General features: G+C 37.1%; 48 protein-coding genes and 8 tRNA genes. 35 read left to right on the forward strand and 21 right to left on the reverse strand.

Features of this window, described 5'->3' with window-relative positions:
- The first annotated feature begins 12 nt into the window (after positions 1–12).
- From I586_RS13520 to gor, 13 genes are all read left to right on the forward strand, one after another.
- Positions 13–85, forward strand: a tRNA-Val gene (locus tag I586_RS13520).
- Between the two features lie 6 nt (positions 86–91).
- Positions 92–164 (forward strand) — tRNA-Lys (locus I586_RS13525).
- Between the two features lie 12 nt (positions 165–176).
- Positions 177–258: transfer RNA gene (locus I586_RS13530), tRNA-Leu, on the forward strand.
- Between the two features lie 31 nt (positions 259–289).
- Positions 290–362 (forward strand) — tRNA-Thr (locus tag I586_RS13535).
- Between the two features lie 8 nt (positions 363–370).
- A tRNA-Gly gene (locus I586_RS13540) sits at positions 371–442 on the forward strand.
- A gap of 10 nt (positions 443–452) precedes the next feature.
- Positions 453–538: transfer RNA gene (locus tag I586_RS13545), tRNA-Leu, on the forward strand.
- A 27-nt stretch (positions 539–565) separates the two neighbouring features.
- Positions 566–639, forward strand: a tRNA-Arg gene (locus I586_RS13550).
- Between the two features lie 83 nt (positions 640–722).
- A tRNA-Pro gene (locus I586_RS13555) sits at positions 723–796 on the forward strand.
- Between the two features lie 163 nt (positions 797–959).
- Positions 960–1,427, forward strand: a complete 468-nt coding sequence (locus tag I586_RS13560) for a CtsR family transcriptional regulator (RefSeq protein WP_010763440.1) — start codon at positions 960–962, stop codon at positions 1,425–1,427.
- A 4-nt stretch (positions 1,428–1,431) separates the two neighbouring features.
- The gene (locus tag I586_RS13565) at positions 1,432–3,921 is read left to right on the forward strand and encodes an ATP-dependent Clp protease ATP-binding subunit (RefSeq protein WP_010763441.1); all 2,490 of its coding nucleotides are present in this window, start codon (positions 1,432–1,434) and stop codon (positions 3,919–3,921) included.
- 616 nt (positions 3,922–4,537) lie between these two features.
- Positions 4,538–5,458: a peptidase U32 family protein gene (locus I586_RS13570; RefSeq protein ID WP_010763442.1), complete on the forward strand. Its 921-nt coding sequence runs from the start codon at positions 4,538–4,540 to the stop codon at positions 5,456–5,458.
- A gap of 13 nt (positions 5,459–5,471) precedes the next feature.
- Positions 5,472–6,713 (forward strand): peptidase U32 family protein, encoded by a 1,242-nt coding sequence (locus tag I586_RS13575; RefSeq protein WP_010763443.1) that lies wholly within the window; start codon positions 5,472–5,474, stop codon positions 6,711–6,713.
- A 66-nt stretch (positions 6,714–6,779) separates the two neighbouring features.
- A complete protein-coding gene (gor, locus tag I586_RS13580; protein WP_010763444.1) occupies positions 6,780–8,132 on the forward strand; it encodes a glutathione-disulfide reductase in 1,353 nt (450 codons plus the stop codon).
- Positions 8,133–8,184: 52 nt separating this feature from the next.
- Here gor and I586_RS13585 read toward each other — a convergent pair whose 3' ends face one another.
- The 4 genes from I586_RS13585 to I586_RS13600 form a co-directional block, all read right to left on the reverse strand.
- The gene (locus I586_RS13585) at positions 8,185–9,171 is read right to left on the reverse strand and encodes a polyprenyl synthetase family protein (protein WP_010763445.1); all 987 of its coding nucleotides are present in this window, start codon (positions 9,169–9,171) and stop codon (positions 8,185–8,187) included.
- A 39-nt stretch (positions 9,172–9,210) separates the two neighbouring features.
- On the reverse strand, positions 9,211–9,771 hold the full coding sequence (locus I586_RS13590) for a Gx transporter family protein (protein WP_010763446.1): 561 nt from the start codon (positions 9,769–9,771) through the stop codon (positions 9,211–9,213).
- Positions 9,772–9,787: 16 nt separating this feature from the next.
- Positions 9,788–10,210, reverse strand: a complete 423-nt coding sequence (locus I586_RS13595; protein ID WP_010763447.1) for a NusG domain II-containing protein — start codon at positions 10,208–10,210, stop codon at positions 9,788–9,790.
- A 107-nt stretch (positions 10,211–10,317) separates the two neighbouring features.
- A complete protein-coding gene (locus I586_RS13600) occupies positions 10,318–12,225 on the reverse strand; it encodes an NAD(P)/FAD-dependent oxidoreductase (RefSeq protein WP_010763448.1) in 1,908 nt (635 codons plus the stop codon).
- Between the two features lie 266 nt (positions 12,226–12,491).
- Here I586_RS13600 and pplA point away from each other — a divergent pair, with 266 nt between their 5' ends.
- From pplA to menA, 3 genes are all read left to right on the forward strand, one after another.
- Positions 12,492–13,421: an extracellular electron transfer flavoprotein PplA gene (gene pplA / locus I586_RS13605; RefSeq protein ID WP_010763449.1), complete on the forward strand. Its 930-nt coding sequence runs from the start codon at positions 12,492–12,494 to the stop codon at positions 13,419–13,421.
- Between the two features lie 626 nt (positions 13,422–14,047).
- On the forward strand, positions 14,048–15,127 hold the full coding sequence (locus tag I586_RS13610; RefSeq protein WP_010763450.1) for an FAD:protein FMN transferase: 1,080 nt from the start codon (positions 14,048–14,050) through the stop codon (positions 15,125–15,127).
- Positions 15,128–15,138: 11 nt separating this feature from the next.
- Positions 15,139–16,092, forward strand: a complete 954-nt coding sequence (gene menA / locus I586_RS13615) for a 1,4-dihydroxy-2-naphthoate polyprenyltransferase (RefSeq protein ID WP_010763451.1) — start codon at positions 15,139–15,141, stop codon at positions 16,090–16,092.
- Positions 16,093–16,180: 88 nt separating this feature from the next.
- Here the strand turns inward: menA and I586_RS16990 are convergent, their stop codons facing one another.
- Together I586_RS16990 and I586_RS13625 are read right to left on the reverse strand one after the other, a co-directional pair.
- Complete coding sequence (locus I586_RS16990) at positions 16,181–17,119, reverse strand: LPXTG cell wall anchor domain-containing protein (protein WP_010763452.1); 939 nt, start codon at positions 17,117–17,119, stop codon at positions 16,181–16,183.
- A gap of 121 nt (positions 17,120–17,240) precedes the next feature.
- Complete coding sequence (locus I586_RS13625) at positions 17,241–18,227, reverse strand: biotin--[acetyl-CoA-carboxylase] ligase (RefSeq protein ID WP_010763453.1); 987 nt, start codon at positions 18,225–18,227, stop codon at positions 17,241–17,243.
- 188 nt (positions 18,228–18,415) lie between these two features.
- On the opposite strand from I586_RS13625, the gene I586_RS13630 reads away from it, so the two are divergent.
- Positions 18,416–18,628, forward strand: coding sequence for a zinc ribbon domain-containing protein (locus I586_RS13630; protein WP_010763454.1), 213 nt, complete (start codon positions 18,416–18,418; stop codon positions 18,626–18,628).
- 63 nt (positions 18,629–18,691) lie between these two features.
- Here the strand turns inward: I586_RS13630 and I586_RS13635 are convergent, their stop codons facing one another.
- The 3 genes from I586_RS13635 to I586_RS13645 all read right to left on the reverse strand — a co-directional run bounded on the left by I586_RS13635 (position 18,692) and on the right by I586_RS13645 (position 21,522).
- Positions 18,692–19,495, reverse strand: coding sequence for an ABC transporter ATP-binding protein (locus I586_RS13635; RefSeq protein ID WP_010763455.1), 804 nt, complete (start codon positions 19,493–19,495; stop codon positions 18,692–18,694).
- Positions 19,495–20,445, reverse strand: coding sequence for an ABC transporter permease (locus I586_RS13640; RefSeq protein ID WP_010763456.1), 951 nt, complete (start codon positions 20,443–20,445; stop codon positions 19,495–19,497). Before I586_RS13640 ends, I586_RS13635 begins: the two co-directional genes overlap by 1 nt.
- 99 nt (positions 20,446–20,544) lie before the next feature.
- Entirely contained in the window at positions 20,545–21,522 is a 978-nt protein-coding gene (locus I586_RS13645) for an ABC transporter substrate-binding protein (protein WP_010763457.1), read from the reverse strand.
- A gap of 519 nt (positions 21,523–22,041) precedes the next feature.
- Here I586_RS13645 and I586_RS13650 point away from each other — a divergent pair.
- From I586_RS13650 to rpoC, 3 genes are all read left to right on the forward strand, one after another.
- Entirely contained in the window at positions 22,042–22,614 is a 573-nt protein-coding gene (locus I586_RS13650) for a hypothetical protein (protein WP_010763458.1), read from the forward strand.
- Between the two features lie 367 nt (positions 22,615–22,981).
- Positions 22,982–26,599, forward strand: coding sequence for a DNA-directed RNA polymerase subunit beta (gene rpoB / locus I586_RS13655; RefSeq protein WP_010763459.1), 3,618 nt, complete (start codon positions 22,982–22,984; stop codon positions 26,597–26,599).
- Between the two features lie 154 nt (positions 26,600–26,753).
- On the forward strand, positions 26,754–30,407 hold the full coding sequence (gene rpoC, locus I586_RS13660; protein WP_010763460.1) for a DNA-directed RNA polymerase subunit beta': 3,654 nt from the start codon (positions 26,754–26,756) through the stop codon (positions 30,405–30,407).
- Between the two features lie 48 nt (positions 30,408–30,455).
- Here the strand turns inward: rpoC and I586_RS13665 are convergent, their stop codons facing one another.
- The gene (locus I586_RS13665) at positions 30,456–31,175 is read right to left on the reverse strand and encodes a glucosamine-6-phosphate deaminase (protein ID WP_010763461.1); all 720 of its coding nucleotides are present in this window, start codon (positions 31,173–31,175) and stop codon (positions 30,456–30,458) included.
- A gap of 134 nt (positions 31,176–31,309) precedes the next feature.
- Here I586_RS13665 and msrA point away from each other — a divergent pair, with 134 nt between their 5' ends.
- Positions 31,310–31,843 (forward strand): peptide-methionine (S)-S-oxide reductase MsrA, encoded by a 534-nt coding sequence (msrA, locus tag I586_RS13670; protein WP_010763462.1) that lies wholly within the window; start codon positions 31,310–31,312, stop codon positions 31,841–31,843.
- A gap of 45 nt (positions 31,844–31,888) precedes the next feature.
- Here the strand turns inward: msrA and I586_RS13675 are convergent, their stop codons facing one another.
- The gene (locus tag I586_RS13675; RefSeq protein WP_010763463.1) at positions 31,889–32,575 is read right to left on the reverse strand and encodes a prepilin peptidase; all 687 of its coding nucleotides are present in this window, start codon (positions 32,573–32,575) and stop codon (positions 31,889–31,891) included.
- 101 nt (positions 32,576–32,676) lie between these two features.
- Between I586_RS13675 and I586_RS13680 the strand changes: the two genes are divergently transcribed.
- The 3 genes from I586_RS13680 (at position 32,677) to I586_RS13690 (ending at position 35,614) form a co-directional block, all read left to right on the forward strand.
- On the forward strand, positions 32,677–34,206 hold the full coding sequence (locus I586_RS13680) for a gluconokinase (RefSeq protein ID WP_010763464.1): 1,530 nt from the start codon (positions 32,677–32,679) through the stop codon (positions 34,204–34,206).
- Positions 34,207–34,267: 61 nt separating this feature from the next.
- Positions 34,268–35,005, forward strand: coding sequence for a DUF5105 domain-containing protein (locus I586_RS13685; protein WP_010763465.1), 738 nt, complete (start codon positions 34,268–34,270; stop codon positions 35,003–35,005).
- A gap of 120 nt (positions 35,006–35,125) precedes the next feature.
- Complete coding sequence (locus tag I586_RS13690; protein WP_010763466.1) at positions 35,126–35,614, forward strand: Dps family protein; 489 nt, start codon at positions 35,126–35,128, stop codon at positions 35,612–35,614.
- Positions 35,615–35,667: 53 nt separating this feature from the next.
- Here I586_RS13690 and argH read toward each other — a convergent pair whose 3' ends face one another.
- On the reverse strand, positions 35,668–37,053 hold the full coding sequence (gene argH / locus I586_RS13695) for an argininosuccinate lyase (protein ID WP_010763467.1): 1,386 nt from the start codon (positions 37,051–37,053) through the stop codon (positions 35,668–35,670).
- A 290-nt stretch (positions 37,054–37,343) separates the two neighbouring features.
- A complete protein-coding gene (locus I586_RS13700) occupies positions 37,344–38,546 on the reverse strand; it encodes an argininosuccinate synthase (RefSeq protein ID WP_010763468.1) in 1,203 nt (400 codons plus the stop codon).
- Between the two features lie 364 nt (positions 38,547–38,910).
- On the opposite strand from I586_RS13700, the gene rplM reads away from it, so the two are divergent.
- The 4 genes from rplM to I586_RS13720 all read left to right on the forward strand — a co-directional run bounded on the left by rplM (position 38,911) and on the right by I586_RS13720 (position 42,288).
- Entirely contained in the window at positions 38,911–39,357 is a 447-nt protein-coding gene (gene rplM, locus I586_RS13705; RefSeq protein ID WP_303393681.1) for a 50S ribosomal protein L13, read from the forward strand.
- Between the two features lie 13 nt (positions 39,358–39,370).
- The gene (rpsI, locus tag I586_RS13710) at positions 39,371–39,763 is read left to right on the forward strand and encodes a 30S ribosomal protein S9 (RefSeq protein ID WP_010762225.1); all 393 of its coding nucleotides are present in this window, start codon (positions 39,371–39,373) and stop codon (positions 39,761–39,763) included.
- A gap of 588 nt (positions 39,764–40,351) precedes the next feature.
- Positions 40,352–40,522, forward strand: coding sequence for a hypothetical protein (locus I586_RS17295; RefSeq protein WP_010763469.1), 171 nt, complete (start codon positions 40,352–40,354; stop codon positions 40,520–40,522).
- Positions 40,523–41,184: 662 nt separating this feature from the next.
- Complete coding sequence (locus I586_RS13720; RefSeq protein WP_010763470.1) at positions 41,185–42,288, forward strand: GTP pyrophosphokinase; 1,104 nt, start codon at positions 41,185–41,187, stop codon at positions 42,286–42,288.
- A gap of 317 nt (positions 42,289–42,605) precedes the next feature.
- Here the strand turns inward: I586_RS13720 and I586_RS13725 are convergent, their stop codons facing one another.
- Positions 42,606–42,914: a hypothetical protein gene (locus I586_RS13725; RefSeq protein ID WP_010763471.1), complete on the reverse strand. Its 309-nt coding sequence runs from the start codon at positions 42,912–42,914 to the stop codon at positions 42,606–42,608.
- 166 nt (positions 42,915–43,080) lie between these two features.
- Here I586_RS13725 and I586_RS13730 point away from each other — a divergent pair, with 166 nt between their 5' ends.
- Positions 43,081–43,395 (forward strand): helix-turn-helix domain-containing protein, encoded by a 315-nt coding sequence (locus tag I586_RS13730; protein ID WP_010763472.1) that lies wholly within the window; start codon positions 43,081–43,083, stop codon positions 43,393–43,395.
- A gap of 249 nt (positions 43,396–43,644) precedes the next feature.
- Here I586_RS13730 and I586_RS13735 read toward each other — a convergent pair whose 3' ends face one another.
- From I586_RS13735 to I586_RS13750, 4 genes are all read right to left on the reverse strand, one after another.
- Positions 43,645–44,478 (reverse strand): alpha/beta hydrolase, encoded by an 834-nt coding sequence (locus I586_RS13735; protein WP_010763473.1) that lies wholly within the window; start codon positions 44,476–44,478, stop codon positions 43,645–43,647.
- On the reverse strand, positions 44,478–45,698 hold the full coding sequence (locus tag I586_RS13740; RefSeq protein WP_010763474.1) for an MFS transporter: 1,221 nt from the start codon (positions 45,696–45,698) through the stop codon (positions 44,478–44,480). The genes I586_RS13735 and I586_RS13740 overlap by 1 nt, the downstream gene beginning before the upstream one ends.
- A gap of 93 nt (positions 45,699–45,791) precedes the next feature.
- Entirely contained in the window at positions 45,792–46,661 is an 870-nt protein-coding gene (locus I586_RS13745; protein WP_010763475.1) for an AraC family transcriptional regulator, read from the reverse strand.
- A gap of 11 nt (positions 46,662–46,672) precedes the next feature.
- Complete coding sequence (locus I586_RS13750) at positions 46,673–47,773, reverse strand: helix-turn-helix domain-containing protein (protein WP_010763476.1); 1,101 nt, start codon at positions 47,771–47,773, stop codon at positions 46,673–46,675.
- Between the two features lie 130 nt (positions 47,774–47,903).
- On the opposite strand from I586_RS13750, the gene I586_RS13755 reads away from it, so the two are divergent.
- From I586_RS13755 to I586_RS17415, 3 genes are all read left to right on the forward strand, one after another.
- A complete protein-coding gene (locus tag I586_RS13755) occupies positions 47,904–48,821 on the forward strand; it encodes an ROK family protein (protein WP_010763477.1) in 918 nt (305 codons plus the stop codon).
- 26 nt (positions 48,822–48,847) lie between these two features.
- On the forward strand, positions 48,848–49,957 hold the full coding sequence (locus I586_RS13760) for an alpha/beta hydrolase (RefSeq protein WP_010763478.1): 1,110 nt from the start codon (positions 48,848–48,850) through the stop codon (positions 49,955–49,957).
- 189 nt (positions 49,958–50,146) lie between these two features.
- A complete protein-coding gene (locus I586_RS17415) occupies positions 50,147–50,884 on the forward strand; it encodes a DUF6287 domain-containing protein (RefSeq protein WP_010763479.1) in 738 nt (245 codons plus the stop codon).
- A 51-nt stretch (positions 50,885–50,935) separates the two neighbouring features.
- Here I586_RS17415 and I586_RS13775 read toward each other — a convergent pair whose 3' ends face one another.
- Positions 50,936–51,949: a tRNA dihydrouridine synthase gene (locus I586_RS13775; protein ID WP_010763480.1), complete on the reverse strand. Its 1,014-nt coding sequence runs from the start codon at positions 51,947–51,949 to the stop codon at positions 50,936–50,938.
- Between the two features lie 184 nt (positions 51,950–52,133).
- Here I586_RS13775 and I586_RS13780 point away from each other — a divergent pair, with 184 nt between their 5' ends.
- Genes I586_RS13780 through I586_RS13790 form a run of 3 tightly spaced genes read left to right on the forward strand, consistent with a single transcriptional unit; the run spans position 52,134 to position 54,251 of the window.
- A complete protein-coding gene (locus I586_RS13780) occupies positions 52,134–52,556 on the forward strand; it encodes a MarR family winged helix-turn-helix transcriptional regulator (RefSeq protein WP_010763481.1) in 423 nt (140 codons plus the stop codon).
- Between the two features lie 37 nt (positions 52,557–52,593).
- Positions 52,594–53,673, forward strand: a complete 1,080-nt coding sequence (locus I586_RS13785) for an LLM class flavin-dependent oxidoreductase (protein WP_010763482.1) — start codon at positions 52,594–52,596, stop codon at positions 53,671–53,673.
- 11 nt (positions 53,674–53,684) lie between these two features.
- Entirely contained in the window at positions 53,685–54,251 is a 567-nt protein-coding gene (locus I586_RS13790) for an NADPH-dependent FMN reductase (protein WP_010763483.1), read from the forward strand.
- Positions 54,252–54,337: 86 nt separating this feature from the next.
- Here I586_RS13790 and I586_RS13795 read toward each other — a convergent pair whose 3' ends face one another.
- Complete coding sequence (locus I586_RS13795; RefSeq protein ID WP_010763484.1) at positions 54,338–56,110, reverse strand: oleate hydratase; 1,773 nt, start codon at positions 56,108–56,110, stop codon at positions 54,338–54,340.
- A 177-nt stretch (positions 56,111–56,287) separates the two neighbouring features.
- A complete protein-coding gene (locus I586_RS13800; protein ID WP_010763485.1) occupies positions 56,288–57,091 on the reverse strand; it encodes a hypothetical protein in 804 nt (267 codons plus the stop codon).
- Between the last annotated feature and the right edge of the window lie 580 nt (positions 57,092–57,671).

The raw sequence follows: 57,671 nt of genomic DNA on the forward strand, positions 1-57,671 counted from the left end.
AAGTGTTGTCTTGGAGGTTTAGCTCAGCTGGGAGAGCACCTGCCTTACAAGCAGGGGGTCGGCGGTTCGATCCCGTCAACCTCCATTTTTTGAGCCGTTAGCTCAGTTGGTAGAGCATCTGACTTTTAATCAGAGGGTCGCAGGTTCGAGCCCTGCACGGCTCATAGAAATATTTTGCGGGTGTGGCGGAATTGGCAGACGCACTAGATTTAGGATCTAGCGCCTTACGGCGTGGGGGTTCAAGTCCCTTCACCCGCATTTTTAGTCTCGTTTAATACTTGGCGATTACGCCGGCTTAGCTCAGTTGGTAGAGCATCTGATTTGTAATCAGAGGGTCGAGGGTTCAAATCCTTTAGCCGGCATCCAAATTGCGGAAATAGCTCAGTGGTAGAGCACCACCTTGCCAAGGTGGGGGTCGCGGGTTCGAACCCCGTTTTCCGCTTAGCTTGTTCGCCGGGGTGGCGGAACTGGCAGACGCACAGGACTTAAAATCCTGCGGTGAGTGATCACCGTACCGGTTCGATTCCGGTCCTCGGCATTGCATTGATACAGATGTATACATGTAGCACCCATAGCTCAACTGGATAGAGTGCTTGACTACGAATCAAGAGGTTAGGGGTTCGACTCCCTTTGGGTGCATAGTTAAAATGTTGACTACGGATTAGAAGGTTCAGAGAGTTAGTTCCTTTTAAGTATCTAGTCTTTTTTTATTATTATAGCTACGGGAAGTAGCTCAGCTTGGTAGAGCACTTGGTTTGGGACCAAGGGGTCGCAGGTTCGAATCCTGTCTTCCCGATTTAAAGAACAGAGTGAGTACTCTGTTCTTTTTTGTTTGGTTAAATAATTAACTATCTAAATTTTTTTATCTTTTCTTATTAATTGGGGCATTCTCCTTTATTAAACACTTGAAATTATGTATAATTAAGGTCAGTATTAGTCAAGGGAAAAGGATGAGTGTGATGAGTAATCAAAATACTTCAGATTTAATAGAAGCATATTTAAAGAAGATTCTTGAAGAAAGCAGTAAAATTGAGATTCGTAGAGCTGAAATGGCTCATTTATTCAATTGTGTTCCTTCCCAGATTAATTATGTCATCAATACACGATTTACGATTCAACGTGGTTATTCAGTTGAAAGTAAGCGCGGTGGCGGTGGGTATATCAGAATCGCTAAAGTTCAGATTTCTGATAGTGATCAATTATTAAAACAGATTGCTCAGTTTACAGGTAATGGACTTTCAGAAAAAGATGCGCTGATTTTTGTACAAAAATTGTATGAAGAGGAAGTAATCACGAAAAGAGAAGGAAATCTTATGTTATCTGTTCTTGGAAAACAAGTTCTAGGTAAAGCAGGACCAGATGAAGATTATTTACGTGCTCAATTGATGCATTCATTTTTAGAACGTTTGAGTTACGAGGAGGAATGATAATATGGATGAATTATTTACAGAAAGTGCCAAGGCAGTACTAGCTATTGCACAAGAAGAAGCAAAATATTTTAGGCATCAATCTGTTGGCTCAGAGCACTTGCTTTTGGCGTTAGTTTTAGAACCAAACGGAATTGCTGGCAAGTCATTACGCCAGTTAAACGCAGATAAAAATGATATTCGTGAAGAAATTGAGCATTTAACAGGATATGGAACGGTTAAAGAATATCCGAAAGGAGCTTACTTACCTTATTCTCCTCGTGCAAAACAAATATTTGCTTATGCAGGTGATGAGGCGAAACGATTAGGAGCACCGAATATTGGAACAGAGCACATTTTACTAGGTTTACTAAGAGATGAAGATATATTGGCTTCACGTATTTTATTGAATTTAGGGTTGAGTTTATCTAAAATGCGTCAGTTATTGATGAAGAAAATAGGTATCACTGATCCGCAGATGAGTGGGAATGTAGGGCGTCGTCGTAATAATCAGGCACAAAAAGCGGCACCTAAAGGAACGCCAACGTTAGACTCATTAGCACGTGACTTAACCAAATTGGCACGTGAGAATGATCTTGATCCTGTGGTTGGACGTTCTCAAGAAGTTAGACGTCTAATTCAAATTCTAAGTAGACGTACTAAAAATAATCCTGTTCTAGTTGGTGAGCCAGGAGTTGGTAAGACTGCGATTGCAGAAGGCTTAGCACAAAAAATCATAAACGGCGAAGTACCAGAAGATATGCTAGAAAAACGTCTTATGATGTTGGATATGGGTGCTTTGGTTGCTGGGACAAAATATCGTGGTGAATTCGAGGACCGACTAAAAAAAGTTATCGATGAGATTTATCAAGATGGTCAAGTAATTTTATTTATTGATGAATTGCATACGTTAATTGGTGCAGGTGGTGCTGAAGGTGCAATTGATGCATCGAATATTTTAAAACCGGCACTTGCACGAGGAGAACTACAAACGATTGGTGCAACAACATTAGATGAATACCAAAAGTATATCGAAAAAGATTCTGCTTTAGAACGTCGTTTTGCTCGTGTGCAAGTAGATGAACCAACACCTGAAGAAGCGGAAGAAATTTTAAAAGGGCTACGATCTCGTTATGAAGAACATCATGGTGTAGAAATCACGGATGATGCCTTACATGCGGCAGTTCAACTATCTGTTCGTTATATTAATTCTCGTCAGTTGCCAGATAAAGCGATTGATTTGATGGATGAATCTTCAGCTAAAGTTCGTTTAGATTTAGCCGATGAACCGTCAGAAATCAATAATTTACGTTTAGAAATTGCTCGTTTAGTTCAAGAAAAAGAAGAAGCAATCCAATCTCAATCTTTTGAAAGTGCAGCGAGATTACGTCAAAAAGAAAAAAGGTTAGCACGCAAATTAGAAAATATTCTACTGTTGGAGCAAAAAGAAGCTTCTGGTTATGCTAATCGTGTGACAGAGCAAGATGTTGCAAATGTTGTGTCACAATGGACAGGCGTACCTTTACAGCAGCTAGAGAAAAAAGAAAGTGAACGATTACTAGAATTAGAAAGTATTCTTCATCATAGAGTAGTTGGACAAAATGAAGCTGTTCAAGCTGTATCTCGAGCAATCCGTAGAGCGCGTAGTGGGTTGAAAGATCCAGATAGACCTATTGGTTCATTTATGTTCTTAGGTCCAACAGGAGTTGGTAAAACAGAGCTTGCGAAAGCATTAGCTGAGACTATGTTCGGCAGTGAAGATGCACTCGTTCGAGTGGACATGTCTGAATTTATGGAAAAATACAGTACAAGTCGTTTAATTGGTTCACCTCCAGGATATGTGGGTTATGAAGAAGGTGGTCAGCTGACAGAAAAGATCCGTCAAAAACCATATTCTGTTATTTTGCTAGATGAAGTAGAAAAAGCGCATCCTGATGTATTCAACATTTTATTGCAAGTACTAGACGATGGTCATTTAACAGACTCCAAAGGTCGTAAAGTTGATTTTAGAAACACTATTTTGATTATGACATCTAATATTGGGGCAACGGCTATTCGTGAAGAAAAGAATGTTGGATTCAACGTAAAAGATATCACAAAAGATTACGATGCAATGCAAAAACGGATTATGGAAGAGCTGAAAAAAGCTTTCCGTCCAGAATTCTTAAACCGCGTGGATGAAACAGTTGTCTTCCGTTCATTAGATCAAGAAGAAATTCATGAAATCGTGAAAATCATGAGTAAATCGATTGTGAAACGATTGAAAGAACAAGACGTTAATGTTAAAATCACAGCAGCAGCGATTGAAGTAATCGGAAAAGTTGGTTTTGATCCAGAATATGGTGCACGCCCAATTCGTCGAGCTTTGCAAAAAGAGGTCGAGGATCGCTTGAGTGAGGCATTACTTTCAGGTCAGATCCATCTCGGGGATAAAGTAACGATAGGTGCAAGTAAAGGGAAAATAACATTAAACGTTAAATCGCCTAAACCAGAACAAGTTCTACAAACAATTTAATTTCTAACTTTTTAATTCGCAGTGCAAAACGAATCTGTTTTGCATTGTTTTTTTTCTTTAGAAAAAGAATGAAAAGAGCTTATTTTTGTGAAAAATGAGCGTTAAAATAAAGAGAGTCTATTGGAAAGTTTGTGAACCTGTGCTACTATAAAACAGTTGTTAGAAGACTGACTTACAAGATAAAAAGTATTAATTTCAAACAGATTTGTTCATGACTGAACGAGTTTGTGCGATTTTTAGATTGTCTAGCTTCATGGGCTAGCTCTTCGGAAAAAAGATAAATATGAATAGTGGTAAAAAGCACCACCATCCATATTTCCTATTTTTCATTCAGAGCTGAACGAGCCCATTCAGCTTTTAAATTGTCTAGCTTCATGAACCAGCATCTCGGAAAAAAGATAAAATTAGCGTGTGACGAAGAGCGTCACATTCAAATTTTCCTATTTTTCATTCGATGCTAAACGGGTTCATTCAGCTTTTAAATTATCTAGCTTCATGAACCAGCATCTCGGAAAAAAGACAAAATTGGCTTGTGACGAAGAGCGTCACATTCAAATTTCCCTATTTTTCATTCGATGCTAAACGGGTTCATTCAGCTTTTAAAGGAGGATATAAAATGATTGAACTTATTGCGACTGCTGAGTCTATCGAACAAGCAGAGGCATTGTTAGCAGTAGGGATAGACACATTATACATTGGAGAAGAGATGTTTGGGTTGCGCTTGCCTACGTCATTTTCTCGTGAGGAGCAGCAACGTATTACTGAAATGGCTCATACTGTGGGGAAAAGAGTAACGGTTGCGTTAAATGGGATCATGCATCCAGAAAAGATGAAAAAAGTTCCGGAATATTTGGCTTTTTTACAAGAAATAAAAGTAGATCAAGTAACAGTGGGCGATCCAGGTGTTGTATTTGTGATGCAGCGTGATGGAATCGATATTCCATATATCTATGATGGTGAAACCTTAGTAACTAGTTCTCGTCAAATTAATTTTTGGGCAAAACGTGGATCGATCGGTGCGGTATTAGCCCGTGAAGTTCCTTTTGAAGAGATGAAAGCGATGAAAGATAACCTGATGGTTCCAGCTGAAGTTCTTGTATATGGTGCTACATGTATTCATCAATCAAAACGTCCATTACTACAAAACTACTACAATTTTACTAAAAATGATGAATCAGCTGCTAAAGAACGAGGGTTATTCATATCCGAGCCTAAAAAGGAAGAGACACATTATTCAATTTATGAAGACAGCCATGGCACGCATATTTTTGCAGATAATGACGTGAATTTAATCGGTGAATTAGAGAAACTTCACGAGCAAAACTACACAAAATGGAAGCTGGATGGCATTTATGCACCAGGTGAAAATTTTGTGAAAGTTGCAAAGTTGTTTGTAGAGGCTAAAGAAAAAATAGAAGCAGGCACATGGACAAGTGATCAAGCTCAAAAATCAATTGAACAAATTGAAACGTTACATCCAGAAAACCGTGGTTTAGATATCGGATTCTTTGATTTAGATCCAGATGAGATAAAATAAGGAGAAAAGACAGATGACAAACGAACGAACATTGAAGCGTCCTGAGGTTTTAGCACCAGCAGGGACGCTAGAAAAACTAAAAACAGCTATTCATTACGGTGCCGATGCAGTTTATATTGGTGGAAATGCCTATGGTTTACGCAGCCGTGCAGGAAATTTTACAAAAGAAGACATGATCGAAGGCGTAGCATTTGCTAATGAACATGGTGCAAAAGTTTATGTGGCAGCGAATATGGTCACGCATGAAGGAAATCAAGAAGGAGCAGGGGACTTTTTCAGAGAAATTCGAGATGTAGGGATTTCGGCAGTAATTGTTTCGGATCCCGCTTTGATTGAAATTTGTGCAGCGGAAGCGCCTGGCTTGCCGATCCATTTATCTACACAAGCGTCAGCAACGAACTACGAAACATTAGAATTTTGGAAAAACGAAGGATTAGAACGAGTGGTGTTAGCACGTGAAGTGTCAATGGATGAAGTAGCAGAAATCCGTAAAAATACGGATGTGGAAATCGAAGCGTTTATTCATGGGGCAATGTGTATTTCTTATTCAGGTAGATGTACGTTGTCTAATCATATGTCGATGCGTGATGCGAATCGTGGTGGCTGTTCGCAATCTTGCCGGTGGAAGTACGAGCTTTATGATATGCCGTTTGGCGCTGAACGTACTAGTTTGACCGATAAGGGTGAAGTTGAAGAAGAATTTTCAATGAGTGCAGTTGATATGGCGATGATTCAGCATATTCCAGAGTTGATTCAAAATGGCGTTGATAGTTTTAAAATCGAAGGACGTATGAAATCAATCCATTACGTTTCAACTGTAGCGAATGTGTACAAAAAAGCAGTAGATACTTACATGGAAGATCCTGAAAATTATGAATGCAAACAAGAATGGATCGATGAACTTTGGAAAGTTGCACAAAGAGAGCTTTCAACGGGTTTTTATTACCATGTACCAACCGATGAAGAACAATTATTCGGAGAACGTCGCAAGATCCCGCAATATAAATTTATTGGAGAAGTTATGGCATACGATCCTGTAACAAAAGTGGCAACCATTCGTCAAAGAAATCATTTTAGCGTAGGAGATGAAATTGAATTTTATGGTCCTGGGTTCAATCACTTCCATCAAACCGTAGAAGTTATGTATAATGAAGATGGCGAGTCAATCGATCGGGCACCAAACCCAATGATGATTTTAACAATGCCAGTTGAAGAACCAGTGGCAATTGGTGATATGATTCGTAAGAAAAAATAAATAATATAATTAAGGGGATTGGCTGTAGTAGCTTATCCCTTTCATTGCAGAAAGGATAAGGGAATAATGTCAAAACAATATGATTACATCGTGATCGGCGGCGGTAGTGGTGGAATTGCTTCTGCTAATCGCGCGGGCATGCATGGAGCCAAAGTTTTATTGATCGAAGCTGGAAATATAGGTGGCACATGTGTCAATGTGGGCTGTGTACCAAAAAAAGTGATGTGGCAAGCAAGTTCAATGATGGAAATGATGAAACGAGATGCAAAAGGGTATGGTTTTGATGTAGATGTAAAAGCATTTAGCTTTAAAAAACTGGTGCAAAATCGTGAGGCATATATCAATAATTTACATGCAGCCTATCATCGAGGTTTAGATAGTAATAAAGTAGAAGTTTTGTCTGAATATGCGACATTTATTGATAATCATACAGTTGAAGCAGGTGGTGAAACATATACAGCACCACATATCTTGATTGCGACAGGAGGACGTCCTAAGAAATTAGGCATTCCAGGTGAAGAATATGCGATAGATTCTAATGGTTTCTTTGCTTTAGAAGAATTACCGAAAAGAGTAGTATTTGTTGGAGCTGGTTATATAGCTGCGGAACTTGCTGGAACGATTCATGGATTAGGTGCAGAAACGCATTGGGCTTTTAGAAAAGATCGTCCGTTACGAGGCTTTGATGAAATGCTTTCTGAAAAAGTAGTTGAGCATTATAGTGAAGATGGTATGCATCTTTACCCTCATTCAACACCACGCTCAATTGAAAAGTTTGAATCAGGTGAATTGATGATCACCTTTGAAAATGGAACGAAGATTACAGCTGACAGTATTGTTTTTGGAACAGGACGTCAGCCCAATACAGATAATTTAGGTTTAGAAAATACTCAAATTGAACGGATAGATCAAGGTTATGTAAAAGTGGATAAATTTCAAAATACAACGCAATCAGGCGTATATGCCGTTGGGGATGTGATTGGTAAAATCGATTTAACGCCAGTTGCAATTGCCGCTGGAAGAAGATTATCAGAGCGTTTATTCAACGGAAAAGAAAATGAGTATTTAGATTATGAAACAATTCCGACTGTAGTCTTTACGCACCCAACAATTGCTACAGTTGGTCTAACAGAAAAAGAAGCAGAAGAAAAATACGGTGACGAGAATATCAAGATCTACCAATCAACGTTTACTCCAATGTATTTTGCACTAGGAGAGTACCGCCAAAAATGCGATATGAAATTAGTGTGTGTTGGTGAAGAGGAAAAAATTGTTGGACTACATGGTATTGGTCTTGGCGTTGATGAGATGTTGCAAGGCTTTGCAGTCGCTGTTAAAATGGGTGCTACGAAGAAGGATTTCGATAATACAGTAGCGATCCACCCGACAGGTTCTGAAGAATTTGTGACAATGAGATAAAAAGAAGAACCTGAAACATAATTTTTTTTAGTTATGTTTCAGGCTCTTCTTTTTAATTTGTTCGTGCAAGAATTGCTTGTGTGATTGTTAATAACTTATTTTTAGCATCAGTAGAGGTTTCAGGTAATTTAGCGATACCTTTCAGTGCTTGTTGTGTATATTTCTCTGCAAGCTTCTGTGCTTTAGTAACACCACCGAAGGAATGAACGAGTTCGTATATTTTCTCGGTTTCTTTATCGGTCAAGGATTCACCTTTTTCAAGATAAGGAAGTAATGATTCACGTCCTTCTTCTAATGCATAGAGTAACGGTAAGGAATAAATTCCTTGGCGGACATCTTCCAACACAGGTTTTCCGATTTGTTCTGGACTTTGTGTATAGTCTAAAACATCGTCAATAATTTGAAAAGCAATGCCGATATTTTCTCCGATTTTCCCACAATTTTTAGCAAAACGTTCTGAAGTTCCACTCTCATAAGCACCAACAAAGCAGCTTAGTGAAAAAAGTTCAGCAGTTTTTCCAGAAATGTTTTCAAGATATTGATTGATCGACATTTCAAGATTATAACGGTTATCCATTTGTCCTAATTCACCGCTAAGTATTTTTTCCATACTTCGAGAATTCAATTGGATACTTTTCAAAGAAGAAGAGTAATCTGCCAATAATTTGAAACAGCTGACAAATAAATAGTCACCAGCGTAAACGGCTGTACTGTTCCCAAATTGAGACCGGATTGTTGGTAATCCCCGTCGAATATCTGCTTCATCTACGATATCATCATGAATTAATGTTGCGGTATGAAGCAATTCGATAGCAGCAGCTAAAGAAGTTGCTTTTTTAGGCTCTCTATTTTCACCGAATTGTGAAAATAAAAGTTGGTAAGCAGGGCGCAGTAATTTACCTCCAGAATGGATCATGGACATCACGGCATTTTCAACTTCTTTATTTTTTAAGTTAACACTATTTTCCATTAGCTTTAGTGTTTTGTTTAATTCTTTCGCTAATTCAGGATATTTTTCCCACATTGGATGAACGTTCATAAAATGACTCCTTTGATTGTACTCGATCAGATTGAGATATTACTGGAAATATTGGCTCCATTTATGTTTAGAGGTTGATTCGTAGTTTAATTGAAATTTTCGTAAAGTTTGAACATGACGTAATAGGTAGTTTGCGGCAATTCCTATAGCGATTCCAGATAATAGGCCGATAATCGAAAGGAAAGGTAAATAGAGCATAGGTGCCCAAGACTGGGCGAAGAAACAGGTCGTCAACAATTGACCAACATTATGTAAGAATCCACCAGCAGCACTAATTCCAATGATACTAACGCGTTTGGGTCCTAATTGCATAATGATAAGCATGCCTAAGTAACTAAGTAAAGCGCCACTTGCACTATAGAAAAAAGTCGAGATCGTTCCGCCAAGTAAGGTTGTTAAAATCAGACGAAGACAAACTAAAAAGAAACTGTCCCTTTTTCTCATCGTAAAAATAGCAATGATTGTAATCAAGTTAGCTAATCCTAATTTTGCACCAGGGGCAAAAGCAAAGGGATAGGGGATCATGTTTTCAATTAAGCCGATGATCACACCTTGGGCGACTAACATGGAAATATAAATATTTTTTTGTAGTTTACTCATAATATACTGGCAACGTTTAATAAATCAAACTGCCATCCTCACTCCCATCAGAAGCCTCAACTGTAATGAATAAATTATGGGGCAAACAAGCAATAGGTGTTTCACCTGCTTTAGATATCCAACCTCGTTGTACGCAAACTTGGTCTCCGCAATTTGATTCTACCATACGGATTCTGTCACCACTGACTTCGATCAAATTGTAATCACCATCAGCATCTTCGTATTTGTATGTATAAGTAGGGCCGTCTTCTTTTAAATCAAAAACTTTAATGACTTCGCCATCCACTTTTAGCACTGCTTGTTTTGTTGCATCATCTTGAGCTGTATTTTGAATACCAAAAACAACAAGAGGCAAGAAAGAACTGATCGTTAAAAGTAAAATAATGACAATATCCCATGGACGTATATAACTTTTCTGAATAAATTCTTTAAAATCCAATTCTTCCCTCTCCCTTATAGTTTTTTGTTTAATATATTTTATCATAATGATAAAAGAAAGTTCTAGGAGTAAACCTAGAACTCTCTTAAATTTTACTATAAAAGTAATTATTTGCTGCCGTATCTAGATTTTGGCGTACCATACCACCATTTACCTAGTGTACGTTGTACCCATGGGATAACCCAGCGGTCTAAACCAAGTGAGCGTCCAGAGCCGTTCATCAAAGCAAATGCTACGAAGATAAACCAAATGTTTACCCAGTAGAACATACCTGATAGACAGAATGCAATTGTTAAACCGATTGTAGCGGCACTACTTAACCAAGTAAATAACCCAGCAATCAATGCTAAAGCAATCAAGACTTCAACAATTGTCATGAATTTTTGCATGAATAACGCAACTTCTTGGTTTGGCATCATGAATTTCATAACACTTTCAAACCATTTAGGCATATGATCGAATACTTGCATTGGCTCTTCACCGTATGCATAGCTTAAACCAAATTGAGCGGCTTTAGCAGTTGTTTCAGTTGCTTCAGCTCCGCCACCAGCTGCAGATGCACCTGTCGTTACTTGTTCTTGTAACCATGGGAACGGGAATGCAACTTTGTCAGTAAACCATGAACCATCACCGAACCAAGTACTTGGTTTTAAGTAATCGCCAGTTCCGACAATTTTTTTCATAGATTCGACTAACCAAACCATTCCATAGAATACACGCAATGGGACACTCCATAAAACATTTCCGTAACGAGAAGAATGTCCTCGTGTTACATTACGGTCATCTTTAATATGGAAGAACTCATGCATAATATATTGGAACATGTAATAGCCAGAACGAATGTCAAAGAAATATTTCAAGTTAACAATATGTTTCATGATAATCGCTAAGAAACCACTAAGATGGATTTTATCGAATAAGTTTGCGACACCCCATTTAGCACCGACAGAAACCATGAATCCTTGATAATTTCCTTTGAATTTGTGTTTTTCAGTACCTTTGATGTCCGCTACGATATTTGCAGCAGCTGTGTGACCAGTTTGTTCAGCAGCTTGAACGATTTGAGGCGTTGGTGTTTCAGGGAATTCTTCGTAGTACACCAAGTCACCAACGATATAGATGTTTTTATCTTCATATCCCTTAGCTTGCATGAACTCATTGGCAATCAAACGATTTCCACGAGCTGATTCTAAACCGAAGTCAGCAGCGTCAGAAGTTGCTTTCACACCTGCAGTCCAGATCAATGTGTGTGTTGGAACTGTAGAACCATCTTTTAATTTGATATGATCTGCAGCTACTTCAACGATTGGTGCGTTAAGCAACAATTTCACATTTTTCTTCTCTAAGTAACGTTCAGCTTTTGCTGCATCATTACGAGATAACATGTTTAAGATTGTCGGCATTGCTTCAACGACCATTAATGTAAATTCATTAGGGTCAAGTTTAAATTCTTTTGCAAGACGATCTTTCCAGTCGATTAGTTCGCCGACCATTTCGATACCAGTAAATCCTGAACCACAGACAACAAATGTTAGCATTGCTTTACGAACTTCTGGATCTGGTTCGATTGCTGCTTTTTCAACTGTTTCCAAGATATGTTCACGAATTTTCAGAGAGTTTTCAAAAGACCATAAAGTAAATCCATGTTCTTTCACTCCAGGAGTACCAAAATCATTTGGCTCGCCACCCATACCGATGATCAATTGGTCAAATTCATAAGAACCTAACTGTGTTTGAACGACTTTTTTGTCTTTATCGATACCAGTTACAGTGTCTGTTACAAGGGTAACGTTCTTTTTGCGTGAGAATAAACGTTGCAAGTCATATTGGATCGCAGAAGGCTCAACACGTCCTCCAGCTACTTCGTGCAACTCAGTCATCATGGTGTGGTAAGAATGACGATCAATTAAAGTAATCTCAACGTCAGAATCTTTTTTCAATTTTTTTGCTAAAAATTTAGTAGCTGAAACTCCAGCATAACCAGCTCCCACAACGACAATTTTTTGCTTTGTCATTGATAATCCGCTCCTTAAAAAAATAAAATAGAAAATGATAATAATTACACAATCGAATTCATTATATAGCGATAATCAGGTTTTGTCTAATAACAATTCTTAAATATAGGAAATAAATTTTTTTTATTAAAAAGGGGTGAAAAACGAGTAAAATTTTGTCTTTCTTTTATCACTTTAATTGACATAATTGAATTTTTCTATAGAATGTAAATTATATCACAAACTTAATTTGTGGAACGTTTAAGAAAAGGAAAAGGTGAACAAAAATGAAAATGAACAAAATTGTAAAGGGCTTCACAGCTATCGCACTTTCATCTCTTTTATTAGCAGCATGTAACTCAGATAACAAAAAGGATACAGCAAAATCTTCTGAATCAACTACTGCAACATCAAAAACAGCTGAATCTTCTACAGTAGCAGAAAAAGAAGCTGGTGCAGATTTACAAGATGGTACGTATAAATTAGAAGAAAAAAATGAATCAAACGGTTACCGTGCAACATTTGAAATGACTGTTAAAGATGGTAAAATCACTGAATCTAAATATGACAATATCAACGCTGATGGTAAATCAAAAGCGGATGACAAAGACTATAACAAAAATATGAAAGACAAATCAGGCGTAGGTCCTGCTGAATACATCAAAGAATTAAACGATTCTTTTGTTAAAGCACAAAGCGCTGACGGTGTAGAAGTAGTAACTGGTGCGACTCACTCTAGTGAATCATTCCAAAACTATGCACAACAATTGATCCAAGCAGCTCAAGCAGGCGACACTAAAACAATCGAAATCGACAATGGTGCTGACCTTAAAGACGGTACGTATGCATTGAAAGAAAAAAATAATTCAAATGGCTACCATACTGAATTCTCAATCGTTGTTAAAGATGGTAAAGTAACACAATCTAACTACGATAACGTGAATGACGAAGGCAAATCTAAAAAAGATGATGCTGACTACAACAAAAACATGAAAGACAAATCAGGCGTAGGCCCAGCAGAATACATCAAAACGTTGAATGAAGAATTAGTTAAAGCAATGAACGAAGAAGACGGATCAGCTGCAAACGTTGAAGTAGTAACTGGTGCAACTCACAGCTCTCACTCATTCGTAATCTATGCAGAACAATTAGTGAACGCTGCTGAAAAAGGCGATACTAACGAAATCGTTGTAGATAATATCGTAATGAAAAAATAATTTGTCCTAGTACAAATTAAAAGATAATTATAGGCAGAATCCAGTACCAAATTGGATTCTGCTTTTTGCTGTGAATCACTGTGACTGGCTGTGCCAGAGCAGATGATGAACAGTACTTGGCGAACGAAGAGAGCGAAGTAACCTAACTAGGAATCACTGTGACTGGCTGTGCCAGAGCAGATGATGAACAGTACTTGGCGAACGAAGAGAGCGAAGTAACCTAACTAGGAATCACCAAACGCCATGCACCTAAACCTGAAATAGTAATCAGTGGTCCTAAAGAGCACAAAATAGCCAAAGTCTTGTGCCAGAGCAGATGATGAACAGTACTTGGCGAACAGAGTGAGCGAAGTAAGCTAACTAGGAATCACCAAACGCTATACACCTAAACCTGAAATAGTAATCAGCGGTCCTAAAGAGCACAAAATAGCCAAAGTCTTGTGCCAGAGCAGATGATGAATAGTAAACAGTGACTGCAAGGCCCATTGCCTCATTACCAAAATTTCAAAGAAACATTGGCTCAATCTCACTATAAAACGAAAATAAAAGATAGAAAATCCTTTCCATTCATGAAAAAAAGAGCTACTATAAATAAGACAATTTTTCTATGTAGAAAGAGGGATACGATGAAAAACAAAAAATCACTAATTATTGTAATAGCGGCTCTATTTTTAGTTATTTTAGCAGGATGTAATACCAAAGATAAAACTGAAGAGGCAAAAATCAACAAAGAACCTTATTCAGATCAGCAATCATTATTAGGAACATATGTCCAAGTTAGAATCTATGATGACGGCAAAGAAGATGTATTAGAAAAAGCCTTTGCCAGAGTGAAAGAGCTAGGCGATAAAATCACGGTCAATGAAAAAGGCTCTGAAATCGATAAAATCAATGAACAAGCGGGGATCAAACCAGTCAAAGTCTCTGATGATATATACCCATTATTGAAGCGAGCATATGAATATAGTGAAGATTCTTCTGGTGGATTTGATATGGCGATTGGACCAATTACACAATTGTGGCATATCGGTTTTGATGATGCACGTAAACCTTCACAAGAGGAAATTGATCAAGCACTAAAATTGGTTGATTACCACAAAGTGAAGTTGAATGACGAAGAGAAAACAGTCTACCTTGAAGAAAAAGGGATGCAACTGGATTTAGGTGCAATCGCAAAAGGTTTTATTACAGATGAAGTTGTGAAAGTCTTGAAAGACAATGGTGTAACAACTGCGATTGTGGATTTAGGTGGAAATGTTTTTGTGTTGGGTCATAGTCCACGCGGTAAAGACATGGATTGGAATGTTGGAATCCAAGATCCAAATAAAGCACGTAATACAGTAATCGGAACGATTCAAGAGAGCAATAAAACACTCGTTACTTCTGGGATATATGAACGCTTTTTAGAAGTAGATGGGGAAAAATATCATCACTTATTTGATCCTAAAACAGGTTATCCTTTTGATAATGATATTGCTGGTGTAACAGTAATCACAAATGAATCGATCGATGGTGATGGACTATCAACAGCAGTATTTGCTATGGGTGTCAAAAAAGGCTTGGAATATGCTGAAGGATTGAAAAATGTTGATGTGATTTTCGTCACAAAAGAAGATGAAGTGTTTGTAAGTAAAGATATTGAAAAAGTTTTTGAATTAGGAAAAGATTCAGGTTATACAATGGGAGATCGTAAAGATCTGAAATAAGGAGAAACGATATGTCATTGAAAGTATTTTTGCAAGTTGTGGAAATTCAGACAAAATTAGCAAGTCTATTTCCTTTTGCAGTCGGGGTGTTATTTTCTATTGCCTATTTTCATGAATTTCAAATAGGTTATACGATACTGTTTTTCATTGGGATGGTCGTTTTTGATATGGCAACAACAGCAATCAACAATTATATGGACTTTAAAAAAGCAAAGTCTGAAGTATATAAATATGAAGAGAATATTATCGGAACTTCGGGTATTTCGCCAGTTCTTGTACGTAATATGATTTTTGGAATGATCGCTTTTTCAGCAGTAATAGGGTTCTTTTTAACCCTCAAAACGGGTTGGTTATTTTTGGTGATGGGCGGTGTATGCTGTTTTATCGGTATATTTTATACGTTTGGACCAATTCCATTATCTCGTATGCCTTTAGGGGAAGTATTCAGTGGATTCACTATGGGGCTAGGGATTTTTGCGATGACGATCTATTTGAATGTCCAAGAGAATCGTCCGTTTTATTTGTTGCTTGATTGGGGTCGTGGAACATTTGCGTTGGATGGGAATTTATGGGCGTTGTTTGCCATTGTTTGGGCATCTTTACCAATGGTGTTTACGATCGCGAATATTATGTTGGCGAATAATTTGAGGGATTTAGATACGGATATTGAGAATCATCGTTATACATTGGTTTACTACATTGGTCGGAAACAAGGCGTAGTATTATTTCAAGTATTAATGTTAGCCTGTTATGCAGGGATACTGATTGGATTGCCGTTTGGTATCTATCATTGGCCGATTTTAACTGTATTTTTATCCTTGCCAGTTGTTTGGAAAAATCTCCAATCATTTAAAAAAGAATTGCCACATCCAAAAAGCTTTGGCTATTCAATAAAAAATCTAATGGCTTTTAATGGTAGCTATTTGTTGGGCCTATTACTAACGATTGTTTTAGAAAAAATATAAATAAAAAAGAAGGAAGCAGTAACCAACAACGACTCTGCTTTCTTCTTTTTTTCGATCTATTTTTAACAACCCTTTTTTAAACTACTCTTTATTTTTTTTTACTTTTTATAAACAGAAATAATATAGCTAGTAAAATAATAGCGATACCGCCAATTGAAAAGTAAACATTTTTCTTTTCCCCGGTATTTGGAAATAGTCCTTTTTTCTTTTCTTCTTTTGTTTCGGAAGTCACTTTTGTCTGTTCAACTGGTTTAGAAGAATCCGTCGTTACTGCTGTAGCGAAAGCTTTATCAGTCAATGTGTAGACAGGTGAATAAGCTCCTGATAGAAAAGAGTAAGCAGCAAAGCTGAAATTATCTTTGTAAGGAAGAGTAAAATAACCTTCTTCATCCGTTGTACTATACGCAGTAGGAGACACTAATGGAAATAAATCCTTTATGGAATTAATAGCTTGTCCCTCAGTACCGTAAATATAAATACCGTTTGGCGTACTATCATCAATAGCGATTATTCGACCTTTGACTTCTTTTTTATCAGTATCATAAGAAATAAATTGGATGTCATAGCTTGGTGTAGCTTTGGCGACTAAATAGCCCATGCCCATAGTCATTTTTTCCTTTGTAGAATCGTCTGTGAAGCTGACCTTGACCTTATTGTAACCTAATTGCTCTGTTGGCGCTTCTTCTAAAAGTTGTAAGTCTTTAAAGGTATCACCTTGGGCAGAAAAATTATTCTGAAGCATTTCTGCAGTCACTTGTTCTCCTTGTAAAACAACCAGTGTTGAAGTCTTAAAGCTATTGTATTCTGCTTCTGACATACTAGTCATGTCTGTAGAAGTGGCTTCTGAAATTTGAGAAAAACTACTATCCACAGTTTTCGTATAAACATCCTCTGTGTTTTGAGTTGAGTCTACTGTGGAAGAACTTTCGACTGTTGGGCTTTCAGATGTTGCGTTGATTTCTTCGGCAAAACTAGTGCTTGGTAGAGTAAAAAGTAAAGTAACCAAACAAAAAACAATTTTTTTCATAACTATTCCCCTTTTTGTAATATTCGTATTGTTCGCAATATAAATGTAACATAATTGAAATGTATATGAAACTATTGTAAGGAATTAGCTATTTTTCTTAAGGAATTCTTAATAAATTTGATTAGATCGTTGGAGTGATCGCGCTTAAACTAATTTCTCCAGAAGAAAGTACTTTTTCTGATTGATCGTTCAATTGGACAATTAGTTCTCCGTGATGGTTAATTGCTGTAGCGATCCCTTCATAGTCAATCCCTGCTTGTGTAAAGGAGACTGTTTTGCCGATAACGAATGACTTTTTCCGATATTCGTCTAAAAAGCCTTGTTCAGGCAACTGATCTAAAATAGTGTAAAATTGAGTCCAAATGGCTCCAATTAGCTCGTTACGAGTAATAGTAGGCTTTTTTTCAGGGAATAAAGATGTCGCTTTTTTTTGTAGGTCTTCTGGGAACTCGTTTTGCTTCAATGAAAAATTGATTCCCATACCAATAATGACATTTGAAATTTGTCCTGATTCAACATCGCTCATGGCTTCTGATAAAATACCACAAACTTTTTTACCATTGATATAGATATCGTTGACCCATTTTATTTCGGTGTTTGTATGGGCCAGATCATCCATGGCACGAGCAATCGCTACTGCCATGATCACAGTGTATTGAGCCATCTCCTCAAAAATTTGATTGGGTCTTAACAGCATGCTCATATAGATACCGCTACCCGCTTTTGAAAAGAACGGACGACCAAATCGGCCTTTGGGCGCTTCTTGAATATCTGCTACAATCAAGGTATTATCAGGTTCGCCGTTAATTGCTGCGAGTTTAGCATCTTTCATAGTGGATTCAGAAGAATTTAACACGGTAATCGAAAGCTTAGGTGTTGTAGAACCGAGTGCTAATTTGATTCCTTCCACAGATAAGACATCTGATTTATCATAGCTGTAGCCTTTATTTCGGCTACTTGAAATAGTGTGACCTTCTTTTTTTAATTCATTGATTGCTTTCCAGATGGCAGTTCGAGATAAAGAAAGTTGTTGTGCCATTTCTTCTCCTGAAATAAATTCTGGTGCTTGTTTCATTAATAAGGTTAACACCTGGCTTTTAGTAGACATAATCTTCGCTCCTTTATAGTAATTTCATTGTATCTGATGGTAGGAAGGTGGGTCAACCATCATCCGCCTGAAAGAGGAGGAGAAAATCCATCTAAGGATGTATGCTTTTTATTGAAATGCTTGCTATACTTGAATGGTAGTAAGACGAAGAGTAATCGTAATGATTGAAAGAAACGGAGTGGGGAACTATGGAGAAGCAACAATATGTTTGCGATAAGTGTGGGAATATGCATTATGTTTCAGATCAGTTTCAAGCAACAGGTGGAAACTTTGCTAAGATATTTGATGTGCAAAATAAAAAATTCATCACAGTCAGTTGTACGAGATGTGGATTTACTGAATTATATCGTGGACAAACATCAGATGGTTGGAATGTTTTAGACTTTTTGATGGGTGGTTAATGACAATAGAATCAACTAAAAACAGGAATCAGTCCTCAATAAGTAGACTGATTCCTGTTTTTTTTAGACTAGTAATAGTTGATCATCTTTTAATTCAGCACCACTATTTTTGTGGAACATTTCCATTAGTTCGTTAACCGTTAAATCTTTTTTCTGTTCCTCAGGTACATCAACAACAACTTGACCTTGATGCAGCATGATCAGACGGTTCCCATATCGGATGGCATCTTCCATATCATGAGTAACCATGAAAGCCGTCAAGTTTTGTTCTTGAATCAGTTTCTCAGTCAATTCCATAACGGTTATTGATGTCTTAGGGTCAAGTGCTGCAGTATGTTCATCTAATAAAATGAGTTCAGGACGAATCAATGTTGCCATCAATAATGTAATGGCTTGACGTTGTCCGCCAGATAGCAAACCAATCTCAGTTCCTAGACGATTTTCAAGACCTAAGTTCAAGCTTGCTAACTGTTCTTTAAAGAACTGACGGTCATTTTTACGAACACCATTACCTAGTCCACGTTTTTTTCCACGTTTCATCGCAAGGGCCATATTTTCTTCAACAGTCAAACGGACCGCAGTCCCCATTTTGGGGTCTTGAAACACACGACTAATTTGTTTTGAACGGGCAACAACACGTTGTTTCGTAATGTCTTTGCCATTCAACATTATTTGCCCTTCTTCTATTGGTAAAGTTCCAGCGATACTGTTTAACAAGGTTGATTTACCAGCACCGTTTCCGCCTATTATCGTAATAAATTCGCCTGGCTTGATCGTTAAGTCAATCCCTTTTAATACATGGTTTTCATTAACGGTTCCCCGTTCGAAATATTGATGTAAGTTTTTGATTGTTAATACAGGTTCCATTAGTTTGCTCCTCCTTTACGTTTTCCGATTTTTGAAAAACCTAATTTTTTTTGAATCAGTGGTGAAGATAAGCAAATAACAAGAATAATTGCAGAGAATAATTTTAAATCTGCCGGATCAACGCGTAGTTCTAAAACGCAAGCAAGGATAAAACGATATAAAATGGCTCCAATCACAATTGTAATCAAACGCAATCCAAGTGATTTATTTTTAAAGAGTACTTCAGCAATGATAATCGATGCAAGTCCGATAACAATCGTTCCAATACCAGAATTCAAATCAGCAAAATTATTATTTTGGACAAGTAAAGCACCGGCTAATGCAATACAGCCGTTTGAAAGCATGTAACCAATGATTTTCATATTATCTGTTTTGATACCGTTGGCTTCACTCATGTCGATGTTGTCACCAGTTGCACGAGTGGCCAAGCCAATTTCAGTTTTGAAAAATAAAACAAGTAGAAAAATCACTATGAGTACGATGATTGAGCCAACCAATATTGCGCTGTTTACTTTAGTGAGACCTAATGATTGCGCATGGGAGAAAATTGAATCCGTACCAATTAAAGAAATGTTTGGAGCGCCCATGATTCTTGAGTTGATACTGTAGAGCCCCGTCATCGTAATGATTCCAGCCAACAACGCAGGGATTTTTAATTTAGTGTGTAAAAGACCAGAGACAAGTCCTGCCAACATGCCTGCACTAAAAGCAAAAAGTAAGGCGAAAATCGGCGCTATCATATAATGAATATCGAATAAGGACTGGATCGGTGCCGGCCATGTCGTGGGATCTTTTGCTAAAATAACGGCAGCTACAGCGCCACCTAAAGGGAAACTCCCTTCAGTAGTTAAATCTGCAATATCCAAAATCCGGTACGTTAGGAAGACTCCAATTGCTAATAAAGACCAAAGGAGACCTTGAGAGGTTGAAGAGAGTAGTATGTCTAACAATAAAATCAGCTTCTTTCAATAATTTTTATGTAAAGAATGAGGAAAAAGGCGAGTCGTTTTGAAATGCCCGTTTCTTTTTCCTCAACATTTGATCAAATATTAAGGTGCTTTGATGGTATCTGGATCGATATCCAAGGCTTTTGCCATATCTTTATTTACGAAAAGTTCTAAGTCTTTTGCTTTTTCAACAGGCATTTCTTCAGGTTTTGCTTCACCTTTTAAAATCTTAGCCGCCATAACACCTGTTTGTTTGCCTAGTGATTTGTAGTCGATTCCGACCGTTGCTAAGCCACCTTCTTCAACTTGGTCGATTGAACCTGCGATGACAGGGATTTTATGTTCTTTAGCCACTTCGCCTATCACGGCAGATGCTGAAGCAAATGTATTGTCGGTTGGAATATAAATAGCATCCACATCTTTTGCTAAACTTGTCGTGACTTGTTGTACGTCATTTGTTGAATTCGCCGTTAAAACTTTCGCTTTGATTCCAGCATCTTTTAGTGCCTTTTCTGCCATATCTGCTTGGATTTTAGAGTTTGCTTCGCCAGCATTATACATAATGCCTACAGTTTTAGCGTCAGGGACAATGCTCAATAATAAAGCAATTTGTTTGTCAATCGGCACAATATCCGTTGTTCCTGTGACGTTTCCACCGGGTTTTTCATCAGATTTCACTAATTTTGCGCCAACTAAGTCCGTAACTGCTGTGACTAGAATAGGAGTCTCTGTCGTTTCGTTTAATAACGATTGTGCAGCTGGGGTTGCAATTCCTAATAGTAAATCAGGTTTATCTTTGACCAGTTTTTCGCTCATACTTTTTAATTGAGCTTGGTCATTTTGAGCATTGCTGTATTCGATCGTTAAGTTATCGCCATCTTTAAATCCATTTTCAGCTAAACCTTCTTTGAACCCTTCAAAAGCTGCATCTAATGAGCCATGTTCAACAGGCTGTAAAACGCCAATCTTTTTAGTGTCACTAGTTGTTCCGCCATCTGCTTTTTTGCCATTTCCGCATGCGCCAAGAGTTAAAAGAGCTACTACTGATAAAATACTTAGTCCTAAAAGTTTCTTTTTCATGTTAATTCCTCCAATTATAGTTGATAAAACAAAAAATCCATTCAGACAATATGCCTAAATGGATTGATAAAAGTCGTTAGTAAACACTTCTTTATTCGCCACTTAGGATTGTCTACGTGGCCGTTTGTTCAGTACAAAGCGCTCTAGCCATCATAGATACAAAAACAGGTTTTTGCTGTTTGTACCCACGATTGCATGAATACAAAACTATCTAAAGTAGCTAAAGTAAGCTTTATTCAGTTGTGCGTTGATTGAGTGTGTCATAAAAATCCCTCCGCAAATTGAATTGTATTTAGTATATAGGAAAAGAGTATCTGCTGTCAACAGATTATTTTAAATTTTCAGAACATTCGTATAATATTATTTTGTTAAAAAGAATAGTATATAGAAAAGAAATTTGTGAATTTTTTTAAGTTAATGCTAATAAATTTGAAAAAAGAGGATATCTTTGTGAATTTTTTTAGGTTCATGCTAAGATTTAATCGTATAAATAAATAGCAAATAACTAGGAGGATGTATATGATTTCGAAAAAATTAATTACATTAGGCACGTTAGCGGCAACAGTATTGGTATTAGGCGCATGTAATGGCGATAAAAAAGATTCTAAGGACAGTTCTTCAGATAGCAAAACGGAAACATCAATGAGCTCAAGCGTTGATGCAGTAAGTGGTGCTTCAATCAGTGATAAACCAGAAGTAATCGAAAAAGCATTGAGCAAAGATGGAAACTGGATCGTTGCGGCAACAGCAGATCTTACTTTCGATAAGGACGTAACGGTTGCTGGTGAGTTTCATGATAAAGGGGAATCTTCAGGCGATATTTATAGAAAATTAGCATTGTATGCGCAAGATTCAGATAAAAAAGTTACAGCGGAATACACTGTAACCGTTCCTCAATTGATTGTTGAAACAGAAAACTTCAATATTGTTAATGGAACAATCAAAGGGGATATTTTAGTTAAAGCGAACGGCTTTGTTTTAAATGGAACAAAGGTTGAAGGAAACGTTACTTTTGAAAAAGAAGAATATAAAACTTCTGCAACGCTAGATAAAGAAGGCGCTGAAATTACTGGCGAAACAACCGTTCAATAAAAGATTTTAAGAGCGTAAGATATAACTTGAAACGTTATATCTTACGCTCTTTTTTTTATCGAAACTAGACTATTTTAAAGTCGTAAAAAACCTTGACTTTTACTATAGAAGGAAGTACAATGTATAGATGCAAAAACTATCTGAAAAATGACAAAGCAGGAGCGAAATATTGTCCGTTCCGGTTTTTAATAGGGAAACAAAAGTAGAGACGCACGAGAATTTTTCAAGAGCACATTCTATTTTTGGTTTTTTTTTGCCTAAAAACTGCAAAAAATGCTCAATATTACAGATATTTAATATTTGTAATATTAACGAAATATTTTTTGGCTAGTGTTTTGATAGACATTTAATTAGAGGAGTGAAGAGCTTGGCTGGACACGTAGTAAAATACGGAAAACACCGCGAACGTAGAAGTTTCGCCCGGATCAGTGAAGTGTTGGAATTACCCAACTTGATCGAAATTCAAACAGACTCTTACCAATGGTTTTTAGATGAAGGACTAAGAGAAATGTTTGAGGACATTTTACCGATCGATGATTTTCAAGGAAACTTATCTTTGGAATTTGTGGATTATGAATTAAAAGAACCTAAGTATACGGTAGAAGAAGCGCGCGCACATGACGCAAACTATTCTGCACCGTTACACGTTACTCTACGATTGACGAACCGTGAATCTGGAGAAATCAAATCACAAGAAGTATTCTTCGGTGATTTCCCTCTAATGACTGAAATGGGAACATTTATCATCAATGGTGCAGAGCGTGTTATCGTTTCTCAATTAGTGCGTTCACCTGGTGTTTATTTCCATGGCAAAGTAGATAAAAATGGTAAAGAAGGCTTTGGTTCAACAGTGATCCCTAACCGTGGTGCATGGTTAGAAATGGAAACTGATGCGAAAGACATCTCTTACGTACGTATTGACCGTACACGTAAAATTCCTTTGACTGTATTAGTTCGTGCTTTAGGTTTTGGCTCTGACGATACAATTTTTGAAATTTTTGGTGAGACATTAAGCTTACGTAACACGATCGAAAAAGATTTACACAAAAATGCGAGCGATTCTCGTACTGAAGAAGGCTTGAAAGATATTTATGAGCGTCTTCGACCTGGTGAGCCGAAAACGGCTGACAGCTCTCGTAACTTGTTAAACGCTCGTTTCTTCGATCCAAAACGCTATGATTTAGCGAACGTTGGTCGTTATAAAGTCAACAAAAAATTAGATTTAAAAACGCGTTTATTGAACCTAACTCTAGGTGAAACATTAATCGATGCTGAAACTGGCGAAATCATCTTTGAAAAAGGGACAGTAATGACGCACCAAGTAATGGAAACATTAGGTGAACATATCGACAACGGCTTAAACAGCGTAACGTATTACCCAAGTGAAGATGGTGTGGTTACGGAACCAATGACAGTTCAAGTAATCAAAGTTCTTTCTCCCAAAGATCCAGAACGCATTGTGAACGTAATCGGTAATGGCTACCCTGATACAAGTGTGAAAACTGTTCGTCCAGCAGATATCGTAGCTTCAATGAGTTATTTCTTTAACTTACAAGAAGACATCGGTAACGTAGATGATATCGATCACTTAGGTAACCGTCGTATTCGTTCAGTTGGTGAATTACTACAAAACCAATTCCGTATTGGTTTAGCTCGTATGGAACGTGTGGTTCGTGAAAGAATGTCGATTCAAGACACTGAAACATTGACTCCACAACAATTGATCAACATTCGTCCAGTTGTTGCAAGTATCAAAGAATTCTTTGGTTCTTCTCAATTATCACAATTCATGGACCAAACAAATCCTCTAGGTGAGTTGACACACAAACGTCGTCTATCTGCCTTAGGACCTGGTGGTTTGACTCGTGACCGTGCTGGCTATGAAGTTCGAGACGTTCACTATTCCCACTATGGCCGTATGTGTCCGATCGAAACGCCTGAGGGACCAAATATCGGGTTGATCAATAGCTTGTCAAGTTATGCTAAAGTCAATAAGTTTGGTTTTATCGAAACACCGTATCGTCGTGTTGATCGTGCAACAGGAAAAGTAACCGATCAAGTGGATTACTTAACTGCTGACACAGAGGATCACTATATCGTAGCGCAAGCGAACTCACGCTTAAATGAAGACGGAACATTTGCTGAAGATTTAGTAATGGCTCGTCTGCAAAGTGAAAACCTTGAAGTAACGATCGATAGAGTCGATTACATGGACGTTTCACCTAAACAAGTAGTTGCTGTTGCGACGGCATGTATTCCTTTCTTGGAAAACGATGACTCCAACCGTGCCTTGATGGGTGCCAACATGCAACGTCAAGCTGTGCCATTGATTCAACCTCGTTCACCACTTGTGGGAACTGGTATGGAATACAAATCAGCACATGACTCGGGTGCCGCTTTACTTTGTAAACATGATGGTGTCGTTGAATATGTGGATGCATCAGAAGTACGCGTTCGCCGTGACAATGGCGCATTAGATAAATATATGGTCACAAAATTCCGTCGTTCAAATTCAGGTACAAGTTACAACCAACGTCCAATCGTTCTTTTAGGCGAAAAAGTTGAAAAAGGCGATACATTAGCAGATGGACCTTCTATGGAAGAAGGCGAAATGGCTTTAGGACAAAACGTTCTTGTTGGATTTATGACATGGGAAGGTTATAACTACGAGGATGCGATCATCATGAGCCGTCGTTTGGTGAAAGATGATGTCTACACTTCTATCCATATTGAAGAATATGAATCAGAAGCTCGTGATACAAAATTAGGCCCTGAAGAAATCACTCGCGAAATTCCAAACGTCGGGGAAGATGCTTTGAAAGATCTTGACGAAATGGGTATCATCCGTATTGGTGCTGAAGTCAAAGATGGCGATTTATTAGTAGGGAAAGTAACGCCTAAAGGGGTTACTGAATTATCTGCTGAAGAACGTTTACTACATGCAATCTTTGGTGAAAAAGCTCGTGAAGTTCGTGATACGTCTCTACGTGTGCCTCATGGCGGCGGCGGGATTGTTCATGACGTGAAAATCTTTACCCGTGAAGCTGGAGATGAATTGTCTCCTGGCGTAAACATGTTAGTTCGTGTGTATATCGTTCAAAAACGTAAAATCCATGAAGGAGATAAAATGGCCGGTCGTCACGGTAATAAAGGGGTTGTATCCCGTATTATGCCGGAAGAAGATATGCCGTTTCTACCAGATGGAACACCAATCGATATCATGTTGAACCCATTAGGGGTACCATCACGTATGAATATTGGACAAGTACTAGAATTGCATTTAGGTATGGCTGCTCGTCAGTTAGGTATCCATATTGCAACACCAGTATTCGATGGTGCGAATGATGATGATGTATGGGAAACAGTTCGTGAAGCTGGTATGGCTAGTGATGCGAAAACAGTTCTTTACGACGGACGTACAGGTGAACCATTTGATAACCGTATCTCTGTTGGTGTGATGTACATGATCAAATTGGCCCACATGGTCGATGATAAATTACATGCCCGTTCTATTGGACCATACTCACTTGTTACCCAACAACCACTTGGAGGTAAAGCTCAATTTGGTGGACAACGTTTTGGGGAAATGGAAGTATGGGCACTGGAAGCATACGGTGCAGCTTACACATTACAAGAAATTTTAACGTACAAATCTGATGACGTTGTTGGTCGTGTGAAAACATACGAAGCCATCGTCAAAGGTGAACCAATTCCAAAACCAGGCGTTCCAGAATCATTCCGCGTATTGGTGAAAGAATTACAATCCCTTGGTTTAGATATGCGCGTATTGGACATTGAAGAACAAGAAATCGAATTACGTGATATGGATGACGATGATGATGACTTGATCACAGTTGATGCCCTAACAAAATTTGCCGAACAACAATCAGCGAAACAATTAGAAAAAGAAGCAGCTGAAGCAAAAGAAGCTGCGGATGCAGTTCTTGAACAAGAAATTCAAACTGCTGAAGATACAAAAGACTAATTGTTTAGAGTCTTATTAAAATTGTCAAGTTAGTTTAGTGTCAATGCTCTTTTTAAAAAGAGCATTGGTACAGATGGTGGAAGAAAATGAGTAAAAAATACTGTGTTTTCTTCTCACCCTAACTTTTCCTATCAAGAAATGGAGGGAATCCCTTTTGATCGATGTAAATAAATTCGAAAGTATGCAAATAGGTTTAGCTTCTCCAGAAAAGATCAGAAGCTGGTCTTACGGTGAAGTAAAGAAACCCGAAACGATTAATTACCGTACGCTAAAACCTGAACGTGAAGGTTTGTTCTGTGAACGTATTTTCGGTCCAACTAAAGACTGGGAATGTGCGTGTGGAAAATATAAACGTATTCGTTATAAAGGTATCGTTTGTGATCGTTGTGGTGTAGAAGTAACTCGTTCTAAAGTTCGTCGTGAACGTATGGGACACATTGAGTTAGCAGCACCTGTTTCACATATCTGGTATTTCAAAGGTATTCCATCTCGTATGGGGCTTGTTTTAGATATGAGTCCTCGTGCTTTGGAAGAGATCATTTACTTTGCATCTTATGTAGTAATTGATGCCGGAGATACTTCTTTAGAGAAAAAACAATTATTAACAGAACGCGAATATCGCGATAAACGTGATCAATATGGTCAAGGCTTTACTGCTGCCATGGGTGCGGAAGCTGTTAAACAATTGTTAGACAACGTTGATTTAGATGGCGAAGTCACTCAATTAAAAGAAGAATTAAAATCAGCACAAGGTCAAAAAAGAACACGTGCTATTCGCCGTTTAGATATTTTAGAAGCATTCCGTGCTTCTGGAAACTTGCCAAGTTGGATGGTTATGGATGTTATTCCAGTAATCCCGCCAGATTTACGTCCGATGGTTCAATTAGAAGGTGGACGTTTTGCAACAAGTGATTTAAATGACTTATACCGTCGTGTAATCAACCGTAACAATCGTTTGAAACGTTTATTAGATTTAAACGCGCCAAATATCATTGTTCAAAATGAAAAACGTATGCTACAAGAAGCTGTTGATGCGTTGATCGATAATGGTCGTCGTGGCCGTCCTGTTACAGGACCAGGTAACCGTCCATTGAAATCTCTTTCTCATATGTTAAAAGGGAAACAAGGTCGTTTCCGTCAAAACTTACTGGGTAAACGTGTGGATTACTCTGGTCGTTCAGTTATCGTCGTAGGACCTAACTTGAAAATGTACCAATGTGGTTTGCCAAAAGAAATGGCAATCGAATTATTCAAACCATTCGTGATGCGTGAATTAGTGCAACGCGAAATCGCAACAAACATCAAAAACGCAAAACGTAAAATCGAACGCGGAGAAGATGAAGTTTGGGATATCTTAGAAGAAGTTATTCAAGAGCATCCAGTATTGCTTAACCGAGCACCTACACTACACAGACTTGGTATCCAAGCCTTTGAACCAGTGTTAGTTGAAGGGCGTGCAATTCGTCTTCACCCATTAGTATGTGAAGCCTACAATGCCGATTTCGATGGAGACCAAATGGCCGTTCACGTTCCATTGAACGAAGAAGCACAAGCAGAAGCACGTATGTTGATGTTAGCTGCTCAAAACATTTTGAATCCAAAAGATGGTAAACCAGTTGTAACACCGTCTCAAGATATGGTCTTGGGTAACTATTACCTAACAATGGAAGAAGACGGACGTGAAGGGGAAGGCATGATCTTCCGCGACATGAATGAAGCTGTGTTAGCATGGCGTAATGGATACGTGCATTTACACTCACGTATCGGTGTTCAAACAACTTTACTTGGCGACAAACCGTTTACGGATTGGCAAAAAGAGCGTATTTTGATCACAACTGTAGGTAAGATCATCTTTAATGAAATCATGCCTGTAGAATTCCCTTACTTGAATGAACCAACAGACTACAACTTAACGGTACAAACACCTGACAAGTATTTTGTAGAAGCTGGTACAGATATTCCTGCACATATTCAAGCGCAAGAATTAGTATTGCCATTCAAGAAGAAAAACTTAGGAAATATCATCGCTGAAGTCTTCAAGAGATTCCATATCACTGAAACTTCTAAGATGCTTGATAGAATGAAAGACTTAGGGTATAAACATTCGACTCATGCTGGTATGACTGTTGGTATCGCCGACATCATGGTATTGCATGAGAAACAAGAAATCATCGATGATGCCCATAAACAAGTCGAAAATATCACGAAACAATTCCGTCGTGGTCTGATTACAGATGACGAACGTTATGAACGTGTTATTGCAGTTTGGAATAAAGCTAAAGATGAAATTCAACAAAAACTGATTGAAAGTATGGATGCTAAAAATCCAATCTTCATGATGTCAGATTCTGGAGCCCGTGGTAACATCTCCAACTTTACTCAGCTTGCTGGTATGCGTGGACTGATGGCCGCTCCAAACGGACGTATCATGGAACTGCCGATCATCTCAAACTTCCGTGAAGGACTTTCTGTCTTAGAAATGTTTATCTCTACCCATGGAGCTCGTAAAGGGATGACCGATACAGCCTTGAAAACAGCCGATTCAGGTTACTTGACTCGTCGTTTAGTTGACGTAGCACAAGATGTTATTATTCGTGAAGACGATTGTGGAACTGACCGCGGTCTAGTAATCCAATCAATTCGTGAAGGAAATGAAATCATTGAACCTTTAGAAGAACGTTTACTTGGACGTTATACTCGTAAAGCTGTCATGCACCCTGAAACAGGCAAAATGATTATCGGTGAAGATCAACTGATTTCAGAAGATCTAGCAAGAGAAATTATTGAAGCTGGTGTTGAAACAGTAACGATCCGTTCCGTATTTACATGTAATACCAAACATGGTGTATGTAAACACTGTTATGGCCGTAACTTAGCAACTGGTTCAGGTGTTGAAGTTGGGGAAGCAGTTGGTACAATTGCCGCTCAATCAATCGGAGAACCTGGTACTCAATTAACAATGCGTACGTTCCATACAGGTGGGGTTGCCGGAGATGATATTACTCAAGGTCTTCCTCGTGTCCAAGAAATTTTTGAAGCACGTAATCCGAAAGGACAAGCAGTTATCACAGAAGTTACCGGTGAAGTAATCGATATTTCTGAAGATCCTGCAACACGCCAAAAAGAAGTGACAATCAAAGGAAAAACAGATACTCGTACGTATACTGTTCCTTATACAGCACGTATGAAAGTTGCTGAAGGTGATACGATCCATCGTGGTGAACCATTGACAGAAGGTTCAATCGATCCTAAACAACTATTACAAGTTCGCGATGTATTATCTGTTGAAAATTACCTATTGCGTGAAGTACAACGTGTTTACCGTATGCAAGGGGTAGAAATCGGCGATAAACATATCGAGGTAATGGTTCGTCAAATGCTTCGTAAAGTTCGTGTCATGGATCCAGGTGACACTGAAATCTTACCAGGTACATTACTTGATATTGCTGAATTTAAAGATCGTAACTACGACACATTGGTAGCTGGTGGCGTTCCTGCAACAAGCCGTCCAGTCTTACTAGGAATCACAAAAGCATCATTAGAAACAAACAGTTTCTTATCTGCTGCGTCATTCCAAGAAACAACTCGTGTGTTAACAGATGCTGCGATTCGTGGTAAAAAAGACCCATTACTTGGTTTGAAAGAAAATGTTATCATTGGTAAGATCATCCCAGCTGGTACTGGTATGGCTCGTTACCGTAACATGGAACCAAAAGAAGTTGGCGTAGCGAGCGAAAATGTCTACAGTATCTCTGATATTGAAGCACAAATGGCTGCTGAAGATGCTTTGAATGAGTTGAATAAGTAATAGCGAATAAAAAAGGCTTGAAATCATTTGATTTCAAGCCTTTTTTTCTTAGTAAAGTTCTGATGCAGCTTCTTGATCTAAAACAATCGTTAAGTTAGGATGTGTTTGTAGTAAAGAAGCAGGTACTTCATTTGTAACTGGACCGAAGAAAGCCTGTTTGATGATTGCGGCTTTTTTCTTACCTGTGGCAAAGAGCACAATCTCTTTTGCTTGCATCACGCTTTTTGGTCCCATGGTTACGTAAAAGTCTGGACGTTCATTTTCATCGCCGCCGACCTCGCTTAATAAAATATCTTTCATATTTTCAGTGGCATCTTCTCCTACATAAGAAGTTAAATCTTCAAATTTTGTTGTTCCTGGAAGATTTCCACAATAATGACCATCTGCTCCGATACCTAGTAAAATCAAGTCTAATCCGCCATTTTGTTCGATCCTCTCATCTTGTGATTGATAGTTATTTTCATCTAATGGATGGATATGGTCTTCTGAAATTTCGGCTGGATTGAAGAAGAGATTATTGAGATTGGTCATAGTGACGCCATAACCTTTCTTTTGCTTGAAAGGAATTTCGTCGAAATTGTAGTAATGTACATTATCAAAATAAGGTTTATTTTTTACATCTGTTACTAGGTATTCATACATTTTAACCGGTGTTGATCCAGCTGTTATTGCAAGGTTAACTCGTTTTTTTTGATACATTTTACCTAAAAGAATATTTGCTGCGACACGACTCATTTTTTCGTAGTTTTCTTCAATGATGATGTTCATTTTGATTACCTCTCCTTCTTTTTATTTAATTTATCATATGGGAACCATCCCATGTCAATGGATTTTTATAGGCAAATCAATATCATTATTTTTTTATTCGGATTATGATAGAGAAAAGAAGAGGTGAAGAAATAATGGAACATCAATATGAGAAAGCGATTTTTGCCGGTGGCTGTTTCTGGTGTATGGTTAAACCTTTTGATACACAGCCAGGTATTATTTCAGTTGTAGCAGGTTATACGGGAGGACACATTGAAAATCCGAGTTATGAACAAGTTACGACTGGGCTTACTGGACATACAGAAGCAGTTGAAATAACATATGATCCGGCAGTTATTTCGTATGAGAAACTAGTAGAAACGTATTGGCAACAAACAGACCCGACGGATGCTTTGGGACAATTTGCTGATCGAGGGGAGTCTTATCGCCCAGTTATTTTTTATACAAATGAGGCCCAAAAAAAGAGTGCGGAAAAATCGAAAGAAGCATTGCAAGCCAGTGGTCGCTTTACACAACCAATCGTAACCAAAATTGAACCAGCCCAACCTTTTTATCCGGCAGAAGACTATCATCAAGAGTATTATAAAAAACATAGCGTGCATTATAATTTGTATAAAGAAGGTTCTGGTCGAGCTGGATTTATTCGAAAAAATTGGAAAAATAAATAAATTTGAGAAACGAGATAAAAGTGTAAAAGAGCTTTTGTCTCGTTTCTATTTACATAAAAAAACACAAAATAGTCCTATAGTTAGGAAGGGAACAAAAGGAAGTCGCCGTATTTTTTTCTGAAAAACGGATTGATAAACTAGTAAAAAGAGTAAACCACTACTACTCGCACAAAACAGTAAGAAAATCAGCGGTTCATACCCTAAGAGCGCACCTAATAAAACTAACAAGATAATATCTCCTCCACCGATAGAATCAGGATAGATTTTAGTTAAACCATACAGACTAATAAAAATGGCGAAGCTTGTAAAAAAATAGATCGGTAATGCTAAATAAATGTGCCAAGCACACAAGAAAAAGGCAAGCGGATAAAATAACCGAGGTGCAACAATCAAATAAAAAATATCTGTTAGAGATAGGACAACAGCTGTAAGCAGTAAAAAAAGTGAGTAGCAGGGCTGAATAGAATCAAAAGGGACAACAATAAACAACAACCCACAAATCAGTTCACTCATAAAATAAATGGGGGACAATTTATAGTGACAATAACGGCAACGAAAGCGTAGGAAAATAATAGAGATTATCGGAATCAACTCAAAAATCTTTAGCGGAGTCTGGCAACTAGAACAATGAGATGGAGGATTCAAGATAGATTTTCCTACAGGAATTCGTTCTGCAACTAAACAAAGAAATGAACCTACCACACAACCGGTAATAAAATGAATGACGAACATAAAAAAACTCCTTTCGTAATTAAATACGCAAATAAAAGCGTTTTTAACTAGACAAATATTTTTTTATTAGGAATAATAAAGGGGAGAAATGAGGCGAAAGAATGGAGAAAATAGCAATTGGTGTAGATATTGGTACGACACAAACAAAAGCTGTCGCTTTTAGAGAAGATGGGACAGTACATTCATCTGCCTATGTTCGTTATCCCCTTATTCAAGAAACAGAAGGAATGGCAGAACAAGATGTAGAGCAGATTTTTCAGGCAGTGACCACATGTATCCAACAAGTAGTAGCGAAAGTTCATCCACTTGAAATCTCAGTTGTATCTTTTTCTACAGCGATGCATGGATTGATTGTCATGGACGAAAATAATCAACCTTTGACGCGAGTGATTACATGGGCAGATAATCGTGCAGAAAAATACGCTGAAGAACTTAGAGATACTGCCTTAGGGCAAACCGTTTATCAAAATACAGGGTTACCGATGCATCCGATGACTCCTTTTCATAAAATTCGCTGGTTAAAGGAAGAGTTTCCTCAGATTTATGAACAAGCAGAAAAATTTATCGGTATGAAAGAATATGTTTTTTATCGTTTGTTTGATCGATATATTACAGATATAAGCACTGCTTCAGGAACGGGTTTTTTAAATATTCATGATCTGTCTTGGGATCAGATCGCTTTAACAGAAATGGGTATTAGTATGGATCAATTACCAGTATTGGACAGACCTACTTATCAATTAACTGGTTTAAAAGCGGAGTGGAGCGATCAATTAGGGTTAACTGCAAAAACGATTTTTGTATTAGGTGGAGCCGATGGTCCGTTATCTAATCTAGGTTTAGGTGCTGTAGCAAAAGGGACTGCAACATTAACGGTTGGCACGAGTGGCGCTTTGCGTTATACCGTAGGAAAACCTCAAACACATCCGCAAGCTGAAACTTTTTGTTGCGTACTGGATGAAAATCATTGGGTAATTGGTGGTGCTACAAGTAATGGAGCGGGTATTTTTGACTGGGCTTGTGAAAATTTATTGAAGGAAGTTCAAACGGAAGCTCGTATTTCTGGTCAAAATCCTTATGATGCCGTTATGGAACGGGTAAAAGAAACACCGGCTGGGTCAAAAGGAGTGATGTTTCATCCGTATTTGCTAGGCGAGCGTGCTCCTTTGTGGAATGCTGAAGCAACGGGGAGTTTCATTGGTTTAAAACGAAATCATGATGACACATTAATGATGCGAGCGGTGATTGAGGGAATTTGTTTGAACTTGAAGCGTATTTTAACAGAATTAGAAGAGCTCGGAGGGCCTGTAAAAGAAATACGTGCTACTGGCGGTTTTGCTGATTCAGCAGTGTTTAAAAGTGTGATGGCTGATGTGTTGGGGTATAGACTTTCACTCACTGAAAGTGTTGAAGCCTCGGCTTTAGGAGCTATTTTGCTAGGCTGGCAAAGTTTGGGGAAGGTGCTTGATTTAGAAGCTGCTTGTGAGCAAGTTGAGATTTATGAAATCGTCGAGCCTAATAGCGAGAGTACGCAGGTCTATCAACAGATGTATCCACTATTCATAACAACGCAACAGCAATTATCCGCCAGTTATCACCAATTAGCGAAGTTAAGAACAGATTTAGAATAAATTTTTTTGACAAATAACATGGAACTTGTTTTACTAGTAGTAAGAGAACGGAGGAAAGGAAATGAAAAAGTTATGGATCACCTCTTTGGTTTTAGTAGGGGTTTTTCTGACGGGTTGCGGTGCTAAAGGTATCCCAGCTGAAGAAGCAGGGGCGCTATTTGTTGATCGACTCGTTTATCAAAAAGACGAAAACAAATTTGCAAAAGAATTTCGTGATGGTAAGCAAGTTGGAGCCGAGCTAGATGAGAACAGTAAAGCGTTCGAAGAAAATTTTGCGAAAGGCTTATCCGCTACAGGGGCCAAAGTTCCTGAAAAAGAAGCTAATCAGTTAACGAAAGAGCTATTGCAACAAGCAAAAGAAAAGTCAACGTATAAAATTGTGAAAATAGATGAAACAAAAACTGGCGCAACCATTTCTTATTATGTGACTGGCTTAGACTTAGTGAGCGCAATGCAAGAGATGACCAGACAACTCGTTAAAGAGACCTTTGCTGATCCAACTATAGCAAAAGATGAGCAAAAAACGATAGAAGCCACTTTTTCTATTTTAGAAGAACGAGTTAAAGCGATTAAAATCAAGACAGACCCAGTTGAACTAAAATTACACCTAGAGAAAGAAAAAGGTAAATGGTTTGTACCTGAAAATCAAAAAACAGCTGTTTCCAATTTATTTATGGCTTTTATCTCTGGATCGGAAGATGTAGAAACAATGAATAAAGAGCTTCAAGAAGCGTTGAATGAAGTTGCAAAAGAGATTATTGATTCGTTGGATACGTTACCAGTACCTAATAATAACTAGTTACCCAGTTTATAATTATTATTAAATAAAAAATATTATAAAAATGAAGATTTTAGTGTACTTTTTTGTGGTTTCGTACTACAATTGTAAGTAGATAAAAATTTAGGAGGATGATGTATAATGAAATTTGAACAAACAAAAGAAGTGTTGAACCAACTTGTTGCCGATTTAAGTCAGTTTTCAGTGGTGATTCATCAAACACACTGGTATATGCGTGGACCAGAATTTTTAACATTACACCCTAAAATGGACGAATACATGGACCAAATCAATGATCAGTTAGATGTTGTTTCTGAACGTTTAATTACATTGGATGGCGCTCCTTACTCAACATTACAAGAATTTGCTGATCATACTGGTATTGAAGATGAAATCGGTACGTATGAACGTACAATTCCTGAACGTATGGAAAAATTAGTAGAGGGCTACCGTTATTTAGCAGATTTATATCAAAAAGGAATTGAAGTTTCTGGTGAAGAAGGCGACGATTCGACACAAGATATCTTTATTGCAAACAAAACAGATATCGAGAAAAATATTTGGATGTTGCAAGCAAAATTAGGTAAAGCACCTGGTATTGATGCAGATTCACGTGCAAAAACTCGTTAATCAAAAAAGTTAAAAGCTTCTGAAAGATAGTATACTATCTTTCAGAAGTTTTTTTAGTTTTCTTCTTTTTCTAATTTGTGCTTACTGTGTTCAATTGCGGCTTTGACTTGATCAAACCCAGTTCCGCCGAAGGAATGGCGCCGCTCAATTGCTGTTTTTGATGATAAAGTTTGATAAATATCAGATTGAATCAAAGGTGTAATCACTTGATACTGTTCTAATGGGATATCTTGTAAATAAATGCCTTGTTTTGTGCAATCTAAAACTAACTTTCCAACTATTTCATGAGCTTGTCTAAAAGGCATTCCTTTATTTGCTAGATAGTCGGCTAGTTCTGTTGCATTTGAAAAATCTTTTTCAGTAGATTTTTCCATGATCTCTTGATTTAGTTTCATCGTCTCTACCATACCAGCCATGATCTCTAAACTAGTTAAAATTGTGTGAGACGTATCAAACATGCCCTCTTTGTCTTCTTGCAAGTCTTTGTTATAAGCTAGCGGCAATCCTTTTAAAACTGTTAAGAGGCTGAATAAATTGCCATATACGCGACCTGACTTTCCTCGAATCAATTCTGCCATATCTGGATTCTTTTTTTGTGGCATAATCGAGCTGCCTGTAGAAAAAGTATCTGTTAATTCAATAAACTGAAACTCATGACTGCACCATAAAATGATTTCTTCGCAAAATCTGGAAAGATGCATCATTAAAATGGAACTATTGCTAAGAAATTCTAAGATAAAGTCACGATCACTCACGCCGTCTAGACTATTTTCGTAAATGGAAGAAAAACCTAGTAATTCAGCTGAATAAGCACGATCAATTGGAAAAGTTGTACCAGCAAGAGCCGCACAGCCTAAGGGTGAAATATCGATTCGCTTTAAACTTTCGGAAAAACGTTCTTGATCACGTGTCAGCATGCCGTAATAGGCCATCATGTGATGTGCAAACGAAATCGGTTGTGCATGTTGTAAATGGGTATAGCCAGGCATGATGGTCTCAATATTGTCTTCGGCTTTGTGGACTAAAACTTGTCGGAATAAGTGAATCTTGCTAATGACTTCTTGAACGATTTCTTTTAAATAAAGATGCATATCTGTAGCGACTTGATCATTTCTACTGCGGCTGGTATGCAATTTTCCAGCGACCGGACCGATTTCATCATGTAACAGTTTTTCAATATTTAAATGAATATCTTCGTTTTCGATACTGAATGTCAGTTCATCGGCAAGCAATTTTTCTTGAATCGTCGTAAGTCCTGAACTAATTTGTTGGGCTTCTTCTTCTGTTAAAATCCCTGTCTTAGCCAACATTTTCACATGAGCTAAACTCCCGATAATATCTTGTTTGGCTAATTTTTGATCAAAAGGAATTGAAGCGCCGAACGCATCAATCCATGCTTCGCTTTTTCCTTCAAACCGTCCGCCCCATAATTTTTCCATAATGCACCTCTCATTTATGTATTATTATTCATTGTGATAAGAAAGAAGGCTGGGACAGAAGTGTCTTACTCCGAGAAAATAAGAAGGAGTGTCTTCTGTGCCAACCGTTTGTTCTGATTTCTTGAGACTAAAATGAAGACTGATCGATTTCCTTATTTCGATCCGCAGATCAAAAAGAAATTCTCCTCGGATAAGTCATTTGAAATAGGTGAATCGGATAACCTTATTTACAACAATGTAAAAGTTAACTCACGTATAGATTCAACCTAGAAAAATAAGCATAGTAACGATCATTTTTTGTGCAGAGATGCTTGAACTTCTGCATTGACTTTGGTTGGAAGCCCCCAGAGTTTGATAAACCCAACAGCCGCATCTTGATCAAAGGTATCAGAAGAAGTATAGGTTGCTAAGTTTTCGTTGTATAAACTGTTTTCAGACTTACGCCCTTCAACGATAGCGTGTCCTTTGAATAGTTTTACCCGTACTGTACCATTCACGTATTTTTGGGTAGATTTTAAGAAAGCAATCAAGGCGTCAGTTAACGGGTTGAACCACAATCCATCATAAATGATTTGCGATAACTGGTTTTCGATGATTGGTTTGAAATGAGCTACTTCACGAACAAAAGTCAAATCTTCCAACTCTTTATGAGCAGTCATTAGTGTAATCGCTGCTGGGCATTCATAGACTTCACGAGATTTGATCCCAACAAGGCGGTTCTCCACATGATCGATCCGACCGATGCCATGTTTACCAGCTAAATCGTTCAAGTCTAAAATTAAATCAGATAACAGCATTTCGTTTCCGTTGATTGCTGTTGGAACACCTTCAACAAAAGTTAATTCGATAATATCCGCTTCATCAGGTGCATTCTCTAAACTAGCAGTTAACTCATAAGCACCTTCTGGAGGTGTTGCCCACGGATCTTCTAAAATGCCACATTCATTGGCGCGACCCCAAAGGTTTTGGTCGACAGAGTAAGGATTGTCTAAGTCTGCAGGGACGGGTACGCCTTTTTCTTTGGCATAATTGATTTCTTCTTCACGTGACCATTTCCATTCACGAACGGGTGCAATCACGTTTAGCTCAGGTGCAAGGGCGTTGATCGCGACTTCAAAACGTACTTGATCATTCCCTTTTCCTGTACAGCCATGAGCGATTGTGGTTGCCCCAGTTTCGTGAGCTAATTCTACTAACTTCTTAGCAATCAACGGGCGGGATAAAGCCGACACTAGTGGATAAGATTGTTCATAAAACGTATGACCTTGCAATGCAATCAAAGCGAATTCTTGTGCAAATTCTTCCTTAGCATCAATCGTATAGGAAGCAGAAGCACCGACTTCTAGCGCTTTATTTTTGATGAAATCTAAATCTTTCTTTTCACCGACGTCTAAACAGCAAGCGATCACATCGTATCCTTCATCCACTAACCATTTAACAGCAACAGAGGTATCTAGTCCTCCAGAATAGGCTAAAACAACTTTTTCTTTCATGAGTGACACTCCTTATTTTCTAATTGTCTTTTTTGATTGTTCTCATCATATCACTTGAAAATGCAAAAATCAACACTTTTTATAAATAAATATACATAAAAATAAATATTTTAGGAATAATATACATTTTAGTTTTTAAAAGGCGCGTAATATACATTACGCATATTTAGGCGTTTTCTATTTTGAAATTAGAAGTAAATTTTTTTAATCGTAAAAAATTAGAAGAAAAATAGTGGAAAACCTTAGAAATTCATTGACTTTACTAGTGATAGAAGGTATCATATTAAATGGTATTGTTTGCCCCACAATGAGCCCCGGAAACTCAAGTGAATGTCAAACATCGAATAGAAAATTGGAGGAAAGAATCGTGCGTACAACATATATGGCCAAATCTGGCGAAGTAGAACGTAAATGGTATGTAGTAGATGCAACAGATATCCCAATGGGACGTCTATCAACTGTAGTTGCTTCTATCTTACGTGGAAAAAATAAACCAACATTCACACCACATGTGGATACTGGAGATTTCGTAATTGTAATTAATGCTGATAAAATCAAATTAACTGGTAACAAAGCAAGTGATAAAATTTACTACCGTCACAGCCAATACCCAGGTGGGTTGAAATCTGTTACTGCTGGTGAATTACGCGATAAAAACTCTCGTCGTTTAATCGAAACTTCTGTAAAAGGTATGCTTCCTAAAAACACTTTAGGCCGTAAACAATTTACTAAGTTGAACGTATACGGTGGAGCTGAGCATCCACATGCTGCACAACAACCAGAAGTATTAGATATTACTAACCTAATTTAAGGAGGGAAATTCATTGGCTCAAGTACAATATATCGGCACTGGCCGTCGTAAAAATGCAGTTGCCCGCGTACGTTTAGTACCTGGTACTGGTAAAATTACTGTAAACAAAAAAGATGTTGAAGAATATATTCCACACGCTGACTTGCGTGAAGTTATCAACCAACCATTTGGCGTAACTGAAACTAAAGGCGCTTATGATGTAATGGTAAACGTTAATGGTGGAGGCTACTCTGGTCAATCAGGTGCGATCCGTCACGGAATCGCTCGTGCATTATTAGAAGTAGATCCTGATTTCCGTGCTGCTTTAAAACGCGCTGGACTTCTTACTCGTGATGCCCGTATGGTAGAACGTAAAAAACCAGGTCTTAAGAAAGCCCGTAAAGCTTCACAGTTCTCAAAACGTTAATTATTGGAGTCGTTGCGAATTTATTCGCTTACGAATACAATATGGGACGGAGATTTCGCAAGAAATCGAGTACCATTCAATTACAATGTTTAAGACACTTTCCAAATTTTGGAAAGTGTCTTTTTTTACCCTTTTGGGGACGAGTTTTCAAATGAAGGGCATCTTAACTTATATAAAGCCTTTTAAGCCTAGTAATTAATTTACTTTCTTTGCTTCTAGCAATCGTAGCTTAAACTTTTCATAAGTGGATAAATCAACAATGTTGGGTGGATTTACACAAACTTCAGTTGTCTTTATGTTGAAATGAGTCAATGCCCTAGAAATCAGTTCCATTGTTGCAACACCTTCATAAGCTAAGGTACTAAAGAGATGTCTAAGCTTGTGGGGTGTTGTGTATACTAAATGACTATGACGACACTTAACTGAGTTGATACGGTAATTGAGATAGTCCATATGACTGAAACATTAATATTTCCTTTCCTATAAGTATAAGTGAAGAGAAACAGCTTTATTCCTATTTGTAATAACTCCTGAGCTTGTTCATTTCTCCACACCTATTCAAAGTTGACAAGAGAAGGTGGAACGACTATGAGTGAAATATCAGAAACTCTAACACATTCTGATAATGAGATAACTGAAACATATATATACATCTCAAATGTTGTTGAATTAGCTACGTATGAGAAGTTTGAGAGCAGATTGAATAAAGAACGTGTAAAAATGAACACCTATGGAGACAATGCTATATGGGATGAATGACTACGTTGAAATTAATTATAAGAGTAAAAATTATTTAGGCTTTATTTAGGCTAATATATATTCAAAACTTTTGTGGCGGTACATAAATTCCTACGGTGTTATATTTGAACTTGAGCCTGAAGATAGACTGTTAAAACGTACCAAAATCAAAATGCTACGCTAGCTCATACAGCTCCCAAATTAGCAGTTAAAGCATATGGACCTCAAGTTGATTTAGCAGGAGAAACCTATATTGATCATATTATTTCAGTTGGTAAATTTGTTATGTAAACAACAAATGACGATAAGGCTTTAGCTGTTGCATTTTTACATGATATTCTTGAAAATACAGAAATAACTGAAAATGAGTTGCCAATTTTTTCTAGAAGATGTTGAGGCTATTGTTAAGATACTTACGAAAGGCATTAAATACTAAATTTACGATGAGTATATTGAAGAAGTTAAAATTAATGAGTTATCTTGTATTGTTGAGATAACAGACTTAAAGCTTATTACAGAAGTGATCTGGTGAGAGTGGGAAAATATAATAATGCAATTGATTGTTTCAAGTGATTAATTTATTAGTCTATTTTAACTAAATTAATAAAAAGGAAAGTATGAATTATTAGTCAAGTATGTTAGACTTTAAGTGGTTATTTTAAAGTGAAGGAGTTTGCAAATATATGGTTGAAAAAGAAGGAAAAGTGGATATATTAGCTCAATATGATAAACAAGAGAAACTGTATGCAGATTTTTTGAATTACTTTTATAATACAATCACAGGCATCTTAGATAGTGAATCGATTGTAGTGCAAAATATTGATGTAAGGTTAAAGAATCGAAAAAGTTTAGGTAAGAAGATTGTCTTAAAGGCTAAGTATAAAAAAATAGATGATATTACTGATATTTGTGGAATGAGAATAATAACATACTTTTCAGACGATGTGGATAAGATTGCTAATTTTATTAAAGAGGAGTTTGAGGTTGATGAAGCTAAGAGCGTAGATAAACGTGAAATTGATGACCCAACTAAATTTGGTTATGTGTCACTACACTATATTGTTAGCTTGAAAGGTAGTAGGAGTGAATTACCAGAGGCAAAAAGGTTCAGAAATTTAAAAATTGAAATTCAGATTAGAACAATTCTTCAGCATGCTTGGGCAGAAATAGAACATGATTTGGGATATAAAGCTGTAGGAGATATACCTGTTAAAGTAAGAAGACAATTTTCGAGATTAGCAAGTCATATTGAATTGGCTGATGAAGAATTTGTTAGAGTAAAAGAATCTATAAATAGTTATTCTGAAGAGGTAAGACGCAATATAAAAAATAAAACAGAGGAAGTACTAATTGATATAATTTCAGTTTCAACGTTTGTAATTAATGATGAGCAATACTTAAAAACAATAGAATCAATAGATAAATTTATGCCAAATAAAACTAAACGTAGCATAAATGACAGTACTTCTAAAAATATTTTATCAAAGATTGTTAAAATATGCACCAGTATAAAAATAGTTACAATAGGAGAATTGAAAACAATTTATCTTAGTTTGTCAGATGATTTAGAGAAATGCTTAAAAAGAGAGGTTGAATCACAAGAAATATGGGGAATGTCTCAAATTACACCTCTAATAAGTATTTTAGATATCATTAATAAAGCAAAAAACAAATCAATAAACAGCTCCGATTTTATTCGATATTATGAGAAGGAGCAGCAAGAGGTTTGGAAAGAAAAGTATTTAGAGGGACGTGAAGATAATGGCTATGAGGAAAATGGTGAATAAGACATTAAACTGGGACGTTATAATGGGCCAATAGATAAAATTCAAAATAACTAAAAATTAAAAAAAGTGATTAGAAAATGGCTATTAAAAATTTATGAAAGTAAAAAGAAATAATTAATATCGAACCAGGATTTAAGAGAGCTCTTAAAGCTTCACAATCCTCAAAAGGTTAATATCTTTGATATTATTGGATTTAAAGGCACTTTCTCATATCGAGAAAGTGCCTTTTTCCTTTGTATTAAAGATGATTATTAGTAGAGTAGAGATATTTGGAAAGAAATTTACTTAAACTCAGAAACAGTGGTACAAAAGTATTTCTAAACCCGAACTTTAGATTTTGTTTTTAGCTCTTCAATCTGTTTTTCCAAAGTAGTTGAACGCACTAAAAAATCTTCATAAAATGCTGTGAAAATATAAGAACTAGCATGGAACTCTTTGATAATTTTTTTCTTATTTAAAGGAATATCCCTATTCCCAAAAAAATTGTTTAGAACAGAGAGAGTTTCTTTCCATGAGTCAATCTGATTAATAGTATCATTTAAACGATACATATCTTGATACGAAATTTCCTTAATTGGTTGCTTATTTTTTGTAGTAATGACTTCTTTTTTCGTTGCTTCATTCATTTTGTTTTCCTCCTATAGTTGTTTTTATAGATCGATATACACATTTATAATGTTCCTTTATACGATTATAGACTTTTAAAAAACCAATTACAAGAGAAATAGATGTTTTAAACTCGTATTTTTGTCGTTTTATGTTGTAAAATTATGTACGAAGGGAGAGAGGTATATGCACGAAACAGATTTACGAATCTTTATATCAAAAAAATTAAATTACTTTCGACTGAAAAAGAACGTTAGTGCACGAGAGATGAGTTTAGCAATAGGACAAAGTGACAACTACATTAATTCGATTGAAAACAAGCGTGTAACTCCTTCTATCCAAATGCTGTATATTATTTGTGAATATTTAGATGTCCCAGTAAATGAGTTTCTTAATGAAACAAAGACGAAAGATTATTACTTAAAAGAAATTAACAAAAAATTAGTATCATTAGAAAGCGAACAATTAGAAAATATTTTAGCTATGTTGAAATCATTTTAATAGTATGCTCGATCAAAGGTGAATAGTGTTATACATTTGCTTTTTTTAATAAAGCACAAAAACCACTCTACGGCGAATAGAGTGGTTTTCTTGTACTTCTGTTGCAACTACGAACGAATGGGGATAGAAGAAGTTTGCTTTTAGTTATTGTCTTTCTCATCTAAACCAGTGAGAAAAACTGTAATCACGATACCTGAGTAAACTGAAATTCGCCAAAAAATGTTTACACCTTTTCTTTCATATCACGCGTTATTCCGCCACATTCCCACTACTCAAATAATTTCCTTTTTCATCCAAAGGTAACCAATCCAAGAAATTTTTCACATATTTATCCCAAAAATCCCACTCATGTCCACCCTCATCTTCAATATAAGTAAGTGGAATTTCTTTATCATCCGCAAATGATTTAAAGCCACGAACACTTTCAAGTAAGAAATCTTCTGTGCCGATTGGAAGATATATCTTAGGAATGTCTTGTTTGTTTTCGATCAATTGATTGATTAAATAGTAATAATCTTTATCACTATCCTTGATCGTATCGATCCCGCCAAAGGCATTGTCATAAAAGTCTAAACTCCAACCTGTAACGGATAATAATTCAGAACGTGCAATAATTTGATCGATCATCAAACCGGGTGAAAAAGCACCGATATGGCTAAAGGTTTCATGGTATTTCAATCCGTTGATCATAGCACCATAGCCACCCATTGAAAGCCCAGCGATGAAGGTATCTTCTTTTTTATGAGACAAAGGAAACATATTTCTCGTAAATTCAACGAGTTCATCTGCCACGTAGGCACCGTAGTTTTCACCACGATTTGGTTTATCGACATAAAATTGATTTTCACCTGACGGCATGATAACAGCTAGATTATGCTCTTCAGCCCAGCGTTGGATTCGGGTGCCAGATAAATAATCCGTATAATTGCCAAAGGCGCCGTGTAATAAATACAATGTTTTTAGTGGTTTTTGTTGGAGCACTTCTTCTTTTCCAAATGAGATATGATCTAAAGGAATAATTGCGTTAAAGGTTACCGTGCGTGATAACATTTTCGAGATAAAGTTTACTTGTACTAAAGCCATTATGCATCCTCTTTTCTAATTTTTATCGTATCTTTTTGTCTAGCAGTTTGCGCATTCTTTTTCTTTTGAAGACTTAACAGAATAAAAGAGCATGCACTTAATAGAATGAGACCTATTCCACTCATTAAAAAGCTATCCGAAGCGGTTGTCATCCCAAAGATTTTACTTAAAAAACTATTGATTGTGGGAGATAAAAAGACGCCTAAGTTGATCCCGACTAATAATACACCTGTCGCTAAGTTAGCGGAATTCTTCGGTGCAATTTGCCCAACTAACATAAACATGAAAGGCGCTGCTAAACTAAAGGCTAAACCTGAAACAATGGCACCGAGAGTTACGATCGCAACTGAATTGGCGGATAAAATAATGATAAAGCCAAGACCGATACCCAATAGTCCAATTGGCAATACCAGCTGTTTTAACCACTTGAAAATCTTGCCATAGAAAACGCCTACAACAATGCCGACAATTGTAACGGAACCTAAAATACTTGCGGCAGTTTCTGGTTTCCCAATACCAGTTTCCACCAGTAAAGTAGCTGTTTTTAACATGATGACAAAAAATAAAGCGTATACAATTAAAGCGAAAAGCATTAAGCCGATGGTCGCTCCGTTGACACGTTCTTTTTCTTTTTTAGTGTTAGCGGTCGGATTATCTAGTTTTTCCGCTGCAGGTAAGGTCACAAAAAGAGCGAATAACGCTAGTGGTAAAACGGTAATAGCGTAAACTAAAAAAGAATTCTGCCATCCAAATTTAGTAAAGTAGCCAACTAATAAGGTCATCACAGTGCTGCCAATCGACCCCATTGCTCCTTGAAGCCCCATCAAACTGGCCTGCTCATCCCCAGAGTAAAGTTCAGTAATTAAACTTACGGCAAGGGCATTAAATAAACCAACTCCTGCTCCAAACATAAAACGTGAGGCTAAGATAACTGTATAATTTTCTATAAACACAGGAATAAGGCCAGAGATCAACGCAAGGCTGAGCCCTAATAAAACCGTCTTTTTCTTGCCTAGAAATTTAACAAAAATATTGCTTAACAAAACAAAAATTAAAATCCCAAAGTTTGGAACAGTCGCAATGAGTTCAATGGACGAAGTACTTTGATCTGGAAAAGACTGCTGCATCAAAGGGATTAGCGATGATACGGCCGGCCCTGCTACTAAAACTAATGAGATAGACAGTAGTGATGCTTTAAATAAAAAGCTGTTTTTATTCATGATAGGTCCTCCAATATGTTATTGTAATCGATTACAAGCAAAGGATATCATGAATTCACTCATTAAAAGGGGCAGAAGCTATCGGAAAAAAGGTCATTTTCTGCCATTCTGTTTTTTTCGATAGTCTAATTGATATTTTTTGGGTGTTTGCTGGAAAACGTCTTCGAAGGTTCTTCTGAATGATTTTTCGTTGGGGAAACCAACGATATCAGAAATCACATGAATTGGTTTTTCACTATGAAGTAATAGTTCTTGCCCTCGATTGATTCGAACCAACTGGACGTATTTCATGACACTTAATCCAAGGCTTTTCTTAAAAAGTTTACTTAAATAATTTGTTGACATGTGAAAATGATCTGCTAGGATGCCAACAGATAATTCTTGCTGATAATTATTTTGGATAAAAGAGATGATGGGCTGCATTTGACCTAAATGTTGCTGATAGACATTAGAGTTGATTGGCATTTTTTCGCGGTGCATCCAATCTTTTGCCATTAAATAGATTAATTCGTAAGTTAAACGGATTAATTGCAATTCTAAAAACTCTTCTGGTTCCCGCCTGACCAGATGATAAAACTGACTGAGAACTTCTCGTAATTGATTGAGTTGGGCAAGGTTTCCAGAGGGTAGATGATCAAAACGCATATACTCAAAGTCAGGAATCAGCTTACTTAAAAATTCATAAGGAATCTGGATAGTCAACGCTTCAAGATCAGCGCAATAACTGGAAACAGCACCGTGAACCTCTGCTGAATTAATAAATAAAATAGTGCCAGGTTCTGTTTGATAGGTCACGTTGTTGATCGTATAGTTTTCGATTTTTCCAGAATAGGTGTAGGAAATCTCGAAAGAAGTGTGCCAATGTGGCAACACCGTTCCTGCTGAATGATCTGCACCATGAACAATCCAATTAACGGGGATCAATTCGTGTGTATATTCAATAAATTCATGCTCGAAAACCATGTTGAGCCTCCTTAATTTTTTTCATGCCAATAGCTTTTTGGGGTCATGTGTTCATATTTTTTGAATACCTTAATAAAATAACTTGCATCATTAAAATGAAGCAATGAACTGATCGTATTTAAATCGTACTGTTTAAATTCTAATAGTCGTTTACTTTCTTCTATTTTTTGCTTCATCACATATTGATTGAGGGAAAGTCCTACTTCTTTTTTAAACAACTTAGATAAATGAGGAACAGAGTAATTTGCATAAGCTGCAATCATCGGAATTGATACATTCGAGTAGATGTTTTTATGAATAAACTCACACGTTTTTTTGACCGTAGTAGAGTATTTGATATAATTGTATTTACGCACCTCTTTGCAAAATAATAGTAGTATTTCTAAGATGGGCGGTTGTGTTCCAGAAAAGTGATCTTTTCGTTCAATGTCTTGAATCAAGTTGTCGCTTAAAGTATACGCTCGTTCATACGGAACACCGCCTTTGATTGCATACCTCGTAGAAACAGCTACAGCGACAATCAAGATGTTTTTTTGATTCCTCAATTCTGATTCAGTTGAAAGTATACCTGTCTGGCTATTTTGTTGAAAAGCATAATAATATCGTTTTACGGCTTCTTCGTTACCGTTCATTACTTCGAGGAACATAGCCTCTTCGCTTTCGAAGTCGTGATGATAAAGTTGTTGTTCAATTTGCTCACTTAGTATTTTTTCAATAATCGTTTCTCTTAGGTAGAGAATATTTTGATTGAGAGACTGCACTTCTTTAGCTGTGAATTCTTTTTCCTTCATAAATAGATGAATAGTTTCAGAAATCTTCAATAACCGGTCGTTGTGAGAAATGAAATTGCCGACTTCATCATCAATGAATAGACAAACCAATTGATTTAACTCGTCGGTATCGTAAGCGAATAGTAGCAATTTTTGCTCTTTGAAATAATAATTATGAATGATACTTGTTTGCGTGATTATTCGTTGAATTTGTTTAGCTGTCAACTGATGATTTGTAAGATTCTTTTGGTGACTGATCTGTCCATTTGCTTTATCCACAACAATATAAGAAAAAATAGCGATATCGGATAGATGGTTCAAAAATTTTATAAGCGCTATCATTATTTTCAGCTCCTTTGATATAAAAATACCATTAATCATATAATTATACTATTATTTCTCTCTGAAACGAGTAAAATACAATTGAAAGCGCTACTAAAATCCTATCAAGAGATAACAGGAGGAAACCCGTATGACTGAATTAACCACTCATTTTTTAAGTATCGATATTGGAGGCACCTACATTAAGCACGCTTTAATCAATCGTAGCGGCCAAATTATTTTTGTGAAAAAGGAAGAGACTCCAAAGACTATTGAAGAGTTCAAAACCTGTTTAACAGGTATTCTTGATCAATACAAAGGACAAGTTAAAGCGGTAGCTGTTAGTTGTCCAGGGAAAATCGATTCAAAAGAAGGGATTGTCTATTATGGGGGTTCCTTATCTTACCTACATCAATTTCATTTGAAAGGATTTATTGAATCTTATATGAACTTGCGATGTGCCATAATGAATGATGGTAAATCAGCAGCACTTGCTGAACTGTGGTTAGGACAATTAAAAGACATCGAAAATGGCGGTGTGATGACACTTGGTACAGGTATTGGTGGCGGTCTTGTTTTACATAAAACACTTCACTCTGGCAGTCATTTCCAAGCAGGAGAGTTAAGTTTTATGCTCCTTTCAACCGATGTTCCGATCGGTTTGGGGACTGTTGCGGGAGCGAAAGGTTCTGCAGTAAATTTCATACGACAAGCGGCAAGCGTATTGAAATTAGAAGATCCGTTGAATGGTAAAAAAGTTTTTGAGGAATTAGAAAAGAAAAATGAGTTGATTTATCCACTATTTGAAGAATTCTGTCGCAATGTGGTGATTGTTATCATGAATGTTCAATCTGTCGTTGATTTACAACGAATCGCTATTGGCGGCGGTATCAGTGCACAATCCATTCTTGTGGAAGAAATAAAGCGACAATATCAACAGTTACTTGCTTCTGTTCCGTTGTTAGAGACGATGTTGACGCCAGTAGAAATTGTTCCTTGTCATTTTAGAAATGAAGCGGGCTTGTTGGGCGCCTTGTATCATTTACTTGAAGAATTAGAAGGAAATTAATCACTTAATTTGAGGGAGGAATCATAATGGCACGAGAATACGATATAAAATTAGTAGAAGCAATCAAAAATAAACAATATACAGAAGTTCGTAGAGAAGTATCGGTCATCGTAAAACCTATTCCAGATTGTGACATCGATGGCGCAATGGATCCGCGCGTATATAAAGGGGCTAAAAAAATGAGTCTACTGACGAAATTTATCCCTAAGAGTATGCTGAAAATGGATGCCAGTCCAAAATCAATCAAACGCTTGCGAAAAATGTTTAACAGTGTGGATTCAACACCAATGGTTGAAGAGGACATTAAAGAAATGGCTTTTACGGTTAAAGCGGAAGATGGTTTTGATATTCCTATGACACGTTTTCAAACAGAAAAACCAATGGATCACTCACCTATCCTATATTTTATTCATGGTGGTGGTTTTTTTGCTGGGAGCACGGATGTTGTTAGAGAAGCTTTGAGATTATTTGTTAGTCAAACCAATATGATTGCGGTCGGTATCGATTACCGATTAGCACCTGAAAATCCTTTTCCAATCGGGCATACGGATTGTTACACTGGCTTAAAATGGTTAGCCGATCATGCGGAGGAATGGGGAGCAGATAAACGGAGTATTTTTGTAGCGGGAGATAGTGCTGGTGGAAACTTAACAGCCTACTGCAGTAACCGAAATATTGAAGAAAAGCGTGAAGATGTCTGTGGTCAAATTTTACTTTACCCAACACTTAATATGGGTGGTATCAAGGATCAATATACTGAATTTGATATTGATCAAGATGTAGCGATTTATGCAAAACAAGCAAGTGTTATTCGTCCAGGTATTGAGATTTTCGGTGAAATGACGACTAGTTTATCTGATATTTTAGGAACAAAAGACATTTTAACTAAATACCTAACGCCATATATGTCCGTCAGTGAACAAATGCCAACCACGATGATTACTTCAGGAGAGCATGATTTTTTAACCTTTGAAAGCTTAGCTTATGCTAAAAAACTGATTGATTTAGGTGTGGATACGACCGTTACTTTATACAGAGGTATGGGGCATGCGTATATTGATCATGTAGGGAATTATCCGCAGGCAGAAGATTGTATGCGAGATATTAGTGAATTTATTAAGAAAAATAGGAGATAAACTAAAATAGTTCTTCGTGTCATCATTGTCTATAACCCAATGAATCTATAGGGCTAGTTTTTTTAAGTAGAGAAGTTATTTTAGTAGAATTGGGCTATCATTTAACAGTAGACGAGGCTTGCAATGTATATTACTATGAGAATTATAAATGTCGTTTAAAGGATATACGAAAGACTTGGGGGATTTGTTATGAAAAAAATGAAAAACAGTATTTTGTTAGGTTGTTACTTGGTACTTTCTGGATTATTAGTTGGGTGTGGTGATCCCAATAAATCAACTGCCGATACTGATAAAGCATCATCTAGCAGTAAAGAAACCACAGAATTAACCGTTAGTAGCACAGAAAGTAAAGAAGCCACAGAAACCAAAGAAACTACAGAGTCAACTACTGAACAATCAAGCACAGTTCAGGATACGCAAGAAACGGATGAGTCACATGAAGATGCAAGCGAAGAGCAACCAACCGAAGCAACTCAATCAATGAATCTTTCTCAAATTCAGCAAGGCGATTATTCAAGCTTGAATGGAACGTGGGGAAATGGCTTAGGAAATACTATTTTTGTAGCAAACAATACAATGAGTTTTACAGACATTTCTAACCAGAAGGAAGCAGCAGAAATCACTGGTTTAAACGTTGATATTCCTCAACTAAATTCACCAGAGGGAACGCCTGAGTTGGTATCGTTCATGGGAAATAGTGACAAAGTTTCTTCTTATGAACAGCAACTAGGCATTGAAGAAAATCAAGGATTTGTTTCTTTAAGAAGTAACCTTCCAGGAGCCGTGATTTACGTCTCTTTTTTACCAAAAGGTACAATGGGTGATATACTAGAGGGAGATACCGAAAGAGATAAAATTGTGGCTGTAGGCACACAAAACACTGCTACATCCGTTCGCGCAGATTATGTCTATTATAAAATCGACTAAGATAGTTTTATATAGGGTAAACTTATCGACAGATGAGTTTACCCTATAATCTTAGTCTGTTTCTTTACCTAGTTCCTCTTCTTCGTCAACAGATAAACTATTTGCTGGACCTTTATAAAACTCTCCCAAAATCATCCGAACTTCATCTGTCGATTTCGTCCCCATCAATTTCACACGCAAATCGCTAGCACCAGGGAATCCTTTCACATAAATCTTAAAGAAACGGTGCAAACCAACGATGGAGCGTGGAACCATCTCTGCATAATGATCCTGTAAATCAAGCTGCATCTCTAATAAGCCAAGCAACTCTTTTGGCGAATGCTTTTTTGGTTCTTTTTCAAATGCATAAGGATTTTTAAAAATTCCTCGACCGATCATAATGCCGTCAACACCGTATTGTTCTGCAAGCTGTAAACCGACCTGCCGATCAGGAATGTCCCCATTGATCGTAATCAAGGTTTGCGGAGCAACACGATCACGGATTTCCATGATTTGAGGAATCAAGTCCCAGTGAGCATCGACTTTACTCATTTCATTACGCGTTCGTAAGTGAACAGAAAGGTTGGCAATATCTTGCTTCAATAAATGGGTGATCCAGTCTTCCATTTCAGCAATTTCTGCATAGCCGATCCTTGTTTTAACACTGACTGGCAAACCACCAGCTTTGGCCGCTTCAATCAATTCAGCCGCTACTTCTGGTCTTAAAATTAAACCGCTCCCTTTACCACGTCCTGCAACGTTAGGAACAGGGCACCCCATATTAAGATCTATTCCTTTAAAGCCCATTTCGGCTAATCCTCGGCTCATCTCGCTAAAGAATGTAGGATTGTCACCCCAAATATGAGCGACCATAGGCTGTTCATCTTCAGTAAAAATCAAACGGCCACGTACGCTTTCGATACCATCAGGATGGCAATAACTATCCGAATTCGTAAATTCAGTAAAGAAGACATCAGGTGCGCCTGCTGCTTTGACAACATGGCGAAAGACAACATCCGTCACATCTTCCATTGGTGCTAAAATAAAAAAAGGCTTTGGTAACTCTGCCCAAAAATTATTCATCATTAAATACTCTCCACTCTATTGCTTTCGGTTACGATCTGAAAAACATACTCATTATACTAATAATATTGGAAAGAATCAAAGGGAAGAGCTGAGTAAATCCGCAGTATCGAAAGTTTGCTTATTTTTAGTAAGTGTATTATACTTCTTTTGTCAGTTTAATTCTAAACCAAAGGAGGCATAATCGATGGAAAAATTATCAATTTTAGAAAAAGTAAAATTAAGTTGTTGGATGTCCATTTTGCAGTTTGTTCAAAAGAGCAATAGCAAGTCTAATGAGTTTCTAAAACAATATGACTTGAATGCTTCAAAATTCGATATGCTACATCAGATTCAGGAAAACCAACCAATCACACAAAAGGAACTAGGAGAAAAATTGCTTATCTCCAAGGGTGGTGTTTCTCAAATGATCAAACAGTTTGAAACGGATGGTTGGATCACGCGTCAACAACAATGGAAAGAAAAATACATATCCTTAACGACTAGAGGTCAAGAACTGCTAGATAGTTGCTTTATTGCACAAAGTAAGCAACAAGCAGCAGCTTTTGACAATTTAACGAAACAAGAAGTTCTTCAGTTAGCGAAAATCAGCAAAAAATTGATGAAATAATAACTATAGTTGGATAGTAAAGAAGAGGTGCAGGAAAATGAATAAAAAAATAAATGAAAAATTTGGAATTGATTCCTCAAATGGGATGGAAATAGGGCTGTATTCACTAGGCGATCATGTCAAAAATCCAATGACAGGAAAGCTGATCAGTGAACAACAACGAATCAATGACATTATCGAAGCAGCAAAATTTGCCGATGAAGCAGGAATCGATGTGTTTGGTGTTGGTGAAAGTCATCAAAGTCATTTTATCGGGCAAGCGAATCAAGTGATTTTATCGGCAATCGCAGCGCAAACAAAAGATATTAAGATTTCTAGTTCAGTAACAGTTTTAAGTACCAATGATCCAGTCCGAGTGTATGAAGAGTATGCCACATTAGACTTGATTTCAAATGGTCGTGCTGAAATCGTTGCAGGACGGGGCTCGCGTGTCGGGGTTTATGAATTGCTTGGGTTTGATTTAAAAGATTATGAAGAATTGTTTGAAGAAAAAATGCACTTGCTAAAATTATTAAATGAAGCTGCACCAAACGAACGAATGAACTGGGAAGGTGCATTTCGTGCTCCGTTGCAAAATGCTGAGATTTTACCGCAGCCTGTTCGGGGACACTTGCCTGTTTGGCGCGCAGTGGGAGGTCCAGCTGATAGTGCAATCAAGGCTGGTTTAGATGGTATTCCAATGATGCTTACGACATTGGCAGGCCCTGCACCGATCTTTAAGAGAGCGGTGGATGCGTATCGTTTATCTTTGAAAGAAGCAGGTTACGATGAAAAGGAATTTCCACTGGCAACAACAAGTTTGTTTTATGTAGCTGAAACAGGTAGCCAAGCGCGGAAAGAAATGTATCCATTTTTGAATGCTGGTTGGTCAGCGATTCGTGGTGGAACCTATCCAAAACAACATTTTGCTCAATCACAAGATACACGAGACACTTTAATGGTTGGAGGCGTCAATGAAATTATCGAGAAGATGCTTTACCAATATGAATTATATGGCCATCAACGCTTTATGGCACAAATCGATTTTGGTGGTGTCCCTTTGGATCTAGTGAAGAAAAACATTGAATTGATTGCGACCAAAGTGATGCCTGAAGTTAAAAAGTATACCAAAGAATAGGATGAATAGTGATGAAAATAGTTGCAATAATCGGCTCCGCTTTTGGGAGTAAATCAAGGGTAGCTGTTAATTATACAATCAACAAAATAAAAGTAGTTCGAACAGATGCTGAAGTGGAAATCATCGATTTTTCAGAAATACACTTTCCGTTTGCTGATGGACGTGACTATCTTCAACACGAAGGTGAAGTTGGTAAAGCCTTGAAAAAAATCATGGAAGCAGACGGCTTGATTATTGGGACACCGATTTTCCAAGCATCGATGCCAGGAACATTGAAAAATTTATTTGATATGTTGCCTGTTAATGCATTTCGGAATAAAGTTGCTGGAATGATCGTCACAGCTGGTTCGGAAAAACATTTTTTGATTCCAGAACAGCAAATTCGTCCCGTACTAAGTTATATGAAAGCTAATTTAGTCCCGAACTATGTGTTTATTACCGATCAAGATATTATTCGTCAAGAAATCAAGAATCCCGATATTGAATTTCGATTGGATCGATTTGTGGATGACTTTTTCTTATTGCTGGATACGTATCAAACAATGATTCAGCAAAAAGAAGCGGAATATGATTTTTAGTAATTTAGGTAAAAAAATAGCTACGGTTTCTTCTATTTATAAAGAGAGACCGTAGCTATTTTCTGTTTCAATACAGTGTCGTGCGTTTAAATCAAATCAGCATCTTTTAAAATATCCCCGATATACGTATCTTTTGTTTTATCAACAAACTTCTCAACGATTTTCCGTTCTACAAAAGGCAATTCCATTTCAGTTAGTTTTTTCTTATCAGATAAATAGTAAACAGAATTAGCTAAAGTCCGTAAATCGTAAGCTGATGCAAAAACTTCTGGAACACCACGTTCAACGTCTAATAATTGATAGACAGCTTCCATCGCAGTTCTAACAGAGTATTCAGTAGTGAAGACAGTATCTCGCTCCGTTTCTGCAAAGTTTCCGATAAACGCTAAGTTTTTAGAACCGTTAGGAATGACTAAAGGACGGTCTCCTGGTTCACGTAACATAAAGTAAGAGGTGATAAATGGCATATAAACTGGAATTGCTGTACACGAATGTTCCGCAAATTTAATGATATCTTCTTCTGGAACACCTAAGTGATACATCAACTCTTGTGCAATTTCCTCACCGGAACATTGTTCGATTGGTTTTTTTATATAATTTCCAGGAGTATTTGATAGTAAACCATAGACCCAAGTGATCGATTGTTGTTCATTTTGTTCTTTAAAGTGAGGTTGACGATGCATTGCAAAACTCATTAACCAGTTGGAATCTTTGATCGTGATGATTCCGCCCGTCACAATTTTGCCTGTTCGCAATTTACGATGTGTCAGTCTAGAAATATAAGGCTCGATATCGAAGTTTTCCCATGTTACAGTAGCAGAAACGAACCAACTTTCTGCTGGTAAATTTTCACAAAAGACATCAGGATTTCCGAATTCTGGTGATTGTTTTGCTAAATTTTTCCAAAGGTTCCAACTACCGCCTAGGTCATGTGTGATCGGTGCGGGTGTATGGTGGTCGCCCTCTGTTGAACTTTCAGTGATTGAACCGTTTGTTACGAAAACCAAGTCATTTTCGGTTAAGTGAATTTCTTCTGTTTTACCAGCTTTGGTTAGTAAGATACTTTTCGCAACTTTTGTTTCTTCGGTGATATCCACTTTGATATCATTGATTTTTGTTTCATATTGGAAATCTACACCATTGTCGTCTAAAAAGGCTAATAATGGTTTGACTAAAGACTCAAATTGATTATAACGTGTAAATTTTAAAGCAGTAAAATCTGGTAACCCTTTAATATGATGAATAAAGCGCATCACGTAGCGTCTCATTTCAATAGCGGAGTGCCATTTTTCAAAAGCGAACATCGTACACCAATATAACCAAAAATTCGATTCAAAAAATTCTTCGGTGAAGACATCTTTAATTCGTTTTCCGATTAGTTTATCTTCTGAGGTCATAAATAAATCAACGAGTTCTTTTTGTGCTTTTTTAGAGAGCGTAAATTCACCATCATCTGAGGCGCGTTCGCCTCGATTATAAATAATACGGCAGTTTGAAGAGTTAGGATCGTCATGATCTAGCCAATAAAATTCATCTAATACAGAAGCATCCTCAACTTCTAGTGAAGGAACAGAACGGAAAAGATCCCACAAACATTCAAAATGGTTTTCCATTTCACGTCCACCTCGTGTAACAAAACCATCATGGGGAATGAATTTTCCATCCAAAGAGCCACCTGATAAGGATAGTTCCTCAAAAATATGGATATGTTCACCTTTCATGTGTCCGTCACGAATCAAAAAGACTGCTGCTGCTAAACCGGCTAATCCTGCACCGACGATATAGGCATTTTTCTCATCTACGCCGTCAGGTTTTCTGCTTCTTGCAAATGCTTCATAGTTTCCACTTACGTACTTCATAAAGATCCCTCCTGATTTTTGATTTGTTACACTATTATTGTAGCAAGGATCATTTTTACTCACAAAGGATAGCAGAAGGAAATTGGACAATTGATGGTTTCTGTCTAGAAAATTTTCTGTTGCAAAATAAAAAGCACACTTGAAGGATTTACTACGAGTGCGCGTGATGATTATTTTTTAAACGACCGTCCATTCGTTCAATGTCTTTCCATTAGCGTCTATCAGCTCTAACCAACTATTTGTTCCGCCGAAGTATAAAAATAAACCAACTTCATTTACACTTTTTAAAATGATGTCTTCAGTTGTTCTGTTGTTTTTGACTTTATCTTTATGGTCTTCTCGAATTCTTTGACCCATTTTTGCAGAAAATCCTAGAGACCCATCTTTGTTAAGGGGTGGATTTGCCATTATAGTAGCGCCAGCTTTTAGAAGCATTTCATTTCGCTTGTGCCAAAGTGCGGTTGCTTTACTATCTCTCGTATCAATAAAAAATTCGATTTGGCTAACTTCTTTAGTCCATTTATGACGTGCTTTAGCTGGTTTTGCTTTCTCTTTTTTAGGTTCTTCCTTCTGTTTTAGAGGATAGCCAAATTTTTCAAGAATAAATAATACTTCGTCTTTATAGGTGGTGACCGTTTTTTGATAACTTGCAGGAATTTTTGTTTCTAGCTGAGAGGGGGCAATCAATTGAATGCCGTTTTCTATAGCATCAGTGGTGAGCTGTTGCATTAAATAGTCTAATTCAATATCCCAAGATGGCGCAATTGTGATTATTTTGTTGAAATCTAACTCATTTTGAAAAGTACCAGTTTCTGATTTTCCTATTGAAATAACCGTATTATCCTTAAGTAGAATGTAGACAGCTGGTTGATCAAGTGCAATGTTACCGCTGTTTTCAATAATCGTGATGGTTCCGTAGTTGTTGCTCATTTCAATGCTTGTTTTTGTTTCTGTGATACGCACATTTAGTTGTATTTCCATAGTCGTCTCCTTTGAGGAACAGATAGATTCTTTACGTATTTTAATACTCACATAACTACAGTTAGAGTTTATCATGAAACGGTAGATAAGTCCTTTAATAGAAATCAAATTCTTGTTTAGCCGTTATTTTAAAAAGAGGACAACTATTGTTTTAAAAAGGAATTATTTTCGGGTTATCTCAGAAATAAGGTTCAAATCATAAACTTTTAAAAATATATAAATTTAAAAAAGTGAACTATTCCCTTTTTGTGATTTTTTGTATAATAAAATTATCTGTTATTTTTATATAGAAAAAATGTATTGTTTTCTGTGTGGAATTAAGGTAGAGTAGGCAGGTGTTGGGAATGAGCAAAGCATTCCAAGTTATATAAAGTGTAATGAAAAGCCTTGGGCAATCTACGGATGCTTTGTGGTACGTGAATAAAGGCGAAAATTTGTGTTTCTTAGGGGATAAACAGCTGTGGGAAAGTGCTCACGCTGTTATGGATTTTCGGGAAGTGGTGGAGTGTTCATATCAGGAAAACATTTCTTATTTTACGCTAAAACAAGAAATGTTTTTGATATTTATTTAAAATTATTT

This window comes from Enterococcus moraviensis ATCC BAA-383 (assembly GCF_000407445.1).
GTDB lineage: Bacteria > Bacillota > Bacilli > Lactobacillales > Enterococcaceae > Enterococcus_L > Enterococcus_L moraviensis.

What these genes read in the sequence shown, in the direction of transcription:
- I586_RS13690 (WP_010763466.1), top strand. Translation starts at nt 35,126, where the DNA reads ATGAAATTTGAACAAACAAAAGAAGTGTTGAACCAACTTGTTGCCGAT.
- I586_RS17295 (WP_010763469.1), top strand. Translation starts at nt 40,352, where the DNA reads ATGAGTGAAATATCAGAAACTCTAACACATTCTGATAATGAGATAACT.
- gor (WP_010763444.1), top strand. Translation starts at nt 6,780, where the DNA reads ATGTCAAAACAATATGATTACATCGTGATCGGCGGCGGTAGTGGTGGA.
- I586_RS13645 (WP_010763457.1), bottom strand. Translation starts at nt 21,522, where the DNA reads ATGAAAAAGAAACTTTTAGGACTAAGTATTTTATCAGTAGTAGCTCTT.
- I586_RS13700 (WP_010763468.1), bottom strand. Translation starts at nt 38,546, where the DNA reads ATGAAAGAAAAAGTTGTTTTAGCCTATTCTGGAGGACTAGATACCTCT.
- I586_RS13775 (WP_010763480.1), bottom strand. Translation starts at nt 51,949, where the DNA reads ATGATGAATAATTTTTGGGCAGAGTTACCAAAGCCTTTTTTTATTTTA.
- I586_RS13610 (WP_010763450.1), top strand. Translation starts at nt 14,048, where the DNA reads ATGAAAAACAAAAAATCACTAATTATTGTAATAGCGGCTCTATTTTTA.
- I586_RS13665 (WP_010763461.1), bottom strand. Translation starts at nt 31,175, where the DNA reads ATGAACATCATCATTGAAGAAAACTACGAAAAAATGAGTCGTGTCGCA.
- I586_RS13785 (WP_010763482.1), top strand. Translation starts at nt 52,594, where the DNA reads ATGAATAAAAAAATAAATGAAAAATTTGGAATTGATTCCTCAAATGGG.
- I586_RS13800 (WP_010763485.1), bottom strand. Translation starts at nt 57,091, where the DNA reads ATGGAAATACAACTAAATGTGCGTATCACAGAAACAAAAACAAGCATT.
- I586_RS13755 (WP_010763477.1), top strand. Translation starts at nt 47,904, where the DNA reads ATGACTGAATTAACCACTCATTTTTTAAGTATCGATATTGGAGGCACC.
- I586_RS13730 (WP_010763472.1), top strand. Translation starts at nt 43,081, where the DNA reads ATGCACGAAACAGATTTACGAATCTTTATATCAAAAAAATTAAATTAC.
- I586_RS16990 (WP_010763452.1), bottom strand. Translation starts at nt 17,119, where the DNA reads ATGAAAAAAATTGTTTTTTGTTTGGTTACTTTACTTTTTACTCTACCA.
- I586_RS13560 (WP_010763440.1), top strand. Translation starts at nt 960, where the DNA reads ATGAGTAATCAAAATACTTCAGATTTAATAGAAGCATATTTAAAGAAG.
- I586_RS13585 (WP_010763445.1), bottom strand. Translation starts at nt 9,171, where the DNA reads ATGAACGTTCATCCAATGTGGGAAAAATATCCTGAATTAGCGAAAGAA.
- I586_RS13760 (WP_010763478.1), top strand. Translation starts at nt 48,848, where the DNA reads ATGGCACGAGAATACGATATAAAATTAGTAGAAGCAATCAAAAATAAA.
- I586_RS13680 (WP_010763464.1), top strand. Translation starts at nt 32,677, where the DNA reads ATGGAGAAAATAGCAATTGGTGTAGATATTGGTACGACACAAACAAAA.
- I586_RS13745 (WP_010763475.1), bottom strand. Translation starts at nt 46,661, where the DNA reads ATGGTTTTCGAGCATGAATTTATTGAATATACACACGAATTGATCCCC.
- I586_RS13685 (WP_010763465.1), top strand. Translation starts at nt 34,268, where the DNA reads ATGAAAAAGTTATGGATCACCTCTTTGGTTTTAGTAGGGGTTTTTCTG.
- I586_RS13780 (WP_010763481.1), top strand. Translation starts at nt 52,134, where the DNA reads ATGGAAAAATTATCAATTTTAGAAAAAGTAAAATTAAGTTGTTGGATG.
- I586_RS13795 (WP_010763484.1), bottom strand. Translation starts at nt 56,110, where the DNA reads ATGAAGTACGTAAGTGGAAACTATGAAGCATTTGCAAGAAGCAGAAAA.
- I586_RS13625 (WP_010763453.1), bottom strand. Translation starts at nt 18,227, where the DNA reads ATGTCTACTAAAAGCCAGGTGTTAACCTTATTAATGAAACAAGCACCA.
- I586_RS13570 (WP_010763442.1), top strand. Translation starts at nt 4,538, where the DNA reads ATGATTGAACTTATTGCGACTGCTGAGTCTATCGAACAAGCAGAGGCA.
- I586_RS13635 (WP_010763455.1), bottom strand. Translation starts at nt 19,495, where the DNA reads ATGGAACCTGTATTAACAATCAAAAACTTACATCAATATTTCGAACGG.
- I586_RS13720 (WP_010763470.1), top strand. Translation starts at nt 41,185, where the DNA reads ATGGTTGAAAAAGAAGGAAAAGTGGATATATTAGCTCAATATGATAAA.
- argH (WP_010763467.1), bottom strand. Translation starts at nt 37,053, where the DNA reads ATGGAAAAATTATGGGGCGGACGGTTTGAAGGAAAAAGCGAAGCATGG.
- I586_RS13590 (WP_010763446.1), bottom strand. Translation starts at nt 9,771, where the DNA reads ATGAGTAAACTACAAAAAAATATTTATATTTCCATGTTAGTCGCCCAA.
- I586_RS13600 (WP_010763448.1), bottom strand. Translation starts at nt 12,225, where the DNA reads ATGACAAAGCAAAAAATTGTCGTTGTGGGAGCTGGTTATGCTGGAGTT.
- I586_RS13565 (WP_010763441.1), top strand. Translation starts at nt 1,432, where the DNA reads ATGGATGAATTATTTACAGAAAGTGCCAAGGCAGTACTAGCTATTGCA.
- I586_RS13675 (WP_010763463.1), bottom strand. Translation starts at nt 32,575, where the DNA reads ATGTTCGTCATTCATTTTATTACCGGTTGTGTGGTAGGTTCATTTCTT.
- I586_RS13790 (WP_010763483.1), top strand. Translation starts at nt 53,685, where the DNA reads ATGAAAATAGTTGCAATAATCGGCTCCGCTTTTGGGAGTAAATCAAGG.
- msrA (WP_010763462.1), top strand. Translation starts at nt 31,310, where the DNA reads ATGGAACATCAATATGAGAAAGCGATTTTTGCCGGTGGCTGTTTCTGG.
- I586_RS13575 (WP_010763443.1), top strand. Translation starts at nt 5,472, where the DNA reads ATGACAAACGAACGAACATTGAAGCGTCCTGAGGTTTTAGCACCAGCA.
- menA (WP_010763451.1), top strand. Translation starts at nt 15,139, where the DNA reads ATGTCATTGAAAGTATTTTTGCAAGTTGTGGAAATTCAGACAAAATTA.
- pplA (WP_010763449.1), top strand. Translation starts at nt 12,492, where the DNA reads ATGAAAATGAACAAAATTGTAAAGGGCTTCACAGCTATCGCACTTTCA.
- I586_RS13630 (WP_010763454.1), top strand. Translation starts at nt 18,416, where the DNA reads ATGGAGAAGCAACAATATGTTTGCGATAAGTGTGGGAATATGCATTAT.
- I586_RS17415 (WP_010763479.1), top strand. Translation starts at nt 50,147, where the DNA reads ATGAAAAAAATGAAAAACAGTATTTTGTTAGGTTGTTACTTGGTACTT.
- I586_RS13740 (WP_010763474.1), bottom strand. Translation starts at nt 45,698, where the DNA reads ATGAATAAAAACAGCTTTTTATTTAAAGCATCACTACTGTCTATCTCA.
- I586_RS13750 (WP_010763476.1), bottom strand. Translation starts at nt 47,773, where the DNA reads ATGATAGCGCTTATAAAATTTTTGAACCATCTATCCGATATCGCTATT.
- I586_RS13735 (WP_010763473.1), bottom strand. Translation starts at nt 44,478, where the DNA reads ATGGCTTTAGTACAAGTAAACTTTATCTCGAAAATGTTATCACGCACG.
- I586_RS13725 (WP_010763471.1), bottom strand. Translation starts at nt 42,914, where the DNA reads ATGAATGAAGCAACGAAAAAAGAAGTCATTACTACAAAAAATAAGCAA.
- I586_RS13650 (WP_010763458.1), top strand. Translation starts at nt 22,042, where the DNA reads ATGATTTCGAAAAAATTAATTACATTAGGCACGTTAGCGGCAACAGTA.